The sequence below is a fragment of the Pseudoalteromonas rubra genome (assembly GCF_005887115.1).
Lineage (GTDB): Bacteria > Pseudomonadota > Gammaproteobacteria > Enterobacterales > Alteromonadaceae > Pseudoalteromonas > Pseudoalteromonas rubra_F.
This window is the reverse complement of the sequence record NZ_PNCJ01000027.1, coordinates 57,672-115,342: the sequence shown is the minus strand read 5'-3', so window position 1 is coordinate 115,342 and position 57,671 is coordinate 57,672. Positions and strand designations below refer to the sequence as shown.

Genomic DNA, 57,671 nt, shown 5'->3' with positions numbered 1-57,671 from the left:
ACCTGGGTTTTTCCAAACAACCACAGCAAGATGCTGAGTAAATTACAGACCCGTTTTATCGACTATCAGCACAATGCCGCACCTCATGCCGAATTTACGGCGCTTCATCTGGATATTGAGCCCCATGCACTCAGTGAGTGGAAGCAAGGCACAGCCCAGTCACGACAGGCTTTGTTGTGGCAACTCATTGATACATTTAAAGCAATCAGAGCCTTACTCGATACTCAGAAGATGGCAAAGATAAGACTTTATGCTGACATTCCAACTTGGTATGACAGCTCAACCAATATCAACTGGCCAGATCGGGGAAGCGCTTTTTTTACGGAACTGGCCAATGTGCTGGATGGTATTTCAATTATGGCCTACGAGCGGGATAGCAGTGCTTCAATTATGAACGCCACGACTGATGAACGAGCACTGGCCTCACCGACATTTTCTGTGAGACTTGGCGTCGATGTCAGTGAAACCTGGGAAAATCCGGCACAGTTACACCAGGTTATTGACCAGCTGGAAGCCGCGCAGCAGCGTGTCGATATTCACGATGCCACGGACTACTATTACTGGTTGCAGGCGCACCAATAAGCGCTTTGTTATGCACCTGATGGCCGTATATCAGAGTGATACACAATGCGATGTTTTGATCTGTGCCAGTCGCTCGGCATCGTTATAGTTCGTCTGCGCGATATACGACCACAAAACGTAAATGAGAATTATTTTCAAAAGTAATTGACAAGCACCAAGATCTAATTGATAATCAATATCAACAAAGTGACATGACGGTTCATTTTGTTACTCTAATTGTTTCTCGACCCTGAAACGCGTGTTGCGCACGATAACAGCACTGGTTGTTACTGAGTTACATTGACGCCCCTTGGTGTAACTCAACAACCCCCTTATATTTTACTTGCTACATTGCTCATATCGGTGACGGTAGATATGAACTCAAAAAGCCCTCCTCAGGGCTTTTTTCATTTCCGGATTAAAAACAGCTCACTCCAGAGCGCTTTTCTAAAAACACATCACCTAAAGCACAGCGCTGAAACATGGCATGACAACGAACTACGTTGAACTCGCAGCCCAAACTAAATGAGAACTATTTTCAAAAAAGAATTGACAGGCACCCAGATCTAATTGATAATCACTCTCAACAAAGCGGGGTTGACGGCTCACTTTGTTGCAGTACGTATTTTTGTTTCTCGACCCTGAAACACGTGATGCACACGTTAAATGCGCAGGTTGCAGGTGAATAACATTAACGCCCCTTAATGTGGTTCACAGGCAATCAACTTACTATTTTACTTGCTACATTGCTCATATCGGTGACGGTAGATATGAACACAAAAAAAGCCCTGCACTGGGCTTTTTTTATGCCCGAAATTTATCATCCAGACATCCCACAAATACAAATGAGAATTAATTTCAAAAGGATGTTGACAATCACGCCAATCTAATTGATAATCATTATCAACAAAACGAGATTGACGGCTCATTTTGTTGTAGTACTTAATTTGTTTCTCGACTCAGAAGTACGTGTTGCTTACGCAAAAAGCTCTGGTTGCAGGTGAAAAACATTAACGCCCCTTAATGTGGCTCACAGGCAACCAACTCACTATTTTACTTGCTACATTGCTCATATCGGTGACGGTAGATATGAAATCAAAAAGCCCTGCCCCGGGCTTTTTTTATGCCTGATTTTTATGCAAAGCAAAACTTAACGACGGTTTTTACGCGCACGAGCACGACGCTGACGTTTTTCTTCCTCTTTGGCTGCCTTTTTCGCTTCTGCCGCCTGGCGCAACTGCGCGACCATTTCTTCCTCTTCATCACGCATTTGCGGTGTTTCCATGGTGATACGACCTATGATGGCATCGCGTAATTCGTTGATCAGGATCTCCGACATTTTGTGCGTATCCACCTGGTTACCGCCTCGGATACAACCTCGCTTACGCCCAGCCATTTCAATAAAGGTCCAGTCGCACTCCGGCAACTCATCAATTTTGTAGCGCGCCTGCAAAAGCTGTGGGTAAGCCTGCAGCAAATATTCGGCGGTGTAACTGGCAACTTCTTCATAGTTGATTGCAGTATCACGAATAGCCCCGGTTGCAGCCAGACGATAGCCCGAATTTTCGTTCTCAACTTTTGGCCATAACATGCCCGGTGTATCGTACAGCATTATGCCGTCTTCGAGCTTAATACGCTGCTGGGCTTTAGTCACCGCGGGCTCATTGCCCGTTTTCGCAACAATGCGCCCCGCCAGAATATTGATCAACGTTGATTTACCGACATTGGGAATCCCCATGATCATCGCCTTAAGCTGCTTATCCTGGCCGACTTTATGCGGTGCCAGTTTCTTACATAGCGCGTTAATACGCTGAACGTCATTACCTTTGTCATGGCCAAATGCCAGAGTTTTCACCCCATCTTCACGTTCAAAATAATCCATCCAGGCTTGTGTCAATTCAGGATCTGCCAGATCGGCTTTATTCAGAATTTTGATGACCGGCTTATCACCTCGCAGCTGTGCCACCATAGGGTTTTCGCTGCTATAAGGAATGCGGGCATCCAGTACTTCAATAATCACATCCATCTGCGGCATGATCTCTTTGATCTCATTGCGCGCCTTGTTCATATGTCCGGGAAACCACTGGATACCTGTTCTGCTCATCGTTTTCTACCTTATTAAATCTGGCTGTGTCTGACTAAGTGGCTTGGGGAACACGCTATCTACTTCGTCCAACCACGCGACACAAGAATAACGCATAGTGTACTATAAACTACGATCTTGAGGATAGAATAAGCAGCCACACATCTCTGGGCAGTAAGGAGTATGTATTTTGAACGGTAACTGGGACAGTGCAGCAGTAAAAAGTGTTTTTTATACCGGCCTGCTGTTACTGCTGGGTATGGCTAGCCTGATGCTTGATGATTTATTCAGCCCGATGGAGCTGGTGCGTTTGTTTACCAGCATGACTTTATTGTCCGCGTTTTACCTTGCTTTCTCGTTGATCGGCTGGCTCGTCATCGGTTTGCCAGTTCACTGGCTGTGCAGCCGCTATACTCAAGGTCACCTTGTTTACTACGCGACCTTACCAGCCGCCTCTTTGCTTCTCACCCTTGTCTACAATGGGCCATGGCTATTGCCTGGTTGCGCACTTGTTCAGGCATGTCTATTCCATTACTACCTGAATAATTGCTAGCAGACATCAGCATCACTTTCCCCGCACAAACTATGCAATTACCGATATAATGGCATTTTTGCTTTATTGGACAGGCAATGGCACTCAAATCAACTATTTTAAAGGCCAACCTCTCGCTCAGCGATATGGACCGTCATGTATATCAGGACATCAGTGTTACCTTGGCACAACATCCATCGGAAAACGCCCAGCGTGTGATGGTGCGGCTGCTGGCATTTGCGCTCGAGTATCAGGACGGACTCAGTTTCAGTAAGGGCTTATGTGTCGAAGATGAGCCGGATATCTGGCTGAAAAACTACAGTGATGAAATTGAACTGTGGCTCAGTGTGGGTTTACCTGAAGAAAAGTGGCTTAAAAAAGCCAGCAATCGTTCTAAACAAGTGGTACTTTATACCTATGGTGAGAATAATCAGGGCCCATGGTGGCAAAAAAACCGGAACACACTGCGCCAGTACACAAACCTTAAGGTCATCAGCTTGCCTTACAGCGCCACCAGCGTAATGGCTGAGATGCTAACTCGCACAATGGCATTGACAGTTACGGTACAGGACAGTGAAATCTGGTTCAGTGATGAACAACACAGTGTGCATCTGATCCCGGAAACATTGCAGGGATAGCCTCACCCAGATGCACAAGAGGTAAGCACAATGGCAGTAACCAGAGTCGTCGTTTTACATGGATTGTATATGTCAGGATTTGTCATGCGCCCGCTGTGTGAGCGCCTGGAAAAGCTCGGCTTCGAGATCCTAAACCTCAGCTATAACACGCTGACGCCAGACAAACAGACTATCTTTGCGCAGATAGACGCCTTCGTGGCGGGCCATGATGCTGCGCTGGTGTGCCACTCAATGGGTGGGCTGGTTGCCCGAGATTATCTCACCCACCAGTCTGAGGCCAGCCAGGCTATCAGCAAAGTCATCACGCTGGGGACACCACACAAAGGCAGCTATATCGCCAAGCATATGCATGACCATGGTTTTGATATGGTGCTCAGAAATAGTGTGGAATACTTGCTCAGTCAGCAGCATAACTGGCCATTTAAAGCCAAGTTATATAGCATCGCCGGAGATCTGCCAATTGGCCTGATGCCGCTGCTGAAAAAGGGCAGTCGCTCAGATGGTACTGTGCTGCTGGATGAAACTAAGTTAAAAGGCATGGCCGAGCACAAAATCTTTCGCCTCAGCCATACCACCTTAATTTACTCTCGTACTGTGCTCAACTACATCGTTGAGATACTGCAGCGGTCTCAGTGATCGCCATTTGCAGCTATTTTATAGGCTACCAGCGCAATGATCCCAACAATCAGGGGGATCGGCGCAGCAATATAGCCGAATGCGTCTGAATTCGCGTAACTTGCACCTGCCAGGTGGCCGACCAGACCAACCACAAACGTCAGTAGTGCAATAACAACCACAGCAATTTCGGATTTATGTTGAGAAGGGGTTTTACCTTGCATGATACGCTCCTTGGGTATGGCACCTGTATGCAGTGCTCTGACACGCCTAAAAAATCTAAGTAAATGGCTCAGATGTGCGTTTCAGATAACCTTGGTTCTATCCACATCTTCTGCCTGTTGAAGCCATTATGCGCCCCCTAGCCGGGGAAATTTTGACCTGAATCAAATTCCCAAAGCGACGAAAAAGCAACCTATTTTCTGCTTGAGATAGATCAACTTAGTGGTCTTTGTTATGACTTTGAGCATCAAATTGGCAAACTTTAAGCATCATTAAGTGCAGATTAAGCCGCTGTTGTATAAGCTTTTGTCCAACAGTGTGGCGCAGCTTGTGCGATGCCGTCTTCAATAATGTTGATGCCTGCAATCGACTTTTCCCATTTGGCATCTGCCGCCTTTTTAGTCACACTAAGAATCACTCAGACGCAACGGGTTTGCGTCTTCTTTTTTAACCGCAATACAGGAGTAAACTATGAGCAACAGCATTGGATTAGACAGCCAGAAGAGTCAGGCGTTAGTAAGCAACCTCAATACCCTGTTAAGTAGTTATCAGATCCAATATATGAATGCCCGCAGTGTTCACTGGAACATCAAAGGTCGGAATTTCTTTGAGCTGCACGTCAAGTTTGAAGAGATTTACAATCAGCTTTTACTGCAGGTGGATGAAATCGCGGAACGTATTCTGACCATAGAGGGCACGCCGCTGCATGCTTTCAGTGATTACCTTGAACACAGCCAAATCAAAGAGGCCAAAGGGATCAGCGATGGCCAGGAAGCGGTGAAGTACCTACTGGACGGGTTTACCACCCTGATAAAAATGCAGCGCGGTATTTTGCAGCAAGCAGGCGATGCGAGCGATGAAGGTACAGCTGCGATGATGAGCGACTACATCAAAGAACAAGAGAAGCTGGTATGGATGTTGAAAGCCTATTTAGCCTAACAGACTGAAAAATGGAGGGGCTGAGCCTCTCCGTTTATTGTGTCATTGATTTGTCGATACCCTGAGCCAAGGCGCCGCATCACGATAATGAGGATGCTGTATCAGATAAGCGTCCGCATCAAGATAAAACAGTACTTTCACAGGCTGATCCTGCCACAACCGCGTCAGCAACTGACGAGACAAGGCATTCACACCAATAAAGTCGATTTCCTGATATCCACGTGATGCCACTGCTGAAAAATAGTTTTGCAGTGCCTCCATGCTGTCCGACGTTGCCAGCTCACACTGAGCCAGATTAATTACAACCCGCTGTAGCGACCCCGCAGGAAAGGATGATACTTCAGTCACTGCCTGTTGCTCAAACGCCCGAACCCCTTCACGGTTAAAAGCCCCGATCAGGTTCACAAAAATCACTGGCGGGGCAATATTAATCTGCCATTTTCCATGTGCTGCAAACATACCTGCGCTCCAAGTCTATTTTTCACATGATATGCCTGGTGGCCAACACACTGACTGATCCACATCAGTCAGTGTCAAACAATCGATTACCGCGCCAGTAAGCCAATGAAAAAGGCCATTTCCAGCGCCTTTTCGTGCAGGCTTTTAAAGCGACCCGACGCACCACCGTGTCCGGCATCCATATCTGTTTTAAATAACAACAAATTGTTATCCGTTTTTAATTCGCGCAATTTGGCCACCCATTTCATTGGTTCCCAGTATTGCACCTGAGAATCATGCAGACCTGTTGTTACCAGAATATTAGGATAGTCAGCGGCGCGCAGGTTGTCATAGGGTGAATACGCCAAAATAGTACGGTAGTCCGCCTCATCGTTCGGGTTGCCCCACTCATCATATTCATTGGTCGTCAGTGGGATACTTTCATCCAGCATAGTGGTTAGTACATCCAAAAACGGCACGTGACAACCGATACCCCGATATAGCTCTGGCGCCTGATTCACTACGGCCCCCATCAGCAGACCCCCAGCACTGCCGCCAGACGCGAACACTTTATCCGCAGCACCATATCCTTGCTCGACCAAAGCCCGGGTGACGTCTTCAAAGTCGTTAAAGCTATTTTGCTTATGCGCTTTTTTACCTTGCTCGTACCAATTACGGCCAAGCATCTCTGAACCACGAATATGCGCAATGGCGTACACAAAGCCGCGGTCCAGCAGGCTTAGCGTGTTAGTCGAGAAATTCGGGTCTATGGTGATCCCGTAAGCACCATAACCATATTGCAGCAGCGGGTTAGTGCCATCTTTACTGAACTTATCTTTGCGATAAACCAGTGACACAGGTACCTCGACGCCATCACGGACAGGGATATGTAATCGCTCAGAAGCATAATAGTCAGGATTAAAGTCCCCCAATACTTTCTGCTGTTTCTTCAGGACCTTTTTACCCCCGACAAGGGCAAAATCATAAACACTGCTTGGGGTTGTCAGACTTGAATAATAAATCCGAACAGTGTCAGCCTCTGGCTCAGGGTTATAGCCTAATCCGGCAAAGAAGCAGGCATCGTCAAACTTAAGCTGATAACTGTTACCCGCGTAATCATGCACAACAAAACGTATCTGCCCAAGCTCTCGCTCTGTCACCACATAGTGACTGTGGAACAGCTCCATGCCTTCAAGCAACACATGTTCACGATGTGCAATCAATTCTTCCCACTGTTCAGGGTTGGCCAGCGTCTCTTTGGTTGCACGTAACAGGCGGAAGTTTTTGGCTTCCCGGTTAGAGACCAGGTAGTAATGTTCACCCAGCTTATCAAGACCATATTCGTGACCTGTGGTTCGAGTCAGTAAACGCTCAAACTGACCTTGCGGCTCATCGGCCGACAACGCCAGGATGTCTGTGGTTTCCGTGGCGGCGAGATGAATGTAGATTTCACTTTCATCACGACTCTTACCCAGACCCATATAAAACTGACGGTCCTGCTCTTCATAAACCAGCTGATCATCGCTTTGCGGTGTGCCTAGTACATGGCGATAAACCTGATAACCCAGCAGGGTTTGCAAGTCTTTGCGCACATAAAACACGGTTTTATTGTCGTTGGCCCAAACCACTTCCCCTTCGGTCTCGGTCAATACGTCACTCAACATCTCACCACTTTGTAAGTCTTTAAAGCGCACGGTATAGATACGTCGCCCGTCCGTATCTTCGCTGTAGGCCAGTAAATTATCATCAGGACTAACGGCGATATCACCCAGTTCGAAAAACTCGTAAGCCTTGGCGAGCGCGTTGACATCCAACAATAATTGCTTGTCACTCATGGCTTCATCGCTGCCACGGTAATGACGCGAATATTCATCGTCACCACTGACTTCACTCATATACCAAAATCGCCCATCTTTGACGGGCACCGTATTGTCATCTTTTACAATGCGGCCTTTCATTTCTTCAAACAACTGGTCCTGCAATGCTTTGTGCTCGTCCATCATTGCCTCACAGTAAGCATTTTCGGCATGCAAATGGTCCAATATCTGCTGGTCCTGACGATTATCGTCACGCATCCAGTAGTAGTTGTCTGTCCTTTGATCCTGGTGGTGGGTCATGATATGTGGCACTTTTTTAGCCACGGGCGGGGTCAGCGTTTTGGTCACTCACTTGTTCCTAATTTGTTAAAAACCATTGTCACCCTAACATAGCAAATAAACGCCTGAGATGTCATGTAATTCACCGCAAGCAGCACAGACGCTTTGTAAAACTAAAAAGGCCAGCAATTGCTGGCCTTTACAGAGTTTAAATATGGCAGGCGTTAGCCTTGCTGCTGACTCACCTTATTACGGTTGAATACCTGCTGCGCAGCTTTGCCAATCGCACCGAACACGTCGCCAAATATCTTGCTGACATCAATCAGGATGATATACAAACAAGGGACCAGAATAAGCGTGATGAGTGTCGCAAACAACACAGCAAAGCCCAGCGAAACCGCCATAGGAATAACAAACTTCGCTTGCAGGCTGGTTTCAAAGATAATCGGCACAACCCCCGCAAAGGTGGTGATTGAAGTCAGAGTAATAGCACGGAATCGTGCACAACCTGCTTCAACAACCGCATCTTTAAGTTTTACACCTTCTTTGCGCACCTGATTCACATAATCCGTCATAACCAGCGAGTCATTGATAACAACACCCGCTGCCGCAATCAGACCGTAGGTCGACATCATGCTCATATCCAAACCAAAGAACCAGTGTCCCCAGATAGCACCGACCAGGCTGAATGGGATAACAGACATAATAATTAATGGCTGGCCATAACTCTTAAGCGGGACTGCCAGCAAGATGTAAACAATGAACATACCCGCAATGAAGAACATCATCTGCTCATTGGCCTGCGCCTGATCTTCCTCAATATCTCCACCCAGCTCGGTTTTCACCTCAGGGAACTGTTCCATTAATTTAGGTAGCAGGTTTTTATCGATGTTTTCCACGACTTGATTCGGTTCAATAACCTGTTCATCAATATTGCCGTAGATATAGACCGTACGATAGCCATTTTCACGACGGATATAGCTCACCCCCGGGCGTTCAACAAACTCAACCACATCACCCAGCATAACGTCTTTGCCCTCAGGTGTTGTGATGACCGTGTGCTTCAGTGACGAGAAGGCCTCACGGTCTAGTCGTGGATAACGTACCATAACTTTGATTTCTTCGCCGTCACGGATCACCCGCTGGGCTTCGCCGCCATAGAAGCTCATGCCCACCTGGTTAGCAATGTCCGACAGGCTCAGCCCCAGATCATATGCCACCTGTTTTAATGCCAGCTGCACCTCTTTACTTTCAGGGTCAATACTGGAACTCACATCAAACAGACCTTTTTCCTGCTGTAGCATTGCAATGAACTGTCGGCCCGCAGCGTTCAGCATGTCGATGTCCGGACCATACAGCAGATAACCGAACTCACCCTGTCCCTGACCTTCATCATTTACATCATCGATGACGAGCAAAGACTTTACACCCGCGATAGCAGGCATATTTTCGCGCCAGCGACGAGATAGTTCAAAAGCATCAAAGGGGCGGTCTTCCTCTTCAACCAGAACAGCCAGTACGTTACCCTCGGTGCGTCCTTCGTTCCATACCATGATGTCCTTGATCATGCCCTGACCAAACTCTCGCTCCACCTCTTGTTCAACATCCAGCATCATTCTTTCAATGGTGCTGAGCGCTTGTAGTGTTTGTGAGTCCGATGCATTGTCGTTTAGCGTCAGTTTCACCATAGGATAATCGTGTGGCACTTTAGGCATAGCAACAAAGCGAACCTGATTCGAGGTGATCAGCGACACGCTCAATACCAGCATACCGATAAACCCACACAGTACAGTCCAGCGCCATTGCACACATTTTTCGATCAGGTTGCGGTAAGGTCCATTAACAAATGCGAAGAAGTGTTTGTTAAATTTGGCGCGCCAGCTGCCTTCACGCATAGGCTTAAACTTAGTATGACCAATGTGCGCGGGTAAGATCCATTTAGACTCAATCAGACTGAATGCCAGACATAACATAACAACGATGGCGATAGACTTAAAGAATGCCGCCTCTGGTCCGCTTGATAGCACCATTGGGGCAAATACGGCCATGGTGGTCAGTACACCGAAGGTGGCCGGCGTGGCAACCCGCTTAGCCCCGATCACTACATTATTCACGCCCGGTCCTTTACGTTCTATCTCCGTATAGGCAGCTTCCCCTATGACGATGGCGTCATCAACAACGATCCCCAAAACCATAATAAATGCAAACAGAGACACAATATTCATACTGATCCCAAACACAGGCATCATCATGATTGCACCCAGGAAACACACAGGCAGACCGACCATCACCCAGAACGCCAGTTTAAAGCGCAGGAAGATAGTCAGCATAATAGCCACCAGTATCGCTCCCTGGAACATGTTCTTTTTCATCATGTCCAGACGCGCTTCAAGGTAATAGGTCATATCAACAAAGGCTGTCAGTTCAACCCCTTCCGGTAAGGTCTTGTTCTTTGCTTCAATATAAGAGTGGATGGTATTGGCAATTGGCACCATGTTTTGATCATTGGTTGCCTTAACTGCCAGATAAGCGGCATTGACCCCGTTGAGTTTGAAGTAAAACTCACCTTCTACAAAGGCATCTTTGATCTCAGCCACATCCTGCAACAGCACTTTCGCACCGTTCGCTCCTACCTTGACCGGAATGCGACGGAACTCATTACCGCGGTACTTCTGGTTTTCAACCCGCACCGAGATCAGGCCAGCATTGGTGCGGATCTGACCTGCCGATACATTGGTTGAGTAACGGCTAATTGCAGCCGCCACCTCTTGCATCGACATGTTGTAACGACGCAATGCATCCGGGTCGACTTCAATGGCAATTTCGTATTCAGGCGTATTACGGTCAACCAGAGAAATGTTAGACAATTGCAGTAGTTCATCTTCAACTTCTTTGGCCAACGGCTTGAGCTGCGTTAACGGCAGATCAGCCACCAGCGCCATCTGCACAACATCCTGTGTAAACTCAATTTGCTGTACTCGGATCGGTTCCATCGACGCCGGGAAGGTTGCAATACCATCGACCCGTGAGCGTACTTTATCGGCCACGTCGGCCAGCTCGGCGCTGGTGTCTATCTCCAGCTGAACGCTCCCCCCGTTACGGAACGAACGATAAACGGCTTTGTCTATCTCCGTCACATCCTTAAGGGCCTCTTCGACCTTAATCAGAATACTCTCTTCGATTTCCTGTGGTGAAGCACCTGGGTAAGTTGCATTAACTGAGATCAGATTCAGTTCAATGCTCGGAAACATCTGCCGCTGGATCGTAAAGTAACTGATGATCCCCATGATGAGGATAAAACCCATCATCAGATTGGCAGCAACCGAGTTATGTGCAAAATAGGCGATTAGCCCTGTTTGCCTGGGTGTATGTTGTTCACTCATTGTCCGTCCCTGCCGTTATAACTTTTCCAGGCTGGTGCCCTGTGTGTTTGACTGATCGGCCCCTGCCACTTTTACAGCCATACCGCGCTGTGGATATTCAGGTAAAGTCACGACTACTTTGTCACTGTTGCTCAGCCCCTCTGCAACCAGGAAATACTCCCCTTCTTCACGGACAACCTGTACTTGCCGAGGTTCTAGTTCAGCATTGTCGTTTAACAGCCACACGGTTTGGTTATTTACCAGCTCCTGAGGCAGTCGGTAAATCTGCTTAAGGGTTTTGCCCAGGAAGCTCACCTGAACATAGGTACCAAACTTCACTTTTGGCTGGTCGCTGTTCAGGCCATATGGGTCGTCAATACGAACCACCAGGTTGCTCATTCGGGTCTGGGTGTCTACCGTGCCCAAGTCGCGGTCAATGTATGCTTCACGAGAAAAGCCACTCACGCCTTTATTAAATACCGTCGCTTTCGTCCCGCTGATCGTTTCTGGCAAAAACACAGAATCGAACCCAGCAATCGGGATCACCACTTCGGCTTGTTCAATGTTATTCAACTGCGCCACAACACTGCCTGTTGAGACAAACTGACCCAGGCCTACGTCACGAGACACAATTAAACCATTGAATGGGGCAACAACTTCACAATTGTCCAGGTCACGCTGCGCACGCATCAATGCCGCTTTAGCCGATTTAACCGCAGCTTTCGCACTCATTACCTGAGGCTTGCGTAAGAACAGATCGGTGTGCTTCTTATTGGGGAAGCGCTTGGCCTCGTCTGCCGCTACCTCAGCCTGAGCCTGCTCTTCAATCAACGCAGCCTGCGCACTGGCTAACTGAGCTTCCGCCTGCAGTACCGCGGCTTCGTAGTTGTCTTTCTCAATGCTAAGCAACACGTCGCCCTTGGCTACTACACCACCTGCCACAAAGCTTGGGTGCCAGTAAACAACCTCTCCTGCTACCTGAACAGACAATTGCGTTGTTTCCAGCGGCATGACTTCGCCATAGCTTTGGATCAGTACCTGATGATCCTGTGCCTGAACCGACTCGACCTGTACCACCGGGCGCGTATCTACGACCTGTTGTTCTTCTTCGCTTTTCGCCACCGCGTTCACGGCTGCGAAACCTGCCCCCCCCAGGCCTAACGCAACAAAGGGAAAGATCCATTTTAGTGCTTGTGCTTTCATGACTTTACCTATTGATATTTTCCTACCTGCTATCTTACCAATATACTGACGTTCAATAACGTGACATTTGTAAGAATCTGTTACTAATTCAGAGAAAACTTTTCAGTTGACCTTTAGTATGGTGGTAGTCCAAAAATAAAACCATAAAAAACATAAAAGTAACTGCAATGACAAAGCTTACAGCCAACCCCAGCAATGCCACGCCGAGCAACCAGCACAATGAATAAAGTAACAAAAAAGAAACAAAGGAAACAGGTATGACCTTATAGACTCGACCAATTAGCTGCTCTGTCATTAATGTGCCCGCCTTCGCACCGAGTTGCCACTTTATTTGCCATACCGGTTTGTGCAGCAAAGCCAGATAACCCAGTAACCCATACAGACCCACCCCGACGAGCAATATCATGAGCATGCTCAATGCGATACCTGTGTAGGCGCTTAACCTGGCCGACTTGCTCATAGCATGCGACTGCTGGGTCAGATCCACGACCTGAAATACACTTTGTGTATTATCTTGTACGCGAAGTAACGCATTCAGATCAGATTTGGTCAGTTTTTGACCGGGCGCCAGTCTGACCGTCAGATTGGTAACAAAGAAGTTATGCGGCAAGTAAACAATGTCTGGGGTGCCTAAAGCAGGGGAGTAAATATCAGCAACAATAGCCTGTAACCTCACAGGGCGCTGATTACGTGAATACAAGGTGGTGCCAATATCTTCGAGCGTTAGGCCCAGTTTAGTTGCCAGACTCAGCGTGAGGATCACGGCCTCAGCAGGCGCATCCAGGGTGAGCTGCTGTGCACTGAACTCACTGCCCGCAAGTATATTTTGCCCGACGGTTGCGAAATAGCCCTCTCCACTCCACTGTCCAAAAGCAGTTAACTGCTGTGCAGAATCGGGGTTAGTCCCTATAGGCTCAACCCAGGACATCTCCAGAGGATGATTCGCTGAAAGGCTCACCGCTGCTATCTGGGGCTGTGTTAGCAGGGCTTCAATATTGGCCTCGCTAAGCTGACGTCTGGCTCGCGCTTTTTGTTCGCTACGCTCAAAGTCCAGCTGTTGTAACTGTACGTGTAACAGGCCATGGTCATCAAACCCCTGAGCAGTATTCATCTGTGTTCCATAATGGCTTAACAACCAGATACTGAAGCACAAGACCACTGTTCCTACCGTCAACTGGCCATTAACCAGCAACAGGCTGAGCCAACCAGGCAACTGCCTCGCCTGACCTTTGCCTGAGCCGCTGAGCTGCTGCCTCAAGCCTCGCAAATCAACAAACAGAAAGACACTTCGGGCGAACCCCCAGGCCAGGCCTAAAGCCACCAGCCACATTACCAGATACTCAAACCATGATATATCCAGCCAGGTAATACTCCCCAGTACGGTATGGCCCCAGTACTTCACCAGTGCCAGCAGTAGCGGCGCTAACACGGTTGCGACCAGGGCTGACAGCGTAAATAAGGCTGTTGCATGCATCAGCACCTGACGAAATAAACGAGACTGGCGAGCACCGAGTGCCAGATGCAGCGCCAGTTGTGACTGACGGCTCTTGAAGTCCAGTAAATATAAAGCGAACAAATTACACAGTGTCACTACAATAACACCCACCGCTGCGCCGAGTAACCAGCGCCCGGTTTCCTGAAGCGCACCTTTGAGCTTAATCGTGAGCGGACGAAGCGTCAGTATCAGCTTTGTCTCCCCAAAACCATATTGTTTTGCCAGTTCATTGACCTGTTCGCCGAGTATCTGAGCCTGCTCCTGCAATGCTGCACTGGCCTGTGGCAAGGTCCGGCCAACCAGCATCACATTATTGCGGATCGCCATATGCGCAAAGGGCGTCATGTCAGTTGCGGTATGACTAAAAAAAGGTAAGAACACATCGCTTTGTTGCGCAGCCCGAAGGAGCTCAGGCTCCTGACTGGTTTCAGCGAGAATACCCACCACCTGAAACCGCCGGTCGTCGAGTTGAAGTATCTGCCCCGAAGCTTTTTGCGTTGACAAATACTCGCGGGCAAAACGCGCACTGACAACGGCCTGGGCCACGCTTTGCGCCTGCTGTCCCTGTATAGCTGATGCCGAAAAGAAATGTCCACTTTGCAGTGGCATCGCAAATAATGAAAAGAAACCAGGCTCAACCAAAGCAGCTGAAATACGAGGCTGCTTTGCATGATTGAGGTATAGCATATCGGTGTAAAATACCGGGGAAGACATCTCGAATAAATCCGGTGTGCGGTGCAAGGTCCATGCTGCGGGCGCGGACAAAGATGCACTCAACGTGGTTTCGCCGTGCTCATTAAACAATGTCCCTTCGACCCAGGTAAGTCGCCCAGGTTCATCATAAGGCAAAGGACCATGAGCCTGCCAGGAGACAACTCCGGCAACCAGCAAAGCCGTCATAGCACTGGACAGTAAGGTGACAAAGACCAAGGTCATTCGCCAGCGGTGATATAGTGCCTGCAGTGCATCCTGAAGATCTGACCACATATCGTCGCGCTCCCTCAGGCAATCGTCATATGTGCTGCATCACGCGTATGGCTGCTGCCCACGATTTCACCGTCGAGCAAGCGGATCTGCCGAGGCGCCATATCAGCATACCTGGGGTCATGCGTCACCATACAAATGGTGGTACCCTGTTGATGTAACTGTGCAATCAGCGCCATCACCGCGTCTCCGCTTTTAGAATCCAGGTTACCCGTAGGTTCATCTACCAACAAAATACTGGGGTTGGCCACTAATGCCCGGGCAATGGCCACACGCTGCTGCTGACCACCAGAAAGCTGATCGGGCTTGTGAGAGGCGCGATGTGACAGCCCCACTTTTTCCAGACAAGTGTGCACCGCATGCTGCACTGCCTCGCGCGACATTTTCTCGCTACTATAACGCAATGGCAATGCAACATTATCGAATACCGACAATTCATCTATCAGATTAAAAGACTGAAAAATAAAGCCGATATGACGGTTTCTTAATTCTGCTGCCTGATCTGCGGTTAGGGTACCGACCTCAGTGCCCTGGATTAGGTATTGTCCATCACTGGCTTCATCCAACAAACCCATGATAGAGAGCAAGGTAGATTTACCACACCCCGAGGGGCCTGATATGGAAACAAACTCCCCTTCATCTATTGTCAGGCTTACCTGTCTTAGTGCATGGGTTTGCAATTCTTCGGTTTCAAACACTTTGCTGATGTGCTTCATTTCTATTATATGTGTCATATTTTCCCCGCTGACAAACCGGCACCCCATTGTGCCATATTTGACCCTTAAAACCTTAATCCAGTGTGACTTGCACGCCCTGCTGCGCCAGATTACTCAGATCGGAAATAATCAGGCGCTCATCCTGCTCGACCCCCTGTTCAATCACCATAAAGCGACCGGCCGTTGCCCCAAAACGCACAGTTTTAAGCTCGGTCGAACCATCCTGCGATAACTTGTATAGCTGGGCTGTTTGTTGTTCACGGACATTCGCCGGGCGACGGATATACAGCGTCTGATCCAGTTTTGCCACAGTAATGCTTGCATCAATGCTCAGCATAGGCCGGGCTGCTTTCGGCAGCGCCTGAGGTAACCCCACTTCCACCTTAACACTGTTATCAACCACCACTGGATCGATGCGGCCTACCGTGCCATTAACAAGCTGGTCGCGGATCCGCACTGTCACAGCCTGACCCGGTGCAACTTTTTGTACCTGAGATTGCGGTACTCGCAGCTCGGCGAGCAAATGTGTCTGACTGCCAATCAAGGCGGTTTCGTCGCCCACACTCAGTCGCTGACCTACCGCCAGCGGCATACGCTCCAAAATACCCGCAACGGGCGCCGTGATCGTCAGTGCAGCTAACCTAGCACGGCTGCGCGCCAGCTCCTGGCGTCGGATAACAATACGTTGCGATGCCAGCTGCTGCGCACTGGCATGAAGCTTTTTTAGCTGCTCCAGGCGCTGTTGAGCGCTTTGCATTTGCCGAGTCAGATTGGCAACACGTGACTGAGTCTGGGCAAATGCCAGTTGTGAAATGATCCCTTTCTCAGCAAGCCCTTGCTCAGCCTGCTGCCGTAATCGGGCTGTTGCTAAGTCTCCGGTCAGTTTATCCAGAAGCGTTTGTTCACTGAGAAACTCCCGCTGCTGATTGAGTGTGAGCTGCTGCAGTGCCATATCACTGTCCTGCAAAGCCTGTTGTGCCTGCGCAACCGCCAGTGACAGATCCGGGTTATCGAGCGTTGCAATAACCTCTCCGACGGATACCGATGCCCCCGCTTTTAGGTGGATCTGTTTCACCACAGCATCACTGTCGGCAGTGATCAAATGCTGCTCCGCACTGCGCAGTACACCAAAGCTATCGACGCCAATCGCCAGCGGTCCGTATTCCACTGTCGCTATCAACACTTCGTGACGCCCCAGCCGGGTGTTCTGATCGCTGGGACCAGCCAGCCACACACTCAGCGCAAAAAGAACGGGCACCAGAGCCCACATCCAACGATGCCAACGGTTGGTGGGTTTTGGCGGTTTAATTAGATCCATATTTCGCTCCGGATACTGTTACTCTGCATCCGTATGAGCCAATTTCATGCCAAAATTTAATATTTAAATTTCAATAACTTATAAAGTTTGAAATAAGTGTTTTGACAGATCCGGACGGTTTTTCCGGAATTGAAAAGCCCCACGGCTCTGGTGCTGCACAATGAACTGAAATAAGTTGAGCGGTAGCGGGAATGGAAAAAATAGGGAAGTCATACTGACTCCCCTAGGTCTCGGGCTTAGATGGCCTTGTCACGGGCCATTAATGATTAGAATCGCTGCTGATACTTGCTCTAAGTGTTACAGCGGCAGTCTTACTGTAAGTCGTACACACTCTTACTACGATTGTTCAGCCAGGCTTCAAAGGTATCTTCGTCGACCAGATCAGCGATACGGCCTTTGAACTCACTGTAGCCTTTTTCATTGTAAAACTGCTTCAGTCTGAGTACTTCTTCGTGACGTGACGACATGCCACTACCGGCTTTACGCACCGCACGGTCAAAGTAGCCTGATCTATGTTTGGCACTGCTCACGTAGCCGCTGATGTCACGATCGTTCCACTCATTGTAGATTAAGTCGTTACCACTGCCACCGGTGCCGGATGGGATCTCATCACCCCGTACAAACAGAATATCGCCGCCACCGCCGCCATACAGACCAATATCTGAGTAGGTCGAAATTGCCGCTAAGAAGTCTTTGCTGCCGCCGCCGCTGAGTTCACAATGACCGCGTTCACAGACCAGAATGTCCTGCCCGCTGCCACCCCAGGATTTGGCACGGTTACCCCATGAGCCGCCACCGGAATCGACAATGATATCGGCGCCTGAGTTACCAGACAGACGGTCTTTGTTACCATCATTACCAAAGATGATATCTTCCCCGTCACCCCCTGAAATGTTGTCGCCATCCCGGTTACCAAACAACACATCGTTGCCGTTTTCACCTTTAATGTCGTCTGCACCATCATTGTTGTAACCGCTGATGCGTACGCGATGCACCACACCATCGTGATCAGTCTCAATCTCAGAGCCACCGGCAACCCAGTCGTTACCGTCGCCTGCGCGGATCTTATCTTTACCGTCACCACCAAAGATCAGGTCATTACCACGACCAGTCTGGATGGTGTCATTGCCATTGAGGCCATACACTGTCATATCGCGACCAACGCCGGTTGCCGACAGGGTATCGTTGCCATTTGATAACTGCACCTCAACTTCTTCTACGGCGTTACTGAATGCACAATGCTGATAGCCTGCCGAATAAGCAAACACATACTCATCATGCTCTTCCACAAACAGGGCAAGATTGCTGTCGAGCGCGCGTAGTTTCCACACCCCATTGTTCAGCTCATTGTCGAAACTGCCGGTCTGCATATGACAACGCGCGTATGCGGCAGTCAGACTGTCTGGTACATTACCCACTGGCGTACAGGAATATTGCTCGATGCCACTGATATTACTCTGGATACTGCCGGTTGACCCTTCCGTCAGACAGTCCATGCCTGTGCCACCGTCTACTTTCTCATAGTCGCCATAAGTGTAAATAATGTCATCGCCTTTACCGGCATACACATAATCCACTTTATTACCGGTTAAGATGGTGTCATTACCGTCACCACCATATACCAGCTGATGCCAGTTCAGCGCTGTACCGTCGTATTCTTCACCGTTGTCAGCCAGATTGACCTGAAAACCATTGTGATTACTCACATCGAAGGTTTCACAGCTGCCAGCGTAATAGACGGTTACCAGGGCATCGTCGCCTTCGGCGGTCAGCTTCTCACCACTTACATTCGGTGATACCGACAGGTAATTCATGTACGGGTTTAAGGAGTTATCATCGGCAACGGCTATTTTTGAACGGTCCAGGCCTTCACAACTGGCCGGTGCATAGTTAGCACAACTGGTTGCCTCCACGTTTTCGAAGCGGCTCTGGATCGTGCCTTCATCCCCTTCTTCAACACAGTCTGCGCCGGCGCCGCCATCCACGCGCTCATAGTCTCTAAACGTATGGATCTGGTCATTACCGCCGTTTCCATACACGTAATCAACTTTATTGCCGGTGAGAATGGTGTCGTTCCCTTCACCACCATAAACCTGTTGATGAAAATCCAGGTTCGCACCATTGTAATATTCACCGCTGTCCGGCAGGTTCACGTGTAGCCCGTTATAGCTACTGCCGTTAAGCACTTCACAGCGGCCATCGTACGAGACCACAATAGAATTCTGGGTTCCCCTCACGGTCAGCGCGGTATCAGCCAGCTTGGGGCTCAGTGCCAGATAAATCATATATTGATTTTCAACATGCTCACCGATGTCTATCTGGGTTCGGTCCAGGCCATTACAATAGGTGCCTGGTGCAGCCAGTCGCGTGGCAAGCGCGTTGTTTGGCAGTAAAGTCAGCGAAAGCGCCGCTGCCAGGAGTGCCTTTTGATAAACCACCATGTTAGTCTCCATGAGTTAAGTAAAGATTTGCGCAAAGAAATCTGGATGGTGGAATTTATAAGCCACAATTGTGCAATGACTATGGACTCAGACTGGGTAATAAGGATGAGTTTTACTGCCAACAAAGCAGGTAAGAGCACAGACCAGCATACCGCATTGGCTAGATGAAACTGCCTGAATAATAAAAACAAGCAAGCCAAAAGTGAAAAAGCTAAACCCAAAAAATGTGACGTTTAATTCACACCGAGCCCCGACATACGGGGAGTTGAAAAAGCTTCATCGTACGGTAACGCACAACATACATCTTAATCTGTTTACATAATAAAACCTATGCACTATGAATGCATTCATAAAGTTTCAATAATGTATGGGCTAACCAGGCAAAGACTCTTATCTAACAAAGCCTTTATAATTCATGATTTTTACCTAAAATCATATCACTTACACGCACTTTGGTTGCGTCGCGATAAAAATTTTCGGGTACAAATCAACCCTTTAACACTTTACATTTTTTAAACAGCTGTTAAATTACACTGAGTATAATAATAAGCAACAAAATGTAACTTCACTGTTTTAATATTCATATACGGATGTACAATGAATACACGTCAACGATTGAACTGGCTAAACAGCGCCCGACGGGACATTCAGGCGTCACTGCGTAGTCTGCGAATACAACAAAAAATGTCGCAAGCCGAGCTGGCTAAAAAAATGTCCGTCCCGGTCGACCAATCCACTATCTCAAACTGGGAAAGTGGTAAAACCATTATGGACCTGGAACAGCTGCTGGATATTCTGATGATCTTCGGCAAAGACTGGAAAAGCTTTTTTGGTTTTTTAGCCGATAACGCCGAAAAAAGAACAACAAAAAAACCATTACAGACAAAACCACCTATGGAACCAAAAGCAGAAGACAAGGGAGAAGACTGATGCATGTTGTAGAAATGGTACTCTCTTCAGTCCTAATAATTGGTCTTGTTTTAGCTTGGAGGGATTATAACGCAAGGTGGTTATTTATTTTACTTGGTTTATTTCAAGTATTAGAGGCAACCACTAAGCCAATAACCATACAATGGACTTTGCACTATTACCTCTGGTGTGCCGTACTTAGCGTCATACTCCTTGCAATGATTTTATTTAGAGGCCTTATCGCTGAGAAGGTATATAATTTTACAAAAATAGAGTACTTTAAACGTACCAGAGAAAGTTACGCCCTAACAATCCCCGAGTGCGCTTTTTGTTTTCTGATTTTCGTTTCCTCTGTTTTCTGTTTGCTCGCTTGGCTAGAAATACTACTATATTATTATAAGATAGTTAGTTACCCAGTTATATACCACCATTTATGGGTTCCAACCTTATACACTTTGCATATTTTAGAGGCACTGGCACTTATTACTTTTATTACTCGAATTATCAGACCCAAAGGAGCTCTCAACTATGAAAAAAATTGAAAGTAATTTATTACGCCATATTAAAGGTGGAGTCGGCGGAGATCCTGACAGACCTGTTTTGCCAGCGAGGACCACCATAAGCCCACCACCTATAGGGAAGAAATTATCTTTAAGTGACTAGCATTATTGGATTTATTAATCTGTTCATGAATAATGGGAGCATCGCCGTTACCGAAGGCTTCACTCCGAACTAACCAAAAGCACACTGCAATTTTAAATGAGTAAAAGAGCGGGTGATACCAGTAAGTGAATAAAAATAACTAAGTACACATTTAGTTATTCTAAATTATGAATTGATTCATGACAGAAGATATATTACTGCTCGGTACTGACGTTGGGCTGTTTCGTATCAAATGCGGATAACGGCTCGATGTTGTCGTCGGGCTGTGCTCGTATCAAGTACGGCATGCCGGCCTGACATGCTTGCTATATAAGCTTCCGTGCCGGACAGTGCGGGAAGCTAGATGGAACGAAATAGAAAGCGCTCCCCGACGTTCTCGTAAACGTATCCATCGCCTCTGACAGCCACACCACAACGCTCAGCATGAGTGCGCTTTTGTCTCACTTATCTACCAGACAGCCGGTTTGATGCCACGACGTGCAATCCCGGCTGCTCACCCCTCTTAGTTATTACTTCAGCATTACACCCTATTGGCGCCTTCTAACACACATTGTAAATTAGCCGTTAAATTTTATATTTTGCATCTATCAAACCCGGCTGACGGTATGACTGAGCATTCGAAGCAGCAAACTGCCGACATTATGTAAGAATTGACGGTGAATACGTCCCCATTTTAGCTAAAAAAGAGACAAATACGGGAAATATTGCAGCCAGGAATAAAAATTTTCGCCCCCGATTGTACGAAATAACGGCGTTTAACAGCGCAGTGGAGACTCACCTGGTTAAATTTTTATTATCACTTTCTTTACAAAAATAATATTTATGATTACCTTTGTACCTGTGCGAAATTTATTCAATAACTTTTTATTCTAAAAAATCATTCAACAACAAGTGAAAAGGAACAGCAATGAAACTAACCTATCTTGTCTCTGCGCTAGGCTTACTCTCAACCGCAGCACTGGCACAAAACACCGCGCCACTCACAGAAGCACAAATGCTGCAATATACCAGTAAGGCTAACAAAACCATCATTGGTGCACGTGCCGACGCAAACCTGTCTCTCTCTCAGGAATTTGCGACCATGAGCAGCACGGGCAATGCAGTGATCACCCGCACCATTACGCACCCGGATGCTAGCTACATCAAACTACACTTTAAAAATGTGAATCTGGCAAATGGTGGCAAGCTGGTTGTACGTTCAAAAGACGGCAGCGAGCGTTACGAGTATACCGAAGCGAATATGCGTGCCGCGACGGTCAATGCCAAACTGGGCGATGACGGCGTTAGCAGCTTCTCTGCAATGTCAATTTCTGCAGATACCGCTGTCGTTGAATACACACCGGGTACAGCGTCAAACTCCACCCTGATGTCTGCACAAACCATTGCACCTGCTGTGATTGATTTTTATGACCATGGCATTGAAAACACGCCTATGCTGGAAACCATGAACGCATCAACAGATGTGGGCATTGAGTCAACTTGTGGTGTGAATGAGCGCCGCGACGTACAGTGCTGGGCAGGGTCAAACCCAACTGAGTTTGAGCGTTCACGCCCGGTTGCCCGCCTGCTGATGAATGGTAGCGGCCTGTGTACTGGCTGGCGTGTTGGCCCGGACAACCGCATGTTCACCAACGAACACTGTGTGGGTTCTGCCTCTGAACTGGCCAACACTGAGGTGTGGTTTAACTACCAGCACACCAGCTGTAATGGCTCAAACCTTGAGACCGTGGTCAAAGTAACCGGTAAAGACTTCCTGTCTTCTGACTACACGCTGGACTACACCCTGTTCACCATCAATGAATTCAACAAAGCACAGCCATTTGGCTACTTTGGTCTGGACGTACGTGATGCAACGCAAGGCGAGCGTATCTACATTCCTCAGCACGGTGCGGGTAACCCGAAAGAGCTGGCTATCGAATCAGATCAGAACAGCAACGGCCTGTGTCAGGCAGATGTTGTTACAGCAAATGGTCGTGGCACAGGAACCGACATGGGCTACTACTGTGACACCATCGGTGGTTCTTCAGGTTCACCGGTTCTGGCAGCTGCCAGCAACAAAGTCATTGCCTTGCACCACTTTGGTGGCTGTACTAACCAGGGCGTTAAGATCAGCAAGATCTGGCCTGAGGTATCAAGCCACTTCAATGGCATCCCGGATGGCGACAATAACAGCGACCCAATGCCTATCGCTGACTTCACGTCCAGCTGTACAGAACTGGCTTGTAGCTTTGATGGCAGCGCCTCAAGCTCACCAAATGGGTCAATTTCTCAGTACGAGTGGAGCTATGGTGACAGCGGCACTGGTTTTGGTGCGACAGCCAGCCACACCTATGCAGCTGCAGGTAACTACAGCGTTTCACTGACTGTCACCGATAACTCGGGTGCAACTGCAACCGTGACTAAGCAAGTGCCTGTATACGGCCCAGGTGGTGAAGATCAGCTGCAAAAGGGCGTTGCCAGAACAGACCTATCTGGTGCTCGTGGCGAAATTACTTACTTCTACTTCGACGTACCAGCGGGTGCAACCAACATCACCTTCGATATTTCAGGTGGCAGCGGTGATGCGGATCTGTATGTACGTAAAGGTGAGCAACCAACCACCTCGACCTATGACTGTCGTCCTTACCGTTGGGGTAACACTGAAAACTGTACCCGTAATGACGGTGCAGGCCGCTACTGGGTTGGCATTCGTGCTTACAACGCCTACTCAGGTCTGAGTCTGGTTGCAGATTACCAATAATCCCACTGACTATTTTTCTCCCTAAAAAGGCAGCGAAAGCTGCCTTTTTGTTTATCCGGGATCAGCGCCGCACTGCCGCATTGAAAAGGCAGCACACCCCGTAAGTCAGCCCATGCAAGATAACCGTTTACAACGCATACCACAGTCCCAGCCAGGCACGCAGATCATCCTCTGCCAGATCACTCTCAACCCGGGCAACACCCAAATCAAAGCGCAGATCGGTAACACCAGCCGGAGCGAACCAGTTTGCCCATCCCAGTGCCTGTTGGCTCAGATCAATTTGCCACTTCACACCGTAACTGATCGCGCTGCGCTGACCATCAAATCGGTGTTGCTTCATAAAGAACCTGGGCTGATTTAGCGCCCAGCTCGTCGCCAACTCATAGCCGTAATAATGTCGGCCAGAAGCAAACTGGAACGGCAACTCCGGGCTAAGTACCAGATCGCTGCGTGTGCGACCGCTCAAAATATTGTTATCGAATCCGCCCAGACGCAGTGACTGCGACTCACGGTACTGAGACTGTACGCCAGCAAACCACGGCCAGTTCCAGACCTTACCAAACCCTTGCCAGTCATAGCCATGGCCCTTGGCATCGCCACTGAGTATGCCGGCTTTGACGCGATAACCAAGCGCAAAATCCTGTCGATAGCTGTGCCACCCTTGTTCTAGTCCACTCCATTGTGTGGTTATGGCATCCCGGCCCCGATCATCGAAATGGATAAGGGCCACAAACGGCGATACCGACCAGGTGCCTGAGCGCCATTCGTAGGCCAAACGACCACTCACCGCACTGCCTGTGAGTTTTATCTGCTCTGCCTGCGCATGCTGCCGGAGGCTGTCAAAGCGATAGTCGCTCAGGTACGCATCAAAGCGCCAGTCACCGGCGCGATAACGTAACGCGGCAAAGCTGCCGTCCAGCACATTGTCGCCGCTTTGAGCCAGGCCCAATTGCCAGGATAAGTGCTGGAGCAGATCGCTGCCTTTGACCCCGACACTCAGTAACTCGCTGACCGCACTGCTGGCCTGCAGCGACAATGTCGCAGAGGCATCTTGCGTCAGCCATTGGTACTCGCTCTGCGTGATGTCCGCGCCCTCGCTCACATAAATTTGTGCATCGGGCAGTACAAGGGCATCAGTTTTGCCAAGTGGTACAGCCGCACTACTGCTGAGTTTAGTCACAGGCAGCTCGCTGATCTGGTCATCCAGTTCATGCAACCGGGTCCCTGAAGGTGTGCTGTGCAAGTACAGTAGCGGTGCATTTTCACGCGGCAGTAGTTGCTCGAATACGGCCTGGCCATTTGCGACCTGATACAAGGTATCGTGCTGCAAGTCGTAACGATATACACCCACCTCACCGTGCAGACCGGCAATAAAATAAAGCCCCTGGCCTTGATGCTGCCAGACCGGCGCTGTCAGATACTGATACCCCTCAGGCATAGGAACTGTGCGTACTTCAGCGCTTTGCATATCTTGTATATACAACTGCCAATTACCATTTAGCGTGGTTTTAAGGTACGCCAGCTGCCGTTTATCGGGCGCCAGCTGCGGATAGTCATAGACGGTACCCAGGTCGCGGGCAAACAGCGGCGTTACCGTATTGCTGCTGATATCCACCCGTACCAGTTCAGAAAACCCACTGCGCACTTGCTCTGCATACAGGGTGTCTGTATCCAACAGTGCAAAGCGCCTTATCCCAAGTGACTGGGTTAACCGGGTAACGGCACCACTTGGTATATGCCAGCGATACAGATCGTTAATCCGGTTGTCCCGGACTTCATCGACCCGGGCACGCGCCACAAAGTATAACGTGTCTTTATCGGCCCATTGCGGATACAGAATGCCAGAAAAATCGCTGGCTGCCAGTTGTGCTACCAGCTCACGTTTAAAGACCTCAGGCGGTTTGTCGGCAATGTCTGCCGGATCGGCCGCCAGTAAGGCCTGCTGGGTTTCATTAAAGGCTTTTTTTGCTTCTTCATTGTCTTCAGTTTTATACACTCTGAGCCAGATCTCTCCTTCCAGATTGCGCTCGGTCATGGCAATTTGCTGTCCATCTGGCGACAGCACCGCGTTACTCGCCGCAAAATCAGGCTCAAACCACAATGGGCTGTTTAGCAGGGCCAGATCGCGCTCCTGCGTCATCGCCTGGTATGTGAACTCAGCAATAAAGCGCCGATAAAGCTGACCTGCACTTTGTCCGAAAACCCCTTTGAAAGCCGATTCAAAATTGCGTTTTTGAACCCCGTGTACGCGGGTCCAGACCGCATCCAGCGTTTCTTTGCCATGGTTGTCTTCAAGCCAGGCCAGAAACCGCACCCCCAGTAAATAAGCCATTGCACCGGAACGGTAGCTGCCGTCGCCATTATTCAGTGCGCCATACGACAACAATGCGCCCTGACGGGCAAAAGCGCGCAGCAGTGCTTCGCTGTAGTTGTCATAGAGCCGCCCCCGGCCGGTCAGTCGCGACTCCAGCAACGTGGCATACCCTTCAGCGACCCAGCGCGGCAACACCGCACTGGACAGATCATAGATATCAAACCAGTCACGCAGATGCTGTCGCCACTGGCTGCGACTGGGCTGAGATAAGTGCACCAGGTGAATGTATTCATGGAGGATAAGCAACTGCTGCCAGCCCGGGCTGTTTGCAATCACCGAGTCTGATTGAGGCGGTGTGGTAAATAACGCCATCAAAGGCGTGTCTGTACTCGGCAGTGCAAAGCCATTGGCACCATTGATGGGATCAAACACCACGACATCGGCTATGCTGTCCAGTGCCCGGCCCTGTTGCTGCAAAACCAGCGTTCTGACCAGCTCTAACTCGACAGCGGCTGAGCGCGCCCAATCCTGTTGTGCAGGCGTATAGTGTACCCTGAAATGTTCAGTGTGCAGGGTCTGCCAGTCCCCGGCACGTACCAGTGTGGTATAAAAAAGCAGTAAAAACGCGCCGCACAGTAACGCAGCGGGTGAGTTCATCAATCGCACAGCCATTCTCATCCTCGATGAAGTGATCCGAATCAGGACCTAGTATGGCAAATAATGTGCTTGAAAATCAGCGGGGATTTATCTTTTGAAACACTTTTAAACAACAAGGTTCAGGTATCGTGAGTGGGATCCAGTGCGCTCACCAAATGCAAAATGCCACCGGCCACAATGAACACCGCCAGTGCTGAAGCCAGGCTCAGACCTGCATAGACTTTTGCCAAAGCCAGCACACCTGCGCTCCCCCAGGCCAAAACTATTCTGAGCCGGGCCGTCATCAGACTTGCCAATTTGAGTTGGCTGACGCACGCAGCCGCAATGATAAATACGATTAAGGGGATTAAAACCAACATAGTCCACTCCCGGGTCACTGTCTGCCGAAAAAATTATACGGCCCCAGTGTCATTAAAGATCACGGTAATGAAGATTATACGTAAATGATAATTATTATCAACTGGGAAGGGTAATCTTAATCACGCCGCCTGCTCGCTCCCCCGACTCATCATTGCCCACTTCAAGCTGGCCATCGTGACTCTCGATCACATGCTGACTTAGTGTGAGCCCAATCCCCTGTCCATCTGGTTTGGTGGAATAAAATGGCGTTAGCACATTATCAAGGTTGGCAAACCCACCACCTTCGTCAACAACTTCAATCACCACTGCAGGACTGAGGTAGTAGCTACGCAGCTCGACTCGCTGACCGGATGGATCCGCCGCCTGATTGGCCTCAATGGCATTTTTAACCAGATTAATCAGCACCTGCTCAAGCAGTTCGGGATCGCAATGACATTGATGCGCCTGACAGTTCAATTCAATACATTGTGCCGGATGCTGTGGTGCAAACAAATCCCGGACAGATTCAAACAACCCCAGCAACTGAGTGAGTTGGATCTGAGGCTCTATGGGCTTGCTGAGCTGGCCATAACGTGCCACAAAATGCTGCAAATGCTGGCAACGCTGCTCTATCACCCCCAGAGCCTGACGTTCCCTGCTACTGACGGCACGCTCGCCCAGGCTCTGGGCCAGGGAGCTAACCGGAGTGAGCGAATTACGTATTTCATGGCTGATCACCCGGATCAGTTGTTGCCAGGCAGCCAGTTCTTTTTGCCGCAATGCTCTGGTGATATCCAGCGCCACTAATAAACTATGCCGCTGACCCTGTTCAAAAAAATAGCTGCTGTGGAGCTGCCAACGTGCAGACTGTGAGTTACTGATAAACTGCCAGCCATGCTGCGTCTCTTCCAGTCCCAGTGATGTTGCTGTGGTACCTTTATAATGCTGCCAAGGTTGTCTATACATGCTCTCAAACGCTTGATTTGCATAACTTAAGCGTGTATCTTCGGCAAAGACCAGAATCGGTGTATTGAGTTTATCTATCAGCTGATAGATAACAAAAATCTGCGAATTGTAGCGCGATTTTTGACGATGAAGCTGCTCGCCAAGCGCTATCAGCTGCTGTTCAAAAGCTGCCACCTGGCCTGAAGAAAAATGTGGCCGGATCTGCTGACTAAAATCCGCCTGCAGCATAGCTTCAAGCTGCCAGTGGGCACGGGAAAAAATGCGATGTAACTGGGCCAGCCGCTGCTTTTGCAACCGCCATAATACCCAGCTGACAGCGCCACAGATCAGCCCTATCTGCCACCAAGGCAGAGCGAGTTGCCACAATACACCCACCAGTAAAGCAACCACCAAGCAAGCTAGCAGAGCGAGGTGACAGCGTACCGTCCACTCAAAGTTAGTCTTCACTTCGCAGTCCGTACTTATCCAACCGGCGATACAACGAGGATTTAGTCAGCCCCAACGCTTTAGCCGCCTCACTTACTTGGCCCTGATATAGAGCTAAAGTCTGTTCAATCAGGTTTTTCTCCACTTCAGCGAGCGTCGTTCCCACAGGTTGTGGTACGGTGCCTGTTTGTTGCTCCGGTGCAGGGGCGGTCAGGCGTAACTGACAGTCAGAAGCGGTGATCTGTGCTCCTTCACTCAGTAACAATGCACGCTCCATCACATGACTGAGCTCGCGAATATTACCGGGCCAGCGGTATGCCAGCAAGGCAGCTTGCGCTTCACTATCCAACAACTTAGCGGCCAGCTTGTAACGTGCAGCATGACGCGCCAGCAAATGATTTGCCAGCGGCACAATGTCATCCAGTCGTGCACGCAGTGGGGGCAGTTCAAATGTAAAGGTATTGATGCGATAAAACAAATCACTGCGAAAACGACCTGCCGTCACATCCTGTTCTAAATCACTGTTGGTGGCACAGATAAGGCGGATATCAGCATGCTCAGTTCGACTACTGCCAACTCGCTCATACTCGCCGCTTTCCAGCACCCGCAGCAGTTTTGCTTGCTGCGTCAAAGGTATGGTTGCCACTTCGTCGAGAAACAAGGTGCCACCGCCAGCCAGCTCGAAGCGGCCACTGCGCTGAGACTTAGCATCGGTAAACGCGCCTTTGGTATGACCAAACATCTCACTTTCAAACAGGCTTTCAGGAATGGCGCCCATATTGACGCTGACAAGTGGGCCATTTTTCCTGAGTGACTGTCTGTGTAGTGCATCAACCAAATGGCTTTTACCGCAGCCACTTTCACCACACAGCAGTACGCTGGCATCTGTATTAGCAATGCGCGACAGCTTGCTCAGCAAAGTTTTCATGGCCGAGGAACGCCAAGTATAGCAAGGGATGTCAGTGTCTGTGCTCTGTACATCCCCCTGCTTTGCCTGCAGCAGGTTCAGCTTACTTTGCTTGCGAACAGCATCCAGTAGTTGGGCATTTTGCCAGGGCTTTTCGATGAAGTCTGCCGCTCCCAGACGCATCGCCTCAACGGCCAGTGACACACTACCCCAACCAGTCAGACAGATAACCGCAGGGGTGTTGGACTGAGCCTGTAACCAGCTTAAAAAAGTAAGTCCCTCATTGCCGGAAGTGGTATCCCGGGTAAAATTCATATCCAGTAAGATCAGGTCAATGGATTTACAACTCAAAAATTGTTTTGCGACCTCAGGGTGTTCTGCTTCATATACTTCAAAACCATGATCTTCAAGCAAAAATGCGGCGCTTAATCGCACCTCTGGATTATCATCTACAACGAGTACTGCCATTTTGTTCCCTGTTCGTTTATCACTGTACTCAGAATACGGGAATTTGACCAAGACGAAAAGCGCGAGCGAGGTGGTCATTCAAGCTCAGCAACAGAGTTCACGTCACGCACAAGATACGGAAGCGCCAGCTCATCAAGCACAGCGCAGTGTTGCATCCGTTTTTCAGGCTACAAATGGATACCTCGTCCGGTTCAGGCATCCGCGGCCTTACATTCGCAAAGGCCGCGCTAAAGCGCGACTTTGCACGATAGCTGAGAAGCGTTACTTCGGTCTTACGAAATCCAACGGATTTTGGTGGTGAGGGTGTGAGATTCGCCCGGTGCCAGTGTGACGGCGTCGTCCATCACATTGGCAGCTTCCAGACACAGCATAACGTGATACTCATCATCACGGAAATTGCTCAGACGCTTGGATTTTTCTATCCAGGGGTTCCACAGCACACACGAAGCAGAGTGTTCACGGCCAACCTCAATTATGCCATCTGGAGTATCGATGGTTTGTACCTCAGGCGCCCGGGTATACACCATGTCCGTTTCGCGAGCAAAAGAGACCACCTCTTCCTGAGTAAATGGCCCTTCGCCAAACTCGATATATTGCGCGCCTTGCAGACCATCCACTCGGGTCTGTTCAATTTCCGGCGTTGGAAAATACGTATGCAACGCCTGGGTGAGAGAGAAAGTTTCTTTGCCGGTATTCACATTGGTCAGCCTGACTTCTAGCTGATCACTCAATATAAACTCCACCGTCAGACCTGACTCATGTGGCCAGAAGGTGCGGTCAATACTGGTCATCGGCAAAGATAATACAATCCGGATTGCTGTGTCATCTTCCTCAATGCGCTCTGCGCGCCAGACCAGTTTGCGCGCAAATCCGTGGGCTGGCCAATCTGCTTCGGCATGAACACCAAACCAGGGCCAGCAAATTGGAATGCCACCACGGATAGACTGACCTTCGAGATAGGTTTCGTCCTGAGATACCCACAGCAGGTTTTTCTTGCCTGTGGGAATAAATTCGGTGATCTGAGCACCCTGAAGATAAATTTTAGCCTGGCACTGTGGGCCGTTAACGTCAAAATACTCCAGGCCGGACTCGGTACGTGCCAATTTTACTGAGGCAGAAAGTTCCATATAACACCTATTTTTAAACTAAACTGGCACTACCTTACCTAAAATGCACTGACGGTGTAAGAGTCACCTGTCGAATATGAGTGATCTTCATCAAGCATGCGTTCATCACACTCTAAACTGACCCACCAACTTTGTCAGTTGTTCAGACAATCGCTGCATTTTATCGCCATTTTCGCTGGTGTTGTTTGCCACATCACTGACAGTGTCTGCTGCATGCTTTATTTCTATCACATTACGGTTAATGTCCTCTGCAACGTGCTGCTGTTCCTCTGCAGCGGTGGCTATTTGCGTATTCAAATCACTGATGGTCTGAATAGACTGAGTGATTTCACTAAACTGGCTTTGCGCAGAACCCGTGAGCTCTACCGTTTTGTCGGTACGGGTTAAGCTACTGCGCATATCCTGAGATACGCCTTCCGTCATTTTTCTCAACTTGTCGAGTTGCGATGCTATCTCTTCGGTCGATTCCGAGGTGCGCTGCGACAAGGCCCTTACTTCGTCCGCCACCACTGCAAACCCCCGCCCATGTTCGCCTGCTCGGGCCGCTTCAATGGCCGCGTTCAGTGCCAGCAAATTGGTTTGCTCGGCGATCCCTCTGATCACACTGAGGATCGACATGATATTTTCACTTTCACTGTCAAGTTGATTGATATCTGAGGTCGCACGCTTAATCACATCCGACAAGGCAGCCACACTGTCAACCGCCTCGGTCATAACAGACTGACCCAGCTCAGACGCCTGCTGGGTCTGAGTGGCTAAGTCGGCGGCATTGGCACAGCTGGACGCCACCTCATTCGCCGTGGCGGCCATTTCATTGATAGCCGTTGCGGCCATTTCAAGTGCTTGCTGCTGTTGTGCCGTCGAGCTTGTCAGCTCCTCAGACTCCGTAGCGGTTGCACAGGCCGTTTGATTCAATTGCTGAGCGCAGGCATTGATATCCATCACCAGTTGGGCAATAAGGTCTAAAAAGCTGTTAAAACTGTCTGCCAGTTTGCCCGTTTCGTCTTTGCTGTCGACCTCCAGCCGCTGGGTCAGGTCGCCTCCCCCCTGAGAGATGACTGTCAGTCCGTCGCTCACCTCAACAATCGGCCCAGACAGTACATTAGCAATGTAGTTCGCCAACACAACAAACAGCGCAACCAGTACCACGCTCAGGATCACCAGCGTCCAGGTCATCGCATTTGCCGCAGCCATCACCTCTCCTTGCTCCACAAAAGCAATGAATTTCCAGCCCAGTTTCTTCGACGTGTAGATACTGGCAAAGTAGTCGGTGTCATCAATCTGGATTTCGTATAAGCCGGACTGATTACTGGCCACTGTACGATACAGGCCGTTGTCGACCTGATTAACATCCTTAAACCGATAGTCACTGTGCTTGGCATCGACCAAAATTTTACCTGTGTCTTCCACCAGCATCAGATAGCCGGTTTCACCGAGCTTAACCTCACGGATAATCTTGGTCAGACCCTGTAAAGACACATCCATGCCTGTTACACCTATCTCTTGGCCATTCGATCTGACCGAACGCACCGTGGAAACGATGGCCATATCATCCGGAGCCCAGTAATAAGCATCGGTCATGACCGTTTTACCATTGGCGGCTTGCCCGCTGCGATACCAGGGGCGGGGCCGTGGATCATAGTTGGCACTGACCTCACCCTGAGGCCATTGAATGTAGCCGCCTTCCGTGTTGCCAAAGTAGATATAGGCAATCCCCGGATGGGTATCGCCAAAGCGTTCAAACAAATCGTATACCGCCTGCTCAGTCTCACTGCCCGAGCGTGAATTCAGCTGTGTGGCAGTGCCTTTATCGGTGTAAATCTTGACGTCGCTCTGGGCTCGGGTCAGTTTGGGGTTAGTGGCCAGAAACTCAACATTCTTGGCTATTTCATCGAAAAACATGCCAATCCCATTATCGACTTGTAAGGCCTCCCGGCCACTCATCTCGACAAACTTATCCAGCGCCAGCTGCCGGGTCTGGGACACTATCAGAACAGCAATGATCAAAATAGGCGAGACGATAGCAACGATAAAAGCCAGCCTGAGCTTTTGCGAAATAGTCATAGAGTGGATTCCTCACTGGACTGATTGACTGCGCCAACACGCTAAGACATAGGCTGCTTAGCGCCAGTATTCAAATTGCACGATACTGCTCAAAAATATAGTTGATAGTTGCGCAACTATCCAAAGGATCAGGAGAAATTACTGTTGTTCATAGCTGATTACTTGGAACCTGAGAATGGATGGTCTAGGCTATTTAGAGATAATTTATTCTTACTAACTCAAACAAACGGGTGTTCTCCCATGCTAAAACTCTCTCGACTCATGACGGCTCTGTGCGGCGCTATGATGTTGTCTTCTGGCCCCGCCATTGCCAGCGAAGATGAACTGGCACAGCTAAAGAAGCAGCTAGAACTGCTCCAGCAGAAAGTTCATAAAATGGAACGTGAACAGGCACGTGAAAAAGCACAAGCCAAGGCCGATAAAAAGGCCAAACAAGCGGCGCCTGCCAAACCCAGCATTAAGGTCGGCGGGGCGGTACGGACTAACCTCAGCCATACTTCCTACGATGACGACAACAAAAATCGCGGCGGCGACTTTGACTTTGACATTTTCCGCCTTAATTTCTCCGGCAACGTTGGCGGTTTTGGCCTCAATGCCGAAATCCGCTTTTTTGACTACATGACCGCCGTGAAATACGCGTATTTACACTACGACTTTGCCAAAGACTGGCAGGCACAGCTGGGCATGACCAAAGTGCCATTTGGCAACTGGCCATACAATTCACACAATTACTTTTTTAACACGACTTATTACATCGGGTTAGAAGACGATCACGACATGGGCGTGTTGTTTAAGCGCAAAGTCGCGGATAACTGGCAGATAGATCTGGGTTTTTTCAAAAATGATGAACTCGGTGGCGTAGACGGCTATGTGGAAGATCGCAGCGACCGCTATTCCTACGATATCGTCGGCTTTCGTAAGGCCTCAGATGGGGTATACGATGATCCGGCTCAGCCCCTCGGTGAATATAACACCTTTGCCGGTCGCTATGCTTACCACTTTAAACACAAAGGCGGCACCACAGAGGTTGGGGTATCTGGCTTGAGCGGCGGTCTGCACGATGGCGTTGATAAAGCGGGTGATTACATGGCCTGGGCCATCCATCTGAATGGCAACTATGGTCCGTGGAATCTGCAACTGCAACATGGTGAGTATGAATATGACGTCGATACCCCGGCAACACGGATGGCCGTTGGTGCTTATGCTTTTTTCGACTCCATTGCAGCAGAAGCAACCATGAGCAACGCCAATATTGCCTACAGTTTACCCGTAGAATTTGGCCCAATCACAGGCTTACAATTTTACAATGACTACGGCATTATTTACGACAAATCGGATGACACCGAAGACACCTGGATGAATGTGACGGGCGTCTCGCTATCCGCGGGCGCCTTCTTTACCTACATCGACTATGTACTTGCAAAAAACCAACCTTTCGTGGGGGGTTCCATTGCGGGTAACAGTGATGACACTGAGCGCCGCTTCAATATCAACATCGGCTACTATTTTTAACGCTTAATCAGGGGAGCGGCCTGTGCGCCGCTTGCCGTCTATGAACAGCCAGGCTCAAGCCCCTTTTAAACAGCAGTTAAAACACCGAAAAAGTAAGTGCACACTTACACATGATGTTAGTTACCTTCCGCAAAGAAATATTACAGATCACACAAAAATATTACGCCTGCTATTCGTCCGTCGGTTTTTGGCTATAATGAAAAAGTTAGCCAATGCAAAAACGATGACATTGGATATTTCCGGGAAGGATAGCGATGAAAAAACACGCTCAAAAACTATTTAACCGCTGCTTCTGGCTGCACGTTGCAGGAATACTGTGTGTTGCACTGGGGTTTATCGGAATGGCACTTCCGGTCATGCCGACGACTGTCTTTTTTATCCTCGCACTGGCTTGTTTTACCCGCTCTAATCCCAAACTCGCAAACTGGTTGCTGTCTCACCCGAAATTTGGCCCGTCATTGCACGCCTGGCAAACACACCAAGTTGTGCCAGTTAAAGGGAAATGGGGCGCAGGCCTGGGTATGCTACTTGGCTTTGTGATCCTTTGTATGACATCTGCCCCCTGGTATGTGTTGGCTGGTGTCGCCCTCACCGAGCTATTGGTTATGGCCTATTTACTCAGTAAACCCTCACACATACCCATCAGCTAAGCGCCTTTCAGCAGAGTGATGGTTTGTGATCAGGTTTTCTGCGGCGCAGTAGTCTGATTATGGGTGGTATACACTATCAACATCACCGCCCCCAGCATAATCGCAACATCTGCAATATTAAATACACCCGTCCTAATCTCACCAATACCCAGATTTAAAAAGTCAATCACCGCACCATTATTGAGGAGCCGGTCAATCAGGTTACTTGCTCCCCCTGAGAGCACCAGAGACAAACCCGTGATCTGATGGCGGTTGAGATCCTCACTTTTCAGTGTGTACAGCAATATTGCAATCAGCAACAGCGCAATGACACCGATAAACAGCACACTCCTCAGCGGTGCAGGCAGATCGCTTCCCAGACTCAAGAAAGCACCTGCGTTTTCCCGGTAACCAATGCGTACAATATCATGCCAGTAGCTGGTCATCTGCCAGCCGTGGAGATAGTTACCAGCAAACCACTTTGAGAGCTGATCCAGGCACATACCCACAGCACAGATCATCAAGACCCGGTGCATACGTTGTTTTGTTGTCATAACTTGTTGTCTTTTCAGTTAGCCGTATATCACTATAAAACTGTCATTGTGACACCTGCATGACACTTTACTGAAAATGACATTGTTTAGCATAAATACGACAAACGGCCACACTTGCATTTCACTGCGACTCTGGCATTCCAATTCAGGTTTTCTAAACTAAACTTTACGGTGGTCGATTATAAAGGGGGTGAATTGTGCGCAAGTTGATGCCTGTCATCCTACTTTATTGCCTGATGGTCACCCTACCTCTGGTGGCAAAGCCCATGCTGCTTGGTAGCCACAGCGTCTGGCCGCCTTACATACAGAATGACGATCGTGGCCTTAGCTACGATATTGTCGCTGCCGCATTTGCGCGCAGTGGCGAAACATTTGCATTGCAGACCGCACCATTTAGCAGAGCCATGCGCCTGGCATACAATGGTCATATCGATATAATCCCCGCACTGTGGTTTACTCAGACCCGTGCAGAGCACTTTCTGTTCAGCCAGCCCTATCTGTACAACGAACTGATTTTTATCTCTCAGGCAACTCAGTCTGTCTCTTTCTCTGGACTCGCGTCACTGACCGGAAAAAACGTCTGCATGATCCGTGGATTCGCTTATCAAAACCTGCTCAGCGGGCACCCCAAGGTCAAAGTCATCACCCAACTGCATGTGAGTGAATGCCTGCGACAACTGGCTCGAGGCCGGGTCGATGGCATGATCGCAGATAAATTTGCGGCTGCGTACACAATCACTCATCATTTTCAGGCACAAACATTTACCTTGCATCCACAGGTCGTGGCCTCCTGGCCTTTGCATATTGGGATTGTAAAAAACCACCCTCGCGCTCAGCAGCTTATTCAGTTATTTAATCAAGGGCTGGCTGAGATTATCGAGGACGGCACCTACAACCACTTACTCTCGCAATATCCTATGATTAGCTCTGACCTGAGGCCAATTCAGTCACAGTAATCATTTGTACCCGTAACTTAGAGTGAAATATTGAAAGTGCTGACTATAATTTAATCACACTCTCTTGGTCCGTTAACTTAAAACTGATAGAGATTAGTCTGTTAGGCTGTTATCAGTGATATCACGGCGCCTTACAAATGTGCTCGTATTCGTGTTGTATAAGCACGCACGTAAAGGTGCCTGGGTATGAAATAATGCTTAAAAACAAAGTTGACTGGCAGTACCAGAGAATAATCGAACTTTGGGTGATCTGTTATGCAGCTATTACTTCAACGCGCGTTTATTCCGGTCGTTTTGCTTCTGGGCCTACATACCAATACCGCCCTGGCATCAACGTCGCTTACACAACTCAAATCAGCACTGGAGCAGGGCCAGTTTGAACAAGCTTATGCACTGGCACAGTCACAGTTCGAAGATGCGGCAGGTGACCCAGAATTCGACTTTTTATATGCCAGAGCCGCATTAGAGACCAACCGCTTTAATGAAGCCGTTTTTGCGCTTGAACGGGTTCTCGCCGCGAAGCCCAACCACCAGCCCAGTTTGTTCTTATTGGGCTTGACCTATAACAAGCAAAAGAACTACCCTCAGGCCGCCAGCACCCTCAATAACCTACTAGCCACACCGCTCAGTGATGAGTTTCGACAACGAGTAGAACGTGCGCTACACGCGATTGAAGAAAACCTGGCCAGTCTGAAACAACAGCTTAAGCACCGGGTATCACTGGCGCTGGGCCATGACAGCAATGTCAACAGTGGTACGACGGACGACCGCATTGTCATTGGCGGTTTGCCTCTGTTTATCGACGACACCAGTCGAGAAACATCCGATGGCTTTGCCCGTGCCAGTTACCGCTTTGATGGTCGCTGGCAGCAAACTCAGCATCAGGCTTGGCGGGCAAATATTCAATTGTCGAATCAGGTTCACCAGGACAGTGATGAATTCGACAGAACGCAGCTCAGCGCCAACATCAGTTACATTCGGGAGCTAGACGCATTGCAGCTCCACCTGGGAACTCAGCTTGGTGTTATGTCTTTAGATTCAGGTACCTATCAACAAGATGCTGGCGTGTTTGGCGCGCTCCGTTACACCATCAGCGCACACTGGTCCGCAGCGTTTAATCTCAGTGCATTTAACCTCAATAACGTGCGTGACAGCGTACTGGACAGCCGTTTATATACATCCGGATTGGCACTCAGCAGAACCAGCCGCAACTGGCTAGTCCGCTTTACTGCAGGTTACACCTGGCAGCCTGCACAAGAGCCGGCAGGGGAACATTATGCGCGCGATTACAGCCACTTAGGAGCTGCGCTGATTTATCGGCTGAACGACGCCCACCGACTCAGCGCCAGAATACAGTATCGAGATATCACACACCGCGCTGCCCACCCCTTTTTCTTGCAGGTACGTGACGAAACACTCCACATCGCCCAGTTAGGCTGGCTCTATCAGATATCACCCGCCTGGGGCGTGGAAACAAAACTGGCTTATTACGACAAAGACAGCTCGCTGCAGCTGTACAGCTATGATCGCACTGAATGGTCCTTAGGAGTACATTATGATTTCTAAATCCCGTACTGTTTGGCAGCTTTTCGGGCCACTCAGACAATCCGCACTCTCAGCAGTGTTACTGCCCTGTTTAATCACAGCTCAGTCGAGTCTGGCAGCACCGGCAGGCAAAACCCTGATGTCACGGGGACAAGTGGTTGCGACGGCGACTGACAGTGAAGCACAACGCGCGCTAAAACGACGCAGTCCTGTCTTCGATGTTGATGTAGTGAACACGGGCCAACAAAGTAACGCTCAGCTGCGCATGCAAGATGGTGCACTTATCGCGTTGAAAGAAAATACTCAGCTAATCATCAGTGAGTACTCTGGCTCTTCTGAAGAAGATGGCTCTGTCGTTATGGAGCTGGTCACGGGCGGGTTGCGTACCATTACCGGAAAAATCAAAGGGAATAAAGACAATTACCAGCTAAAAACACCGGTGGGTAGTATCGGGATCCGCGGTACCCACTACGAGGTGGAATGGCAGGGTGATACGCTATTATTAGCGGTTTGGGATGGCACCATTGAAGTCAGTGTCAATGACCAGCCACTGTTACTGGGCCAGGAAGGCAACTATTCGTTTGCCAGCGTCAGTCAAAGCGGTGAAGTGACGACGTTACTTGCCCCACCACAACAACTGTCGCGGCTTACCCCCCAAAGCCAGGCTTCCGGCAGCGATTCAGAGCCAGATACGCAAGCTGATCAAGGCGACACGTCATCCGAGTCCGGCGAAATAACCTCCGAATCGACATCTCTGGCCATCGCACAAGCCCCCGTTGCAACGGCCCCCGCTTCTCAGGCGGCCTTTGAAACCGCCTTGCCAGATGTTGGCCGAGATATCTCAGACAACGACTTTATTAGCGAGGAAAGTCTCGACACCTTTGGGGTGGAGCCAATTGAAGACCTGATCGCAGAGCGCACGGGTACCGCACTTTATACCGTCCTTGAGCGCGCAGAATTTAATTCTTCTGCGGGTGCAGTGAGTGATATTCAGATGCAGATCAATGTTGATTTTGACAGTGGCACAGTCCCTCAGGGAGTGCTGTCGTTCAACGACCCACAAGGTGAGTGGTTTGCAGCCTTTAACGGCTTGATAGATGCCAATGGTATGACCCTGGGCGTGAATTTTGCCTCACATGGACAGAATCTGGCAGAGGGGACCATAGAAACGCTGTTCAGCGATGAGCTGAGCAAGTTACGTGGCAGCTTTAATTTGAATGAAATTGACGAGCCAGATGTAACCGCCTCGGGCTTGTTTACTTTGAGCCAACCTTAAGGGGGATGCGGGATGAAGCGCTCGCAATTACACCAACTGGGCTTACTGACGCTGATCTGTGGCGCGCTGATAACGGGTTGCTCAGGCGATGGTGACAACGCAACAACACCGAATAATGACAGCATAGGCGTACCACCCACACAGGACCAAAGCACGGATCAGCCTGACATGCCGTCAGGACAAGCAAACCTGATCCCCTTTGATTATCAACCCAAACTCGCCAGTCGCAACCTGGCCGCCCGACAAGTGGTGAACACGCAGTTTGTAAACGGTACAGGCACTGTCCTGTTCCCTGATACACAGCGTACGTATCGGGGAAATATTACCGTGTCTCTGGGGTCGATTACCGATCCGGATGGGGTTAGTCGGGTCTTACTGGGCTTTGAAAATGCTGAACTGGCACAGGTGCTGTGCGATGGGAACTGCAGCGACCCCTTTGCCTTTACTGAAACCGGTATTAATCCGATGAGTTTCGGACAGCAACCCGGAAGTGTGCAACTGCAAGTCTGGGTCGAAGACAACGGGGGCAATCTGAGCACGGTTGCCACGCAACAAATCACCTGGCTCCCACGCAGCGTCGTATTTAATAGCACAGAGCGCAGTGACGGCACAGCCTCACTAGATTGGCAACCACTTTCGAGCTTTTTACGTTACAACGCCTACCTTGCCGAAACGCCCATCGATGACATACGAACGGTCACTACTTTACCCGGTGGACAACGGGCTATAGCTTTAACAGAGTCAAGCCATGTCTTTAGCGGGCTCGACCCACAAAAGCATTATTATGCCCGGATCTCAGCCATTGATGGCAGTGGTGAGAGCGCCTTCAGCGAGTCTCGTATGCTGGCAGCCTCAAACCTGGTCACACCCACTGCCGTCTCTGACAGCTTTAGCGGCATTCAGTTTGAGTCTGTCTCTGGCAACCTGCTAACCAATGACGACGCCAATGGCCTGCCTCCGTTAACTTTGGTTACCACGCCAGTCAGAGCACCACAAAACGGGACCCTGACGCTCTTTGCGGATGGTCGCTTTACCTATGTCCCCAGAGAAACCTTCTTTGGCTCAGACAGTTTTCGCTATCGGATAGTCAACAGTCAGGGCGCGACCGCCGAAGCCGAAGTATCCCTGCTAATTGAGCAAATCAATCAGGACCCCATTGCCTTTGATAACCGCTATGCGCTTGAACAAAATAGCGTATTAACCATCAGCGGGGCCGGACTTTTGGTCAATGACATTGATTTTGATGGCGATCCATTAACTGTCGACACAACCCCGGTAACCGATGTGCAGCACGGCATACTGACTCTCAGTTCAGACGGCAGCTTTAACTATCAGCCCGATACCGACTTTATTGGAACCGATAGCTTCGAATACCGGGTTGAGGATGGCAAGGGTGGCTCAAATACCGCCACCATCACCCTGAGCATAGAAGATGAAGTCAGCAACTTTCCACCTGTCGCCGTCAATGACAGTTACCAGACCAATGAAGATGAGCAGTTGTTTGTTGACATCCCAGGGGTACTGAGCAACGACAGTGACGCCGATGAAGACCCTCTTGCGCTTTCAATCATTGAGCAACCTACCATGGGCACGTTAGAACTCAGTGATACAGGCAGTTTCCGCTACACCCCACAACAGAACAGTTATGGGCAGGATTATTTTGTTTATCAGGTGGACGATGGGGCAGCCAGTGTACAAGCCTTTGTTGTAATAGACGTAATAGAAGTGAATGATGCCCCTCTGGCCAATGATGACAGTATTGAGGCCACACAGGGACAAGCCGTTAGCATCTTGGTGGCCGCCAATGATCAGGACATCGATGGCAGTTTAAACCTGACCAGCCTGGTTCTGGTCGAGGGGCCCAGCCATGGCACTGTAAACCTGAGTAATGACAATACGCACTTTATTTACCAAAGTGATGCGGATTACCGTGGCAGCGACAGCTTCACCTATCAAATAAAAGATGACAGAGGCGCCCTGTCCAATATCGCAAATGTGTTTATTGAAGTGACCGGAAACAATATCCCGCCGGTCGCGGCCAATGACAGCGCAACAACACAGCAGAATATGCCAGTCACCATTGATGTCCTGGCCAATGACAGTGACGTCGACGGTAGTCTGAATTACAACAGCTTAACCGTTGTCACGGCCCCAACCAATGGCAGTGTGACACTCGATCTCGTCGGTCTTGGCGGCTTTATCTATACGCCGCAAAGCGGTTTCTTTGGCACCGATACTTTTACCTATCAGGTGCAAGATACTGAAGGGGGTCTTTCCAATACAGCGACGGTGTCCATCACCGTTGCGCGACTCAATCAAGCCCCCATTGCCGACAACGACACTGCCACACTGGAAATAGGCCAGTCCGTCATTATTGAGGTACTGGAAAACGACAGCGATACCGACGGAACATTACAAACAGACAGCGTAGAGATAGTAGAACCCGCAATTATGGGCTCCACAGAAATAAATAGTACCGGTTCCATCACCTATTTCCATACCGGTACTTTAGCAGGGGAAGACACTTTTACTTACCGTGTCAAAGACAACAATGGTGCCTTCTCTAATACCGCGACTGTGACTATCACAATTACCGCGCCCGACACCACGCCAGTGGCTGTCAATGACAGTGCTGAAACCGACAAAAATGTGGCTGTAAATATCGCGATATTGAATAATGATCAGGCGAAAGGCCGTAGCCTGATCATCAGCAGTATCACTGTTGTAACGCCACCAACTCATGGCAGCGTCTCGATTGACAGTGTCAGTGGCTCTGCTCAGTATACTCCGCAGTTTAATTTCATTGGCGGCGATAGCTTCAGTTACACCGTGAACAATGATTTGGCCGAAACCTCGAATGTCGCGACGGTCACACTGACCGTAAACGACAAAAACTACGCACCTACCGTTGAGCCAGGCTCAACCGAAATCGACACAAATGTCAGTAATGGTACTGAGATAGTGCAGATCAGTGCCTCCGACCCCGATGGCGATACTCTGACCTATGCATTGTCTGGCTCAAATTCAACCCTGTTTTCCGTTGACAGTAACGGCAAAGTGACCGTAATAAATGCCGATCAGATTGCCAGCAATGGGGCGCAAACCTACACTCTGACCATCACGGTCTGTGACTCTGGTACCCCACAACTATGCGCTGAAAGTCAGCTCAGTATTTTTGTTACACAAGCAGCTCCAAGCTATGTGGCCATTAAACGCAGTAATTTTGGCAGTGATGGCAGCTTAATGGTGGCACTCAATGCCAGCCTGGAGTTTCATAGCCCAGGGCAAACGGTGCTGCAAAGCGATGGCAAACTGGTAAGTGTGGGGGCCGTTGGTCATTTCAATGATGCCGCCGGTCGCAATATCCACCGAGCTTATGTAAGCAGACAACTCAGTGATGGCCGTCCGGACAATGGATTTGCCGATGCGGGTAACTTCCAAAGTGGTTTTGGTATAGAGATAGAAAGCATTCCACAGGATGTCTGGGCCAAGGTGGCTGCTGTTGATTCGCAAGGGCGCATTTATGTGGCCGGGTACGTTAATTTCAACAGTTCACAGCAATTGCTGGTTTTCCGTCTGCTGGGAGATGGCTCTTTGGATACCAGCTATGCCAATGGCAATGGGTATATGACTTTACCACTGGGCAGCAACGTCTTTGTGGCGCCTGTCGCCATTGCACTGGAGGACAATGAGACCGTTACCATACTGAGTAATATCAAAGCGACAAGCAGCGCAACCACAGGTACTGTCACCTTATCCAGGATCACTGCGCAGGGAGAAGTATCCGTTACTCAGGCGCTTGCAGACACGCCTACTAAAAATGCACGAGGCATGGTCACTCTGCCCTCCGGTGACTATCTTGTGTATGGGGAAATCACCTCCAGCGAAACAGGTGAGGATATCATGTTAATGCGCCTCACGCGTAGCACGCTGACGCCAGATAGTAGCTTTCAGAATAATGGCCTGCTACAAATCAATATTACTCCAGTGCCCGATGGCGCCAACGGTAACCAATTCAATGACACCACCCGTCATGTGCAGGTCAAAGACAGCAACACCCTACTGATAACCGGACTCACTACACTAGATGAGTCTGGGGAAGAGCGTTCTGTGTACTTACTACAAATCACCATGGATGGCGTATTGGACACCGCATTTGCAGGCACAGGTAAACGTACCTATGCGCTCAGTGAACTCCCCACAGATTCTAGCAATGATATATCCGGCTACTCTGCTACAGGGATCGGTATCGTCGCTGACAGTGATACTTACTATCTGGCTTTACAACGCAGCTTTTTTGGTAGTGATCAGGTCGTTCAAATTATAAAAGTGGGTCTCAATGGCGATGTAGATGTGAACTGGCTGCCGGGTAACAATGGCTTTAGCATTTATCATGGCACAGGGCTGAAGGTATTTGATTTACTTGAAACGCAAGGTGGGCTGCTGCTCAGTGGTCAGAAGTTTAATTATTTGGGCAACAACTATCTGTCTGAGCATTGGCTGGGCGAAGTAGCCACAACCGCTGAGTTTAACCAGAGTTTTGGTTCATTTGGTCAACGCACTGTCAGTGTTGGCCGCCGAGATGAGACATTTGTCGCAGGGCACACTTCCAGCTTTAGCGCATCAGCAGGGCATTTGCTGCTCAGTGGTCAGGCTAACAACTGGCAAAGCTCTCCACAGGCGGTGCCATATGTATTGAAACTGGATGGCGTTGGCCAGCGAACGAGTACCTTTGGCAATCTGGGGTTAACCTCCACGGTACCAGTGACAACGATGGGGACTATGTCCAGTGCCACTGTGGGTGCCATTACTGAAGACAGTGCCGGTGCCGTTTTGCTGAGTGCTTCGGGTATGGTATCCGTGTCCGCAGGCGACGAACAAGCCATGGCAACGTTTAGCAAATTTAGTAACTTAGGGATTCTGGATACCAGTTTTGCCAACAGTGGTGTATTCAGCCTGAGCGCCAGTGAGTACAAAGCAGAGGCCTCTGCTCTGGATTTAACACAGCTTACGGTACTGCCTTCTGGAGATATTCTTGCTCTTGGGCAAGTAACAGCCAGCTGTTACACCCACAGTATGGCCTTCATTGTTTCCAGCTCAGGTAGTTTGTCGAGTTCCTTCGAATACACCATTCCGGGGGAGCCTAGCTGCAGCCCCAATGCACATCGAGTATCCATGATCCATACTGTAGGTAGTAGTCTGGTCGGGGTTGGGCAAAGTCAACCGGGTCCAACTGCACCTCAGTTACTACTCGCCAAAGCCAGTGTAACCGGCGTTCCGGATACCAGTTTCGGAACAGGTGGATTGGCTTTACTGGACATTGGACTGAGTGCAGGCGACGACATCACCATTAAAGGGTCTGTGGTTGATGCCAGCCAGGGCTTTATTGTCTTTGGCTACGCAGGCACTAATAATTTTATCGTTCGGGTGAACAGTTCAGGTGCACTGGATACCAGCTTTGCAGATGGCGGGATTTTGAAATTTACACAGCTCGAGGGCGAAGCGGTGCTATTAAGTCAGGCCTGGATTGAAAGCAATGGTAAGTTACTGCTATTTGCGCAGGCAAGCAGCTCGAAGTCCTTGTATGTCGGCCAGCTGTTGCTCAGCGAGTCTCCGGGAAGTTGGGATAGCAGTTTTAATGACACGGGTGCACAGCTTTTCAGTAGTTCAGTGACAGGCAATTTGCTCACCGTGCTGAAGCAAAGCAGCAGCACTGAATTTGTCTTTGTGCTGCAGCAGTCAACACCAGCCAGAGTGAGTTTACAAGCCGGCCAGGTCGTTCAACAGTGATGATAATCAGTATCCATCACCAAAGGGTTAGGTATGAAGATAAAGTTTTACGGTGTGCGGGGGTCAACCCCCACACCCGGTCCAACCACCGTGCACTATGGCGGCAATACAGTATGTGTAACCCTTGAGAGTGACAAAGGAAAGCGCTTGATCCTGGATGCGGGGACTGGGCTTAGAATTCTAGGCCAGGAACTGATGCATACCCGACAGCCTTTCTACATATTACTGAGCCACAATCATTGGGATCATATTCAGGGTTTCCCCTTTTTCATTCCCGCTTACATTGCCAAACGTCAAATAACCATAGTGCCAGGTGTAACAGAAGAGCACGCTCCCGATGCCATCCTAAAACAAATGCTGGGCAGCTATTTCCCTGTGCCACACACTACTTTGGCAGCTGACATTCGAGTGGAACCGCAAACCCAGGATCAGTGGCAGTACGAAGACTTTGACATTCAACGCTGCGCGATGAACCACCCAGGTGGTGGCAGCGCTTATCGTATTCGTGCAGATGGTATAGACATTGTCTATGCTACAGACAATGAACTTAACCCACCGGGTTTACCTGTTACCTCGTTTCAGCAATGGGTAGATTTTGTAAAAGGGGCTGATTACCTGATCCACGACGGCCAGTTTGTTCCGGATGATTACCCATTGAAACATGGCTGGGGGCATTCACTTATCAAAGATGCCCTACTGCTGGCAGAGCAAGGGAGTGTTAAGCACCTGGTACTGATCAGCCATGATCCGGACCGTAGCGACGCAGAACTTGATCAGATAGCCGCTGATATAAAAAGCCAGAATTGGTCGTTTATTACCATTTTGGCCCGAGAGGGGCTGACACTGCCATGAACTTCCCGCAACTATGGCGCAAATACTATCAACAGTGGGTGTGCAGTTGCTTACTAATTGTTCTGTTTATGGCATTGCAGCTGTTAACCCTGTCACCCGCTTCTCCGTATGGCGATGCCTTTAAACGGCTCGAAGGCCTGGGCTATGACCTACGTCTGAAGTCTACACTCTCCTTGCAATCGCGCTCTTTTTTGCCCATTGTGATTGTCGACATCGACGAACCCAGTTTGAAACAAGTCGGCCGCTTTCCCTGGAGTCGCCATGTTATAGCACGCTTGCAGTCTCAATTGGCAGATGCCGGGGTGGCGGTTATCGCCTACGATATTCTGTTTTCAGAGCCCGAGCTCAATCCTGCACAGCAAGTACTTAGTCACCTTAGTGACACCTTGCCAGCCGTATTTCAAACATTGCAAACACTGGCCCCTACCATAGATGCCGACAGCGCGTTTTCTGCCCGCTTGCAGGATACGGATACTGTACTGGGTCTGTTATTTGAACATCAGCCGGATATTCAGGTTGGCACATTGCCTGAAACAATTTTCTTCAGCGCAGTCCCTGCCTCCTCATTGCCAGTCCCGGCCTTTGCCGGACACGTTGCCAACGTGCCTGAACTGCAGCAGCAAAGTCCTGGAAGCGGCTTTATCAACAGTGCCCCGGACAGCGACGGCTTTATTCGCAACTCCATGTTACTGGCTAAACATCAGGGCCAGCTTTATCCGGCGCTGGCACTGGAGGCTGCCCGACTCTACACCATGGCCGAACAAGTAGAAGTCGTCACCAAACCGTTTGGTGAGGGGCACAGTGTAGAAGGGATCCGCCTCGGAACTCAGTTGATCCCCACCGATGATTACGGTCGGGTTAATGTTCCCTACCGGGGCCCCGCCTTCAGCTTCCCCTATGTTTCTGCTGGTGACGTATTGAGCGGAAACATCGATCCTCAACTATTTGATCAGGCAATTGTTTTTGTTGGTACATCAGCGGTCGGTCATGCCGACTTACGGACCACTCCAGTCGGTGTTCAGTACCCAGGTGTGGAGGTGCACGCCAATGTACTCGAGGGACTGGTATTCCCCGAGCTGTTGCCCAGCCGACCAAACTGGATGGATGGGGCAGTGATAATGCTATTACTGATCACAGGGTTACTCTGTGTGGCTATTTTACCTCGGCTTGAAGTCCTGGGGATCGCGGTATTTACACTGTGTTTATGTGGGCTATTTGTCACACTCAGTGTCTATTTATGGGTCGAATTACGACTGGACTTGCCACAGGTTGCACTACTATCCATGTTGATCAGCCAAGCCATGATCCTGGGTAGTCTTGGCTTTGTTCGCGAACACAAAGAGCGACTGCAAATAAAATCGATTTTCGACCAATATGTACCGCCAGCCCATATCCAGGCAATGCTGGACAACCCGGATAGTGTGTCCATGGAGGGTGAAAAACGGGATATTACTGTGCTATTTGCCGATATTCGCTCCTTTACCACTATCTCTGAGTCATTGGACGCGGGCCGCCTCAAGTCCTACCTCAACCAATATTTTTCACCCATTACACGCATTATTTTTGAACACCAGGGGACCATTGATAAATATGTTGGAGACATGGTGATGGCTTTTTGGAACGCCCCCTTACCTGTTGAGCAACACCCGGAGCTTGCTGTGCGATGTGCCATGGCCATGCAGGAGGAAGTAGATGCACTACAAGAGCCAATGCGCCAGCAAGCATTGCCGCCTTTTAAAATAGGGATTGGGCTCAATACCGGGGACATGAATGTGGGCGACATGGGCTCGGAGTATCGCCGTGCTTACACCGTACTGGGCGATGCCGTGAACCTGGGTTCACGTCTTGAAGGTCTGACGAAATATTACGGAGTCGGCATATTGATTAATGAAACCACACACGCACAGTGCCCCGGGCTCGTTTGTCGCCCAATCGACAAGGTGAAAGTAAAAGGTAAAAACCTGGCCGTCACTGTCTACGAGCCCATATGTAGCAGTGATGCGCTAACCCCAGCGCTGCGCAATGAGTTAGCAGCACATCAAAATGCCTGGACGCTTTATTTATCGCAACAATGGCAGCAGGCACTGGCAGCTTTTACTAAACTTAAAGAGTTGTCACCAGAGCGAAAAATCTATGCGTTAATGTACGAGCGCATCCTGACATTGCAGGCGCACCCGCCCGGTGAAGAGTGGGATGGCAGCTACACCCATACATCGAAATAGCAGGTAAGTTATGGAACAGCATATTCGAAACATTGCAAATAAGTTTGAGCAGGCGGGCTCACAGGTGGCGTTACAGCACTTGCTTAAGTTGGCTATTGAACTGGCATCAGAACATGACACCAACAGACTACTTGAAAACATCCTGCTATCTGCCATGGAACTCAACGCCACAGACGGCGGCACAATATACTCAGTGTCAGAAGATATGCAGCTGCATTTTGCCACGCTTATCAATGGGCCATTGGACCTTCATATGGGTGGCACATCGAATCAACCTATCCCGTTTGCGCCAATCCCCATTTATCTTGAAAACGGTCAATGCAATGAGAGTGCTTTGGTCGCACTGGCTGCAGCAAAACGGGAGGTGATACGCATTGATGATGTCTATCAGTGCAGTGAGTACGACTTATCCGCAGCGCGAGCCATGGATGCCAAAACGGGCTATCACACACAGTCCGTGCTCACGATCCCATTACTCAACCACGAAAATGAACTCAATGGTGTGCTGCAACTTATCAACCCGCATAGCAAAGGAGAAATTGTCCCTTTCTCTGCCCAGCAGACAGAGATGATCTGCTCTATCGGTGCGCTCGCGGCCGTTGCATTAACCAACCGACAATTGATCGATGGCATGGAAATTCTGTTCCAGGCATTTACTCGTTTGATTGCAAAAGCCATTGATGAAAAGTCTCCCTATACCGGCGGACATTGTCGGCGAGTTCCGGAACTCACGATGATGATTGCAGAAGCTGTCCATGAAGCGCAATCAGGTCCAATGGCGGATTTTTCGATGACCGAAGCTGACCGAGCCGAGCTGTCTTTAGCAGGATGGCTACATGATTGCGGTAAAATCGCCATCCCTGAATATGTCATGGATAAAGCGACAAAGTTAGAATCTGTTCATGATCGTATTGCACTCGTAGATGCCCGGATAGAAATTGCAAAACGCGATCTCGAACTGGACTACACAAAACGTATTTTGCGCTTTGAGCGCGATGGTGATGAGGCACAAGTATGTCACCTCAGCGCAGAACTAGACGAAAAGCTAGCTCAACTAGAGCAAGATCGCCAATTTTTACGCCATGCCAATATTGGCGGTGAGTTTATGCGAGAAGAGGACCAACAGCGAGTTCAACAGATTGCCGAGCAAACCACTGTTAGGATCGGTACAGACATTCACCCCTTACTCAGTCAAAATGAGGTGTACAACCTCAGTATTGCTCGTGGCACGTTAACTACAGAAGAAAGGCAGATCATCAACCGCCATATGGACATCACACTGGAAATGTTAGAGGCATTGCCCTTTCCTAAGCATTTGCGTCGTGTTCCGGAATTCGCCGGAGGGCACCATGAAAAAATGGATGGCACGGGCTACCCAAGAGGGCTGACCCGTGAGCAAATGTCCGTGCCAGCTCGTATCATGGCAATAGCGGATATTTTTGAAGCACTGACGGCAGCAGATCGGCCTTATAAAGATGCGAAAAAACTCAGTGAATGCTTGTTTATCATGGGAAAAATGAAGCTCGGAGACCATATAGACCCCGATTTATTCGATGTGTTTGTCAACGCTAAGGTGTATTTAAAGTACGCGCAACAATTTCTCAAGCCAGAGCAAATAGATGAAGTAATACACGAACAGATCCCCGGGTATGAGAAAAAATAGGGCCGAAAGATAACTGCCAATAATGGTGTGCATTGACAATGTAGCTGTGACGACTTGTTATCTCTGCGGCCCTATATCTAGGGGTAACATATTTGTTATTATTATTTAGTACGGAATACAATCTTCCTTTTACAGCACGGGTATCCTGCAAACGGTATTGATGAATCTAACCAGCGATGCAGCAGCAGTAGGACCACTGCACCGCTGGAACTCACTCCTTGATAATCATCGACCTTTCCTTGTGAACATCTGGGACACATAACTACGGATGGCAGGCACTCACCCTATGCTTCCAACACCATGACTGTTGCTCTCCTTGTGTTGGTCCAGATCTATATATTATTATTATTATTCCACCTGATTATTGCTAAATCAGCAACAAGCGTACTCGAATTAACTACGAAATAACTCTGCAGTACGTTCTGAGCCAACACCAGACACTCCTTTAACGCTCCTTCGAGGCCTGGTACTTACTTCTTCCTTTCCTTGCAAGAAGCTTTGCCCGTAAATCACTTACCTCCCTTGGTTGTGCTGGCAAACTGCGCCAGATTACAGACTAAGTTACAACCATTCATCAATCCTTGTCCGGTTGTTGTTAACTCGGTTAAAACTATAGAAATTTATCTCAACTTTCGAAACAACTGTTACATCTCTTTTTTATAACCAAAAATATAACCATATATATCAATGATTTAAGCAGATAATTTTAAGGTGGAATTTTTCAGGCACTGAAATATAAATCACTCAGGCTTGTCCACATCGTACGGGTCGGCACAAGATGAACCAATACAAATCCAAATTGGCCACCTCTCGCCTGAGTCTCGAGCTGAAACGGAGGATGAGGAAAACGTCCCGATAAGTAAAATAGACAGGGTAAATACAGTGGTTGTTATTTTGTTCACACTAAGGTTCCTTTCATTTTTGTAAGTAGATCTTAAGAGAGAACACACGAGAGCAGTTGAACTGAGTGCGGCCCTCTTTCAGGGATTATCTTAATGTTTTATTGTGGTTGTAGCAATAGAAGTGTTGTTTATTTGAACAGACATAGACAGAGTTTTTTCGCCTTTTTGATCTGTTGAAATGGCAGGATAGAAGGCAAAAAGGCGCTCAGAAAATTGACTATGCTCTCCAGTTCGCCAGTTGAGCTTGTGCAGGTGGGTATGGCGCTCATCAAACGCCGTCCATATAATATGATCACCCCGGATATACCATCGACAGATATGTCTGAAATCAATAGGGTGGCCTAAAGCTTGTCCTGGCTCCTTGAGATCTGAGAAATAGAAAAGTTTTGCGTCAATCGGCTCAGCCGCAATATAGCCGCTCCCCGCGGCGCGTATAGAGCGGTAACCCGGCAGCATCAAACGACTTGTTTTTGTCTGGATATTATAGCTTTGTATTTCCCATTCACCGACGACATTAACACCGTAATAGATATGCTTTCCATCGAGACTAAAGGCCGCATCACTGCTCGTTTCCTTGGACGAGGTGATATAATCTACCTGTCCCCGATCAAAGGAGTAAAACGCCAGTTTAGGACCCTCTTTCATCAAGATACCACCCGCTTCATAGGAAACATCGAGCAACAATAAACGCTCTTCCGTAGTATAATATGGTTCAACTTCTTGAGTACCCAGTGTCATGCGTCCAATGGTCATTACGCCATCTTCTAATGTCCTGACCCACCTATGCTGCTCTGAGCGTGTATCATATAACATGCTGACAACTTCTGGCGCTGTATCAATGGTCTGTTGAGCTGTCAGTTCATCACCCAAGGTATGTTCGATATAAAGGCGATTTGCTCGGGTCGTCTCTTTCTGTAGAAGAATTATTTCTTCACCATTATGCGTGTTAAACCCTCTTAATAATCGCTCACTGTCGTCAATCACTTGGAGGTGTTCGCCGGTGATACTATCTATTCTGACCACGCCACCGCTGCCTAACACTAAGATATATCTGTCACTTTTCCACTCTACCCCTAACAAATTATATTTACTGGTGTATACCAGCGTTTCTTCTTTAGTGGCTAAATCAAACAATAGAATATGAAACTGGCCTTTTATTTGCTTCATTAGCGCCAGTTTTTTCTTATCTGGCGACAAGCTTACGTCTATCAATATTTCGCTAGCGTCGCTGAGTGCCAGCATCCGGGTGTATTTTCGTGTCGGGATATCCAGCGCATAGAGCGTCATTTCACTTTCCAGATCAACCAGCATGGGTAGTAAAATTTCTGAGGAGTGTCTGCCCCGCGAAGGGCCGCCAATCGCCACGACACCTTCGATCAAAGTGACCTTGCCAGACTCGGGATCGCCTAGCGTCAAAGGCAGTAGCTCCATTGACATTTTTCCTTCATTTACATCACTGTAAATTAGTACTTTGTCATTCTGCGCGAACTGGACAAACATGGCGTTGGAAGCATGGAATGTCAGCTGTCTGGTTTTGTTGTTCTGTTTGTCTAATAAAAAGACTTGTCTGTCTTCATCCTCAGAGGTCCGCCCCGTAAACGCAATAAATCGACCATCTTCTGATACAGACAGCGCCTCTTTGTCACCATTAAATTCCGTGATGTGCTCAAGCTCATCAACTTTAACCACCTGAATTTCCTGGATATAACGAACAACAGCCTCATATTTTACCCAGCCTACAAACATAGCAATCACAGTAGCCAATATGAGCAGAACATTAAATTTCCAGCTTTGCCAGGTACGCTCCTTAGGGGGAGATGCTAACTGAGCAGGTTCAGAGACAGGTGGCAATGACTGGGGAGGTTCAGAGGATACAAGCGGCTCGGAGGCGACACCAGATAATGTATCAGGCGGGCTTGCAACCGTCGACTCTTCAGGTCCATCAGAGGACACACAAGGTTCCAACGCATCGACGGGGGCAATCTCACAGACGAGCTTATAACCGCGCTTGGAGACCGATTTAACATAGCGCGCGTTGGCAATGTCGTTGTCACCCAGGATCAGCCGAAGTTTCTTAGCGGCACTGCGTACAGCAGTGTCCGAAACGATACGATCTGACCAGACTTGTTGGTGCAATTCTTCAATACTCACGTATCTGTCGCGATTGTCATACAAATACAGTAACAACGCCATGACCTTGGGTTCTATCGAAACCTCTTGGCTATCAAGGTATAAAACCTGATCACCCAGATCCAGAACAAAAGCACCAAGTTTAGTCAGTTTAGTATCTGTTAATGAAGACATGTCACCCAATCAAAGTGGTCAAATTTCATGAAATAGACAAACAAAGAGACGATTAACCTTTATTAAAATCGCATTATTATTGCCAGTATGCAGGCAATAGGCGCACGCATTATTCTATTATAAGAGTGAATTACTGTTTCAAATCGTCACCGTTCTCAAGATTAGCAGGGAAGAGAAACCAAGTTCAACTAAAACCTGCTAAACGTATTTCTGTGAGCGTTAAAACTTATTGCAAGTATGTCTAACTATTTCAAAATACACAATTCTATAGATGAATCCCCACTTATGCGCATAAATAATTCAACTTTCGATATTCCTTTTCCCCCCTGCCAGTAGCAACCGCTAACATGCCAATTTCCCCGTGCTATTCACCACTTTAAAGAAACTCATAAGGGGATAAATCCAGCCTTGTCACAAACATAACTCCCTTGCATTGTGTGCAAAGCTTAATGGGATGATCAAACGCAGACATTTGTATAGATATTTATTGCATCACTGCGGGCAAAGCTCAGTGCAACCTTGTTGGGTAAGATAAACGCGGCAGAGGTAGGTGCTTGTGCACCCTGCGCATCAAGCAGGGATAAAAACTGCCACTGTTCACCCTGTATACGGGAAAATATGTAAACCTGGCCGGTAGACTCCGACAGAGCCAGCATACATTGCCCCATGGGATCAAAAGCCAGCCGAGAAATGGCAGCCAGTGACTGGCCTTCAGGTCCCCTTAATTCACCAGAGTGTTTATAGTGACCCTGTGGATCAGGGCTATAGACCAATACTCCGTGTTTTTGTGCCACCAGCAGCACCTCGGTCTGTGGCACAAACGCCACGAACATAGGCGCTGTCAGCGCCACTTGATGGGCTATAGGGAATGTTTGTTGCAACACCAGCGACTGGGCATCAGAGCCATCAAAGATAGCCACCTGATTAGCCTGCATGCCCGCAACCGCCACTTTGCGACCACTGCCGGAAAGCGCCACAGAAACGGCTCCGCCCAGTGCACTCACCTGCTCAGCACGAACGGTTTGACCAGTACGCAACTGATCCTCAGAGGTAAGTTGAACTAAAGCCTGCGACACATTGGCAGCAACATAACTAACACCATCGGCGTTACCCGCAATCGCATATGGACCCAAAAGAGCCAGCCGATCCTCAGCTGCAGTGATTGGTTTGTGCTGTCTGAATACGCGTTTTGCATCTATCCTATCTGATAAATAAGACAGCAAAACCAGCTTACCATCCCGCTGCAAGCGAAACTGCGCAGCGGCACCACTGTAGAAACTGACCACCTGAATGTCCCGGTTCATACCGGAAAACGTCATATCCGATGCCCCTATTAACATGCCCTGCGCCTTACTGCCCGAGATCATATCCAGCATAGTCAGGGCCCCGTCGTCAGCAACGCGATACGCTGCCAGGGCGTCATCATCCGCACTGACCGCGTAAAGCACTTTTCGGGATTCATCGAAGAGCAGGCGCCGTACATTATCCAGCCCGTCGATGCCATTTTGGTTGTCTACATAGCGATGTATCAAAGCAACATCAGGCAAGCGCTCATTGACTACGGAGCATCCCGCTACGACACAACTCAAACCAGTGATCATTAAAAAGTGGTGCAGCCAGTGCTTTGCTGCGACAGAGTTAAATAGCACCATCCCTCCTGCGGACAATAGGTTATTCCGTTGCTTTGCGATAGAACCAGAGCAAACCAGCCCACGTTCATGGTTGCGAATTGATTCACCCAGGCATTAAACCCCGACAATCAGCATTTTTCCCTGAGCCATGCCCTCGCGCTCACAGCTTAAGTCCAGGCGACTATCGAGTGGGTACTGATACAAACGCTCTAGCTTAGGGTGGCGCTGATACAAAAAAGTACAACTTCGGACAAACAGGCTCATTTTGCTTTGTTTATCCAAAAATGCATAGGCCGTTTTAGACAATGCCTCTTTACAGGCCGTCATAATTTCCGGATTCACCTGATTTAAATGAATGGCATTGTGTGCTTCCTCTTGCGGGATCACTTGCAAACTACTGGCAAGCACACAGGCTGCGTAGACATCCAGTACCCCTATCACTCTGGGTTTCTGGCTGCCACGCTCTGCATACACCACCATGACACAAGGAACTTTGCTTTCATCCAGCTGTTGAGCCTTGATGGGTTTTAAGATCAGTGAGTCGCTGATGTTTTTCTGCATCAGGCGCTCCAGCATATCGGTTTTAGGTAGTGCCAGCTCTTCTCTGAGTGGCACCGCCTCATCCTCAGCGATCACTTCATTGGCCTCTAGTTCAAGCACCAGTGGCATAATCGCGCTGCGCAGTGCATCGTCACTAAAAGGTTTGGACAAAAAAAACGCGCAACCCAAAGAGTTGGCATATTCTATCTGTGCGGCGTCATCGACTGTAGATATCATCGCTACCGGCAGCTCTGGGTGACTGACGCGCAGAGTTTCAAGCAGCTCGATGCCTGTTTTGTCCGGCATATGCCAGTCAGTCAGGATGATCTGCGGCTGCCAGCTATCAATCTGCTCCAATGCATCATCCACACGGCTGGCACAGCGCAAAAACAGCTTTCGGTATTCAAACTGTTGTAAAGCACGCCGGATGATTTCGCAGGTCGCATGGCTATCGTCAACGATCAGAACTTTCACTCTTTACCCTAACGCAATTATTCTTGTTAAGTATAGGCAGAATTTTCAACGAAAACTAAACTTATCTCATTGATAAACAAAAGCGGCGTATCACAGCTTATGGTTCCTCTCGAAGTTTACCAATACGTAGCGCTGAATGTCGGGCTGCTGATCCTGGCTGCCTGGTTCTATATTTTACTATTGATTTTAAGAGAGTTTCGCCAGTTTGCCGGGACTTTTTTAAACCACAAACAAGCCTCGCCAGACAACGACGAACTGCTTGCACAATGCCGCGAATCAGTGACCCGGGCCAGCCAGTTTACTCAGCAGCACAGCAAAACCATTGCGGAACTTTTACAGGTGCAAATGACGCTCGAAAATCAGCTCTCCCAGATCCGTGCATCAACTGCGGATCACATTACCAAAGAAGAGCAGGGGTCAATTAATGAGCTGAACAAAAAGCTCATCCGCTCTCATAAGCTCATCAAGCGACTGAAAGGTGAACTGGATAACAGCGGTAAAAAACTGCGCCATGTCAGCTCCAAACTGGAACATCAATTCCAGTCCGCCGACACTCTGCGCCAGGCAAATACTCAGTTACAGGAAGAGCTGGAACAGCTTAAACAGGACAAAACAGGCTCATCCGCCAATGTAATGAGTGACCAGCAAACCCAAACTTTACTGAATCAGTACAAACGGCAAATCGAGGAACAAAATCAGCTGATAGATCAGTTGTCGGTCGAACATGAAGGAGACAACAGCAGTGCCGAAGTTGCAGCCCTGAAAGCGGAGCTAGACCAAACCCGACAAAAGCTAAAACATCTCAGTAAAGAGAAGAACTTCGTGGAAAGTCGCTATCTTGAAGCCATTAAACACACTAAATCTGAGTAACCAGAACCGCATCATGAAACCGGTCACATTCGTGCAACCACAGACAGCTCATCTATACTGGATAACAGCTGATTGGTATCACCTTAAGAGGTTGCGACTGAGGAATGTAAGTGAATAGTTTGCTCTGTCCAAAACTCACCCTGATTTGTCTGCTGCTGTATCTCTGCCCGATATCGGCCAGGCCAGCAACGTCTGCACCACAAACAAACCCCGCCTTTTTTGAGCTCGGTGAGTTAATTTTTCAGACCATAGGCGACAACGAACAGATCCCTAAAGGGGTTGTCACGGCTCTGGCACAGGATCCCCAGGGCTTTATCTGGATAGGCACGCAATTTGGCCTGATCCGCCACGATGGATATCGATTTATGCCGTTTCAGCATGCCCCAAATGATATAACCACCTTATCTGGCAATTTTGTGCGCTCCCTGTGGGCTGCCAGGGATGGTAAGGTCTGGGTAGGGACTTTTTCAGACGGCGTCTCAGTATACGACCCGCAGCACAACTCTTTTAAGCGCTTTGAGCATAACCGCACTGACTCAGCAAGCCTGTCTCACAATACCGTTCGGTCGTTGACCGGTGACAATCGGGGTAATGTGTATGTTGCCACTGACAATGGACTCAACCATATTGATACCCGGACCAGTGACGTGACACGGCTGACCATTCAGGGATGTGACACTGTACTCAAGGTACCGCGTCTGCGCTCCGTCTTGCTCACCGGCAAAGGC

The 57,671-nt window shown here is 49.0% G+C and carries 40 protein-coding genes (2 of these 40 cut by a window edge); 19 read left to right on the top strand and 21 right to left on the bottom strand.

The genetic code is table 11. The annotated features are described in order from the left end of the window. On the top strand, nt 1-582 hold the 3' portion of the coding sequence (locus CWB98_RS17410) for a hypothetical protein (RefSeq protein WP_138546014.1). The gene continues 300 nt to the left of window position 1, outside the view; the window shows 582 of its 882 coding nt (coding positions 301-882); its start codon lies off the left edge, out of view; the stop codon is at nt 580-582. A gap of 1,129 nt (nt 583-1,711) precedes the next feature. On the opposite strand, the gene ylqF is transcribed toward CWB98_RS17410, so the two are convergent. Then, entirely contained in the window at nt 1,712-2,665 is a 954-nt protein-coding gene (gene ylqF / locus CWB98_RS17395; RefSeq protein WP_138546011.1) for a ribosome biogenesis GTPase YlqF, read from the bottom strand. Between the two features lie 169 nt (nt 2,666-2,834). Between ylqF and CWB98_RS17390 the strand changes: the two genes are divergently transcribed. The 3 genes from CWB98_RS17390 to CWB98_RS17380 all read left to right on the top strand — a co-directional run bounded on the left by CWB98_RS17390 (nt 2,835) and on the right by CWB98_RS17380 (nt 4,450). Further along, complete coding sequence (locus tag CWB98_RS17390; protein WP_138546010.1) at nt 2,835-3,197, top strand: hypothetical protein; 363 nt, start codon at nt 2,835-2,837, stop codon at nt 3,195-3,197. 77 nt (nt 3,198-3,274) lie between these two features. Next, a complete protein-coding gene (locus CWB98_RS17385; protein WP_138546009.1) occupies nt 3,275-3,814 on the top strand; it encodes a YaeQ family protein in 540 nt (179 codons plus the stop codon). Nucleotides 3,815-3,844: 30 nt separating this feature from the next. Beyond that, entirely contained in the window at nt 3,845-4,450 is a 606-nt protein-coding gene (locus CWB98_RS17380; RefSeq protein ID WP_138546008.1) for an alpha/beta hydrolase, read from the top strand. On the opposite strand, the gene CWB98_RS17375 is transcribed toward CWB98_RS17380, so the two are convergent. Next, entirely contained in the window at nt 4,444-4,653 is a 210-nt protein-coding gene (locus tag CWB98_RS17375; RefSeq protein WP_010384994.1) for a hypothetical protein, read from the bottom strand. The genes CWB98_RS17380 and CWB98_RS17375 overlap by 7 nt on opposite strands. 281 nt (nt 4,654-4,934) lie before the next feature. Next, nucleotides 4,935-5,057, bottom strand: a complete 123-nt coding sequence (locus CWB98_RS24655; protein WP_283241216.1) for a hypothetical protein — start codon at nt 5,055-5,057, stop codon at nt 4,935-4,937. Between the two features lie 65 nt (nt 5,058-5,122). Between CWB98_RS24655 and CWB98_RS17370 the strand changes: the two genes are divergently transcribed. After that, complete coding sequence (locus CWB98_RS17370; protein WP_138546007.1) at nt 5,123-5,590, top strand: Dps family protein; 468 nt, start codon at nt 5,123-5,125, stop codon at nt 5,588-5,590. 42 nt (nt 5,591-5,632) lie between these two features. On the opposite strand, the gene CWB98_RS17365 is transcribed toward CWB98_RS17370, so the two are convergent. From CWB98_RS17365 to CWB98_RS17330, 8 genes are all read right to left on the bottom strand, one after another. Further along, nucleotides 5,633-6,049, bottom strand: a complete 417-nt coding sequence (locus CWB98_RS17365; protein WP_138546006.1) for a hypothetical protein — start codon at nt 6,047-6,049, stop codon at nt 5,633-5,635. An 86-nt stretch (nt 6,050-6,135) separates the two neighbouring features. Beyond that, nucleotides 6,136-8,193, bottom strand: a complete 2,058-nt coding sequence (locus tag CWB98_RS17360; RefSeq protein ID WP_138546005.1) for a S9 family peptidase — start codon at nt 8,191-8,193, stop codon at nt 6,136-6,138. A gap of 155 nt (nt 8,194-8,348) precedes the next feature. Next, nucleotides 8,349-11,507 carry an efflux RND transporter permease subunit gene (locus tag CWB98_RS17355; protein WP_138546004.1) on the bottom strand — a complete coding sequence of 1,053 codons (3,159 nt, stop codon included), beginning with the start codon at nt 11,505-11,507 and terminating at the stop codon, nt 8,349-8,351. 15 nt (nt 11,508-11,522) lie between these two features. Next, on the bottom strand, nt 11,523-12,689 hold the full coding sequence (locus CWB98_RS17350; protein ID WP_138546003.1) for an efflux RND transporter periplasmic adaptor subunit: 1,167 nt from the start codon (nt 12,687-12,689) through the stop codon (nt 11,523-11,525). An 88-nt stretch (nt 12,690-12,777) separates the two neighbouring features. Next, entirely contained in the window at nt 12,778-15,171 is a 2,394-nt protein-coding gene (locus CWB98_RS17345; protein WP_138546002.1) for an ABC transporter permease, read from the bottom strand. Nucleotides 15,172-15,185: 14 nt separating this feature from the next. Then, complete coding sequence (locus tag CWB98_RS17340) at nt 15,186-15,902, bottom strand: ABC transporter ATP-binding protein (RefSeq protein WP_171045692.1); 717 nt, start codon at nt 15,900-15,902, stop codon at nt 15,186-15,188. Between the two features lie 55 nt (nt 15,903-15,957). Then, the gene (locus tag CWB98_RS17335) at nt 15,958-17,202 is read right to left on the bottom strand and encodes an efflux RND transporter periplasmic adaptor subunit (protein ID WP_138546001.1); all 1,245 of its coding nucleotides are present in this window, start codon (nt 17,200-17,202) and stop codon (nt 15,958-15,960) included. A 311-nt stretch (nt 17,203-17,513) separates the two neighbouring features. After that, entirely contained in the window at nt 17,514-19,643 is a 2,130-nt protein-coding gene (locus tag CWB98_RS17330; protein ID WP_138546000.1) for a calcium-binding protein, read from the bottom strand. Between the two features lie 597 nt (nt 19,644-20,240). Here CWB98_RS17330 and CWB98_RS17325 point away from each other — a divergent pair. The 3 genes from CWB98_RS17325 to CWB98_RS17320 all read left to right on the top strand — a co-directional run bounded on the left by CWB98_RS17325 (nt 20,241) and on the right by CWB98_RS17320 (nt 23,955). After that, nucleotides 20,241-20,573, top strand: coding sequence for a helix-turn-helix transcriptional regulator (locus CWB98_RS17325; RefSeq protein ID WP_054016108.1), 333 nt, complete (start codon nt 20,241-20,243; stop codon nt 20,571-20,573). Nucleotides 20,574-21,080: 507 nt separating this feature from the next. Further along, nucleotides 21,081-21,215 (top strand): hypothetical protein, encoded by a 135-nt coding sequence (locus CWB98_RS24650; RefSeq protein WP_283241215.1) that lies wholly within the window; start codon nt 21,081-21,083, stop codon nt 21,213-21,215. Nucleotides 21,216-22,122: 907 nt separating this feature from the next. Next, complete coding sequence (locus CWB98_RS17320) at nt 22,123-23,955, top strand: PKD domain-containing protein (protein ID WP_138545999.1); 1,833 nt, start codon at nt 22,123-22,125, stop codon at nt 23,953-23,955. 127 nt (nt 23,956-24,082) lie between these two features. On the opposite strand, the gene CWB98_RS17315 is transcribed toward CWB98_RS17320, so the two are convergent. The 6 genes from CWB98_RS17315 to CWB98_RS17290 all read right to left on the bottom strand — a co-directional run bounded on the left by CWB98_RS17315 (nt 24,083) and on the right by CWB98_RS17290 (nt 33,223). Next, a complete protein-coding gene (locus tag CWB98_RS17315; RefSeq protein WP_249364709.1) occupies nt 24,083-26,941 on the bottom strand; it encodes a TolB family protein in 2,859 nt (952 codons plus the stop codon). Nucleotides 26,942-27,045: 104 nt separating this feature from the next. After that, nucleotides 27,046-27,285 (bottom strand): hypothetical protein, encoded by a 240-nt coding sequence (locus CWB98_RS17310; protein ID WP_138545998.1) that lies wholly within the window; start codon nt 27,283-27,285, stop codon nt 27,046-27,048. Nucleotides 27,286-27,382: 97 nt separating this feature from the next. After that, nucleotides 27,383-28,678: a sensor histidine kinase gene (locus tag CWB98_RS17305; protein ID WP_138545997.1), complete on the bottom strand. Its 1,296-nt coding sequence runs from the start codon at nt 28,676-28,678 to the stop codon at nt 27,383-27,385. Continuing rightward, entirely contained in the window at nt 28,668-30,032 is a 1,365-nt protein-coding gene (locus CWB98_RS17300) for a sigma-54-dependent transcriptional regulator (protein WP_138545996.1), read from the bottom strand. The genes CWB98_RS17305 and CWB98_RS17300 overlap by 11 nt, the downstream gene beginning before the upstream one ends. Before the next feature lie 272 nt (nt 30,033-30,304). Beyond that, nucleotides 30,305-31,159 carry a D-hexose-6-phosphate mutarotase gene (locus CWB98_RS17295; protein WP_138545995.1) on the bottom strand — a complete coding sequence of 285 codons (855 nt, stop codon included), beginning with the start codon at nt 31,157-31,159 and terminating at the stop codon, nt 30,305-30,307. A 105-nt stretch (nt 31,160-31,264) separates the two neighbouring features. Then, the gene (locus tag CWB98_RS17290) at nt 31,265-33,223 is read right to left on the bottom strand and encodes a methyl-accepting chemotaxis protein (RefSeq protein WP_138545994.1); all 1,959 of its coding nucleotides are present in this window, start codon (nt 33,221-33,223) and stop codon (nt 31,265-31,267) included. 240 nt (nt 33,224-33,463) lie between these two features. On the opposite strand from CWB98_RS17290, the gene CWB98_RS17285 reads away from it, so the two are divergent. After that, nucleotides 33,464-34,735: a porin gene (locus CWB98_RS17285; protein ID WP_138545993.1), complete on the top strand. Its 1,272-nt coding sequence runs from the start codon at nt 33,464-33,466 to the stop codon at nt 34,733-34,735. A 254-nt stretch (nt 34,736-34,989) separates the two neighbouring features. Then, nucleotides 34,990-35,385 carry a YbaN family protein gene (locus CWB98_RS17280; protein ID WP_138545992.1) on the top strand — a complete coding sequence of 132 codons (396 nt, stop codon included), beginning with the start codon at nt 34,990-34,992 and terminating at the stop codon, nt 35,383-35,385. 29 nt (nt 35,386-35,414) lie between these two features. Here CWB98_RS17280 and lspA read toward each other — a convergent pair whose 3' ends face one another. After that, on the bottom strand, nt 35,415-35,918 hold the full coding sequence (gene lspA, locus CWB98_RS17275) for a signal peptidase II (protein ID WP_138545991.1): 504 nt from the start codon (nt 35,916-35,918) through the stop codon (nt 35,415-35,417). Between the two features lie 197 nt (nt 35,919-36,115). Between lspA and CWB98_RS17270 the strand changes: the two genes are divergently transcribed. The 7 genes from CWB98_RS17270 to CWB98_RS17240 all read left to right on the top strand — a co-directional run bounded on the left by CWB98_RS17270 (nt 36,116) and on the right by CWB98_RS17240 (nt 50,222). Next, nucleotides 36,116-36,874: a substrate-binding periplasmic protein gene (locus CWB98_RS17270; RefSeq protein ID WP_138545990.1), complete on the top strand. Its 759-nt coding sequence runs from the start codon at nt 36,116-36,118 to the stop codon at nt 36,872-36,874. Nucleotides 36,875-37,129: 255 nt separating this feature from the next. Next, a complete protein-coding gene (locus CWB98_RS17265) occupies nt 37,130-38,440 on the top strand; it encodes a tetratricopeptide repeat protein (RefSeq protein ID WP_138545989.1) in 1,311 nt (436 codons plus the stop codon). Then, nucleotides 38,430-39,695 carry a FecR family protein gene (locus CWB98_RS17260; protein WP_138545988.1) on the top strand — a complete coding sequence of 422 codons (1,266 nt, stop codon included), beginning with the start codon at nt 38,430-38,432 and terminating at the stop codon, nt 39,693-39,695. The genes CWB98_RS17265 and CWB98_RS17260 overlap by 11 nt, the downstream gene beginning before the upstream one ends. 12 nt (nt 39,696-39,707) lie before the next feature. After that, nucleotides 39,708-45,485, top strand: coding sequence for an Ig-like domain-containing protein (locus tag CWB98_RS17255; RefSeq protein ID WP_138545987.1), 5,778 nt, complete (start codon nt 39,708-39,710; stop codon nt 45,483-45,485). 33 nt (nt 45,486-45,518) lie between these two features. Further along, nucleotides 45,519-46,337: an MBL fold metallo-hydrolase gene (locus CWB98_RS17250; RefSeq protein WP_138545986.1), complete on the top strand. Its 819-nt coding sequence runs from the start codon at nt 45,519-45,521 to the stop codon at nt 46,335-46,337. Further along, complete coding sequence (locus tag CWB98_RS17245) at nt 46,334-48,559, top strand: CHASE2 domain-containing protein (protein WP_138545985.1); 2,226 nt, start codon at nt 46,334-46,336, stop codon at nt 48,557-48,559. Before CWB98_RS17250 ends, CWB98_RS17245 begins: the two co-directional genes overlap by 4 nt. A 10-nt stretch (nt 48,560-48,569) precedes the next feature. Then, nucleotides 48,570-50,222, top strand: a complete 1,653-nt coding sequence (locus CWB98_RS17240; RefSeq protein WP_138545984.1) for an HD family phosphohydrolase — start codon at nt 48,570-48,572, stop codon at nt 50,220-50,222. 992 nt (nt 50,223-51,214) lie between these two features. On the opposite strand, the gene CWB98_RS17235 is transcribed toward CWB98_RS17240, so the two are convergent. The 3 genes from CWB98_RS17235 to CWB98_RS17225 form a co-directional block, all read right to left on the bottom strand. Next, nucleotides 51,215-53,428: a winged helix-turn-helix domain-containing protein gene (locus CWB98_RS17235; protein ID WP_138545983.1), complete on the bottom strand. Its 2,214-nt coding sequence runs from the start codon at nt 53,426-53,428 to the stop codon at nt 51,215-51,217. 458 nt (nt 53,429-53,886) lie between these two features. Beyond that, nucleotides 53,887-55,080, bottom strand: a complete 1,194-nt coding sequence (locus tag CWB98_RS17230; RefSeq protein ID WP_138545982.1) for a hypothetical protein — start codon at nt 55,078-55,080, stop codon at nt 53,887-53,889. Nucleotides 55,081-55,173: 93 nt separating this feature from the next. Then, the gene (locus CWB98_RS17225) at nt 55,174-56,073 is read right to left on the bottom strand and encodes a response regulator (RefSeq protein ID WP_138545981.1); all 900 of its coding nucleotides are present in this window, start codon (nt 56,071-56,073) and stop codon (nt 55,174-55,176) included. A gap of 99 nt (nt 56,074-56,172) precedes the next feature. Between CWB98_RS17225 and CWB98_RS17220 the strand changes: the two genes are divergently transcribed. Beyond that, nucleotides 56,173-56,943, top strand: a complete 771-nt coding sequence (locus CWB98_RS17220; RefSeq protein WP_138545980.1) for a chromosome partitioning protein ParA — start codon at nt 56,173-56,175, stop codon at nt 56,941-56,943. Nucleotides 56,944-57,053: 110 nt separating this feature from the next. Next, nucleotides 57,054-57,671, top strand: the 5' portion of a protein-coding gene (locus CWB98_RS17215; protein WP_138545979.1) for a two-component regulator propeller domain-containing protein. The gene runs 3,249 nt beyond the window's last position; the window shows 618 of its 3,867 coding nt (coding positions 1-618); it begins with the start codon at nt 57,054-57,056; the stop codon falls past the right edge of the window.

Bases quoted from the DNA above. Each gene is read 5' to 3' on its own strand.
- ylqF (WP_138546011.1), bottom strand. From the start codon at position 2,665: ATGAGCAGAACAGGTATCCAGTGGTTTCCCGGACATATGAACAAGGCG.
- CWB98_RS17385 (WP_138546009.1), top strand. From the start codon at position 3,275: ATGGCACTCAAATCAACTATTTTAAAGGCCAACCTCTCGCTCAGCGAT.
- CWB98_RS17380 (WP_138546008.1), top strand. From the start codon at position 3,845: ATGGCAGTAACCAGAGTCGTCGTTTTACATGGATTGTATATGTCAGGA.
- CWB98_RS17375 (WP_010384994.1), bottom strand. From the start codon at position 4,653: ATGCAAGGTAAAACCCCTTCTCAACATAAATCCGAAATTGCTGTGGTT.
- CWB98_RS17370 (WP_138546007.1), top strand. From the start codon at position 5,123: ATGAGCAACAGCATTGGATTAGACAGCCAGAAGAGTCAGGCGTTAGTA.
- CWB98_RS17365 (WP_138546006.1), bottom strand. From the start codon at position 6,049: ATGTTTGCAGCACATGGAAAATGGCAGATTAATATTGCCCCGCCAGTG.
- CWB98_RS17355 (WP_138546004.1), bottom strand. From the start codon at position 11,507: ATGAGTGAACAACATACACCCAGGCAAACAGGGCTAATCGCCTATTTT.
- CWB98_RS17350 (WP_138546003.1), bottom strand. From the start codon at position 12,689: ATGAAAGCACAAGCACTAAAATGGATCTTTCCCTTTGTTGCGTTAGGC.
- CWB98_RS17345 (WP_138546002.1), bottom strand. From the start codon at position 15,171: ATGTGGTCAGATCTTCAGGATGCACTGCAGGCACTATATCACCGCTGG.
- CWB98_RS17340 (WP_171045692.1), bottom strand. From the start codon at position 15,902: ATGACACATATAATAGAAATGAAGCACATCAGCAAAGTGTTTGAAACC.
- CWB98_RS17335 (WP_138546001.1), bottom strand. From the start codon at position 17,202: ATGGATCTAATTAAACCGCCAAAACCCACCAACCGTTGGCATCGTTGG.
- CWB98_RS17330 (WP_138546000.1), bottom strand. From the start codon at position 19,643: ATGGTGGTTTATCAAAAGGCACTCCTGGCAGCGGCGCTTTCGCTGACT.
- CWB98_RS17325 (WP_054016108.1), top strand. From the start codon at position 20,241: ATGAATACACGTCAACGATTGAACTGGCTAAACAGCGCCCGACGGGAC.
- CWB98_RS24650 (WP_283241215.1), top strand. From the start codon at position 21,081: ATGAAAAAAATTGAAAGTAATTTATTACGCCATATTAAAGGTGGAGTC.
- CWB98_RS17320 (WP_138545999.1), top strand. From the start codon at position 22,123: ATGAAACTAACCTATCTTGTCTCTGCGCTAGGCTTACTCTCAACCGCA.
- CWB98_RS17315 (WP_249364709.1), bottom strand. From the start codon at position 26,941: ATGGCTGTGCGATTGATGAACTCACCCGCTGCGTTACTGTGCGGCGCG.
- CWB98_RS17310 (WP_138545998.1), bottom strand. From the start codon at position 27,285: ATGTTGGTTTTAATCCCCTTAATCGTATTTATCATTGCGGCTGCGTGC.
- CWB98_RS17300 (WP_138545996.1), bottom strand. From the start codon at position 30,032: ATGGCAGTACTCGTTGTAGATGATAATCCAGAGGTGCGATTAAGCGCC.
- CWB98_RS17295 (WP_138545995.1), bottom strand. From the start codon at position 31,159: ATGGAACTTTCTGCCTCAGTAAAATTGGCACGTACCGAGTCCGGCCTG.
- CWB98_RS17290 (WP_138545994.1), bottom strand. From the start codon at position 33,223: ATGACTATTTCGCAAAAGCTCAGGCTGGCTTTTATCGTTGCTATCGTC.
- CWB98_RS17285 (WP_138545993.1), top strand. From the start codon at position 33,464: ATGCTAAAACTCTCTCGACTCATGACGGCTCTGTGCGGCGCTATGATG.
- CWB98_RS17280 (WP_138545992.1), top strand. From the start codon at position 34,990: ATGAAAAAACACGCTCAAAAACTATTTAACCGCTGCTTCTGGCTGCAC.
- lspA (WP_138545991.1), bottom strand. From the start codon at position 35,918: ATGACAACAAAACAACGTATGCACCGGGTCTTGATGATCTGTGCTGTG.
- CWB98_RS17265 (WP_138545989.1), top strand. From the start codon at position 37,130: ATGCAGCTATTACTTCAACGCGCGTTTATTCCGGTCGTTTTGCTTCTG.
- CWB98_RS17260 (WP_138545988.1), top strand. From the start codon at position 38,430: ATGATTTCTAAATCCCGTACTGTTTGGCAGCTTTTCGGGCCACTCAGA.
- CWB98_RS17255 (WP_138545987.1), top strand. From the start codon at position 39,708: ATGAAGCGCTCGCAATTACACCAACTGGGCTTACTGACGCTGATCTGT.
- CWB98_RS17250 (WP_138545986.1), top strand. From the start codon at position 45,519: ATGAAGATAAAGTTTTACGGTGTGCGGGGGTCAACCCCCACACCCGGT.
- CWB98_RS17245 (WP_138545985.1), top strand. From the start codon at position 46,334: ATGAACTTCCCGCAACTATGGCGCAAATACTATCAACAGTGGGTGTGC.
- CWB98_RS17240 (WP_138545984.1), top strand. From the start codon at position 48,570: ATGGAACAGCATATTCGAAACATTGCAAATAAGTTTGAGCAGGCGGGC.
- CWB98_RS17235 (WP_138545983.1), bottom strand. From the start codon at position 53,428: ATGTCTTCATTAACAGATACTAAACTGACTAAACTTGGTGCTTTTGTT.
- CWB98_RS17230 (WP_138545982.1), bottom strand. From the start codon at position 55,080: ATGGTGCTATTTAACTCTGTCGCAGCAAAGCACTGGCTGCACCACTTT.
- CWB98_RS17220 (WP_138545980.1), top strand. From the start codon at position 56,173: ATGGTTCCTCTCGAAGTTTACCAATACGTAGCGCTGAATGTCGGGCTG.